We start from the raw sequence: 57,671 nt of genomic DNA on the forward strand, positions 1-57,671 counted from the left end.
GCCAAAGCTGTGTTCATCTGAACAGCAATTATTTTGTCTTCGCCTGGCAGAAAAGCGCCGTAGCAAACTTCATTTGTGTTTAAATAGCGCTGGAGCAATACGAACCATGCCGTATACAATACCGTGGATAGTTCCACACACGCTAGTTCGGATGCCTTGCGAAATGCGGGCATGGCCTGCTTTTTGAACAACCGTTTTAAGGAAGATACCACGGTTAGGTCTATCGGTTTCGGGTCTGGAGCGAGAAATGTTTTATGATCCTCACTGTATAATTTGTTTTGCCAATATTCCTTGGTGTCGTTCTGATTGATAAGGACCAAAGCCATTTCTTCCACTTCCTTCTCTATTTGTTATTTTAGTGGGCGCAAAAAAAGCAACCCTGCCAAAAAGAGTTGCTTAGCTACTGAACAAGCAATGTCTTGGCAGCTGGCTGGCTGATGAACGACGACGTTCATGTTAGCCCCTGTAGCTTTGCGTCTTCGGCTTCCGCCGAATTTGCCCTTGTATTCAATTGTTTATACTTGTCTTATTTTAGCATATATTACCTCTTGACCTTTTCCATTTTACCATTTCATATGTAATTTTCAATACAATTCATAATTGACAACGCTTTCAATTTTAAAGATTTTGCAAATTATGTCGAATATGATGGAATTTCGTCATACAAAGCAGCAGAGGTAGCACTCATTTTGCACTCAATCAATAGTATTAAAGCACCAATAAGACGTACGAAAACCAACTGCTGGAACAGAACCTATATGCAGGCGCACAATGTGTGGCAATTTACTAAGCGAATAGATACCTTAAAGTTATGAGATTTTCACTTTTTCCTCTATAAAAAAAGCACCCCCGATGGAGTGCTTCTGCTTATTATATCTTTTCACTGTACCAAATATAGGCGTAACGATGATGATCATTTGCAATAAAATCAACAGAGTGAATATCTTTGTCCATTCCAGTACTATGCAACCACTCGTTTACTTTATTGCTTAACGCTTGCATTTTACTATCGTCAAAAACTACTACGCTGTTCTTTACTTTCAAATTGTTCACCTCCCATATACCTTCAGTTTCCAACATAAGTTGGGCGTTGTAAACATAATATTTTGTTTGAATTGAGTTTGATATGAACTTAATTGATTGAGAATATTGAGCTTTTTTCGTGTGTCGGCTGCCGTCATGTTTTATTATTTAGTACCGGTACATTTGATTTACTTCGAGACCATATGACAACTGGTATAAGCAGAAGGGCAAGTCCTCCCCCAGCAAGCGATAACGTCGCATAGCTTGAATGAGCTACAACCATGCCTGACATCACTCCACCCGTGGCCCCAGCAAGCGCAATCAAAACATCAATCGTTCCTTGAGTTTTTGCACGTGTTGTTGGATCAGTTGCATCTACAATGATTGCTGTCCCACTGATTAAGCCAAAATTCCAACCGATTCCGAGCAGCGATAGAGCAATAACCAATACCACCATAGAATCCGGGGGAGCAACTGCGGCTACTATACCTGCAAGTAATAGAACACCCCCCGATGCAACTGACATGGCTGTTCGACCGATTTTATCAACCAGAACTCCTGTAATAAGTGAAGGGAAAAACATGGAGCCTACATGAATACCAATTACTAATCCTACCTCTCCCAAGCTATGACCGTGATGCTTCATGTGGATTGGAGTCATTGTCATTATTGCAACCATAACGATTTGAGTTAAGATCATTACTGTTGCTCCTACAATCAAGCCGCTGGTGGTGCTTTTTTGAACCCCTGTACCCTCATCAACTTTCTGATCCAAAGATTGTTGCGCTTCAAATACAGCCTTTGCAACGACGTATGGATCGGGCCGCAGAAAAATAAAGAAGACCATTCCTGCGAGAGTATAAGCAGCAGCAGCTAGGAGAAACGGACCTCCAAGCGCTGGAACACCAATAGAAGTTGCAAAATTCCCTGTAAAATCCACCATATTAGGGCCTGCAACAGCGCCTATTGTAGTCGAAACCATAGCGATACTAATTGCTTTAGCCCGCTGATTAGACTTAGCTAAGTCTGTTCCCGCGTAACGGGCTTGCAAGTTAGTTGCCGTTCCTGCACCGTAGATAAGTAACGATATGAACAGAAGTACTACACTATTATTTACTGCAGCCAATATTACTCCTAGTGCACCTAGGCCACCTGTGAAGAAGCCTGCAGCCAACCCTAACCTTCGCCCGTAATGTTCTGAAAGTCGACCTACCAAAAAGGCAGCCACTGCTGAGCCAAGGGTAAACAAAGCAGCAGGAACACCTGCAAAACTTTCGGTTCCTAACATTTCTTGAGCGAGAAGAGCACCGACCGTTACGCCAGCGGCAAGACCAGCGCCCCCGAAAATTTGAGATAGTACTACTATGAATAAGGAGCGCTTATACAGCTTCCTTTGCATATCTGTGGAATCCATATATGGCCGAATATGACTGTCAATTAATTGGGATTCATGCGTCATCGCTTAGAACCACCTTTCTAGGTGTAATATGTTCTCCTTGAATCACATATTTGAATGTCCCACATAGCGTTTCCATTCGTGTACGCCTTCTTCCAAACGTGATGCTTTGATTCCCTTACTTTTTAAGATTTCAACTGCTTGAGCGGACATTAGACAATAGGGGCCTCTGCAATAAGCTACTATTTCCTTATCCACTGGTAATGACGCTAGGTGCTTCTCCAGCTCTTCCATTGGTAAAGAGATAGCGCCTGAAATATGGCCCGTAGCATATTCATCTTCTGGTCGGACATCCAATAATAGAACTTCTCCTCTGTCCATTCGCTCGAGCAGTTCTTCTAAAGCTATAGGCTCCATAGTAACGTGGTTTAGCAAGATTTCTGATTTAAGCTTCTGGACCTCCACAAGTTGCTTTTCACTAAGACGATGTAATGACACCAAGAAATCGGCAACAGAAATTTCAGCAATTCCGTATATCACAAAGTTACCTTGTTTTTGGGATCGAACCAATCTTGATTCATGCAACGTTTGTAAATGTTGGGATACATTAGCGACACTCATGCCTGTTATTTTTGCGAGCTGTTCTACAGATTTGGGTCCTTGAGAAAGCATGTCAAGTAACTCCAAGCGTTTAGGACTAGATAAACACTTTCCAATACGGGCAAATTCCAGATACAACTGATCCTTCCATATTCGTTCAATATCCAATATGCTACACCTCAACTATTCAATTGTTTTATTGAATAGTTATAATGTAAGGGTTCCTTCTTGTATTGTCAAGAATTAACTTCGTTGAAATTAATCTGCCCTTTAGTGTAGTAACGGCGCTAGTACCCGTGATATATCTCGGATCAGACCCTGTAGTTCCATCTGCAGCCAACAATCAGCCCATTTAGCACAAATAGCTCCCTATAGTTCCCACAACTTTGCCTATCAATGCCTGAGGGAAGGCTATTCCTCCTAATCACTGGGCCAAGCTGGCTGCACACTCAAGAAAGAGGCAATCAGCTCTAAAAGCAAAAGGAGCTAAGCACATACAGTTGCTTAGCTCCTTTAACATTCAACTAGTCATTCTCCTTCGATCATAAGCAAAAATAATCATAACTACGCCAATCATCGCACAAATCATATACATAAATGAATAAGAAGTAGCATCAGCGATCGGCCCCATGAGAACTCCACCCAGCGACATGCCCAGATCAGCCATCGCAATGAATAGACCTAGGAGCACGTTGCGGCTCATCTGCGGCAGAACAAAACTTAAATAGGTAGTTAACGCCGGGTAAAGAAGCGCTTGAGATATTCCCATAAGCACGGCGCCCGCATAGAAAAAGAAGATCCCTCCTTCAACGGAATAGCTTACGCACTGTGCTGCTGCCGCCAAGATGAGCATGATGCTCATGATAAAGAAAGAGTGCCATCTCCCATCTGACGGGACTTTTTTTCTTAAAGCAAAACGGGCCAAGACCACGACCCCGGCCTGGAGCATAAGATAGATGCCGGCGCTGCCATGTTTCAACTGCGCGGCATACAGCGGTAGGAAGTTCGTAATCGCGCCGAATACAGTTGAAGCTGCCAGCATTAAGACGCTGCATTTGAACAAATACGGATTTTTTAACAACTGACTAAAGGATTGGACTACGCCAAATCTCCGCTCCGTCTGATTTTCAGCAGGCTGCTTCCTCTCTTTTTCCATGCGAATGCTGTAGCCAAATACGCCGGTGCCGACTGCAATGGCAACCAACAGGATGGTGAAATAGCTAATCCCTCCCGCTTGCCAAATGCCGATCGCCAGCAGCGGTCCAAGAATGCCGGGCATGTACGTAAATAAGGAATACAGTGAAATGCCCTGAGAACGATCTTTCTCTGGCAAAGCATCGATAATCCCAATTTGCAAAGCCATTGAAAAAAAAGCCGTCGAACATCCCTGGAGTATGCGAGCAATCAAAAAACCTTCCAAACCGCTGAAGGTATACAGGAGCAGCGCGAGCCCGTTAATCACAAGAATGATACGCAATACTTTGATCGGACCTTGCTGTTTGATGATCTCTCCTGCCCATGGGCGGAATAGCATCGCCGTACACATGTACGCCCCCATGATCAGGCCTATGGCTGTATTGCTGGCTCCCAGCGACTCCCCCCGCAAAGGAATGATGACGTTCAGTATGGCATTGGCGCTGAAAAAGAGAAGAGCAAGCACATATAAACGTACAAAAGGCCAGGACAACGCTCCGGTCAAAATGTCTTCCTCCTACATTAAAACGTGATTTGTCTCTGCAATAAGGTTCTTGCATACGCAGACTGTACATGCTGCAATTGTTCAATGGGAACGATTTCTTCGATTTTCCCATTTCTAAAGATCATCACTCTGTCACAAAGATAGGCGGCAGCCTGCATATCATGCGTGATAAAAATATAGCTCATCCGGTAGATGTCCTTTAAATCTTGGAGCAGCTCGAGCACTTGCGTTTGGACGGATACGTCTAGAGAGCTAATCGCTTCATCCAGTACGATGCACTGGGGTTCCGTTGATATCGCTCTGGCAATACAGACGCGCTGAACCTCCCCACCCGATAACTCATGCGGATATTTCATCCGATAGGACGAGGGCAAGCCAACTTGACGCAAGAGATGGTCCAGTTTGCTGTGATTCTCCGTGATCCCCTTGTTTCGCAGGCTCAGCGGCTCCATAATCGCTTGTTCAACGGTAAAGAACGGATTAATCGACGAGGTATAATCTTGAAAAACCACGCTGATATTGCCTGAGCGGACCGTTCGATCCGCAACGTTCTTCCCCTCCAATAAGATGGATCCGCGATCAGGCTTCTCAATTCCGGCAATCAACCGCCCTAACGTCGATTTGCCGCTTCCGCTTTCGCCAATAATCCCAAGACATTCGCCATAGCCGCATGAAAAAGTAATGTTTTCCAAAATGTGTTGCTTTCTTGTGGAAAAGAATCCATCTTTTCGATACAATTTCTCAACGCTGTCAACGACTAGCAAGCAGTACCCTCTCCTCCATGATTTTTTTAAAATGGGAGCTGAGTGCTAATCGGCTAGCCACCAGATATTGGGTATAAGGGTGCTGCGATTCTGTAAAAATAGCAGGAATCTGGCCGTTCTCAACAATAGCCCCGTCCCTCATGACCAGAACCTCATCCGCAATCTTCTTGACAATTCCGAGATCGTGAGAGACTAGAATCATGGAACAGCCAGTTCTCTCCCGCAGACGAATCAATTGCTCTACAACCTCGAATTGCGAGATGGTATCGAGCGCTGTCGTCGGTTCATCGGCAATGATGATCTCGGGCTCGATGACAAGCGCTAAAGCGATCATCATCCGCTGGAGCATCCCGCCCGATAACTCATGGGGATATTTGTTCATCATCTCCAATGGATTCTTGAGCATGACACTCTTCATCGCATGGATCATTTTTTCTTCGATGTCTTTCTTATTCCAGTTGAAATGCTGAGCCAGCATCTCTCTCGCATGGACACCAACCACACAGGAAGGGTCAAAGGCGCGCATCCCGTTTTGAACAATCATGTAGAGGTGCTTGCCTCTTTTCTTTCTCATCTCCTTCGGCGAGAGCGACATCAGACTTTCGCCCTTAAAACGGACATCGCCGGATTGCAGCATCCAAGGCCGATTCAATCTCATGAGTGCTCGGCAAGTCAGCGATTTCCCGCTTCCGCTTTCACCAACAATAGCCAGACAGCTTCCTTGCTTCAAGGAAAAGGAACTGTCCGATACAAGGACTTCGCTTGTATTCGCATCCCATATTTTCAGATGCTGGGCTTCCAAGATAGGCATGATTTAGATCGTCACCTCTTTGGCCTGCATCTTGTGGGCAGAGGCATGTAATTTGGGATCCAGCGCAATTTGAAGCGCATCAGACAAGAAATTAAAGGCCGAAACGATAATCATGATGGCGAGGCCTGGCGCCAGCATGAGCTGCGGTTTGGAGAACATGACGTTTCTCGCTTCGTTCAGCATCATGCCCCATTCAGCGTGAGGGGCCTGGATACCTAAACCCAGAAACGAGAAGCCTGACATTTGCAAAATCATTGAGCACATCGCACTGCTTGAAATAACAGCAATATCGGAAAGTGCGGCCGGCATCAGATGTCGAAATATAATTTTCATATCGCTAATGCCTGTCACTTGGGCAAACTTCACATAATTCTGTTCCGAATACTGCATAACGGAGGCACGGATCACTCTGGCAAACCATGCCCATTTCATGCAAACAAACGCAATCAGGATATTCGCAAGCCCCGTTCCCAAGATGCCAACAATCGCAAGCGTCATAACATAGCCGGGAAATGAAAGCATCATATCGCAAATCCTCATGATCAACGCATCTGCTTTGCCTTTAAAATAACCGGCAAGGAAGCCCAAGAAGGCTCCGATCCCTACGGATATGAACAAAGCAACGGCAACCCACAGCACGCTGGGGCGAATGCCGTACAGCAATCTCGATAGGATGCATCTCCCCAAGTGGTCGTTCCCTAGCAGATAGCTCCAAGAGAGGCCCACATACCGAAGACTCATATTGACTTCTTCCGGATCATGCGGGGCAACTAACGGCGCGCAGAGACCGGCAAGAGCCGTGCTGGCAATAATGGCCAATGAAACCATGGCAAGCTTATCTTTGGCTAAACGCTTCGAAACCTTCATCACATGTCCTTCCTTAATTTGGGGTTCAACGCCGCATTAATCAGATCGGAAATCGTGTTAAATCCTACAAAGGCCACTCCCAAAATGAGAACGTAGGCTTGAAGAATCGGAAAATCCCGGCCCATAATGGATTTAACGCTCAAACTTCCCAGCCCCGGCCATGCAAAAACATTTTCGATAACGACCGTACCTCCGAGTATCGCAGGTATAGCCATACAAAATATCGAAACAGCCACTTGCAAAGAATTTCTTACAATATGCTTGATAATTTTCCTCTCGGACAGGCCGCAAGCTCTTCCGTAGAGAACGTAGTCTTCGTTTAAGTTGCTTAACATGGCGCTTCTGACATTTCGGAAGTAAATCCCCGCATAGCTGATCGAGATCACCGAAACCGGCAGGATATAGCTTTGATAGGCATGCATACCGCTTGTCGGCAACAAGTCCAGTTTCACGGAAAAATACCAGATCAGAAGCGCTCCGAGCCAATATGGCGGCATGGCGGTCAGGAAAAAAGCAATACCTCTGATCGATTTATCGAGCCACTTTCCTTCTTGCAAGGCACAGACGATACCTAACAGGATCGATAACAGAATAATGGCGATCGAAGAAACGAAAGTGAGTTTCAACGTATTCAAAAAAGCTGGGCCGAGTAAAGACCAAACTGGTTTGCCTGTCGTATAGGAATGTCCGAAATCCAACCGCAGGCAAGCCGTGAGCCAGTGAAAATATCGAATCATGAATGATCTGTCAAGGCCCAACTCGCTCTTGGTTTGCGCAATGAGCTCATCCGTGATTTGGGGGATATCCCGTGCATGCAGGACGGCTTCAGCGGGATCCATCGGTGAAAGATTAAGCAGGATGAACGTTACGAACGATATGATCAGAAGCAGCGGGATGGATAGGAACAGCCTTTTCATCATATACCTTCCCATTCGTGAACTCTCCTTTGTTATTCAAACTTCATTCGCTCAAACGGCAGTTCGAATTGCGTTTGTTTGAATGAAATGCCTTTTACATTCTTGGGTGCTACGACGGTCATTTTGCCATTGGTAAGCGGGATGAATACGGCTTCATCATGCACAATTGTCATAATATCGGCGTACAGCGATTTTCTGATTTTCTCATCCGTCGATAAGGTAACTTCGTTAATTTTTTTGTACAGCTCATCCTCTTTGGCAATCCCTTTGGTCGTATACAAATACGCGGACTCCGAGGTAAATCCGGCTATCGTGCTCTGAGGATCATAAGCCAATCCCCATGTTTGGTTAAACAGCAAATCATAGTCGCCTGTCGATCTTCTTTTCGCGATAGACGTGGAATCCTCACCGACTAGTTCCAGCTGGATACCGACATTTTTCAATGAGCTTTGGATAAATTCAGCCTCTGTTTTTTGCGAAGAGGAATTGCTGTCATAATACACCTTCAACGCCAATTTTTTGCCGTTTTTCGTTCTGGCGCTAGCGCCGCTCTCCAACGTCCAGCCTGATTGTTCCAACATCTTTTTGGCTGCTTCGGGATCATAGCCCCGTTGTTTCAATTCGACATCCGCATAGTTGACGTTGGAGGAGAAAAGCGCATTGGCGGCAGTCTCCGTTCCATTCATAATCGTTTTGCTAATCGTTTCCCGATCAATCGCATACCAGATGGCTTCACGAACGGCGGCTTCGCTTACCGGACTGCTGAATCTGCTGCTGTTGGCGACAATCATTTTCGTATTCATCGGTTCGCTTCTTACCAATTGATACTTGCCGGAAGCAGTTAAACGATTCATCGCTTCGACATCGATGCTGTCTGTGCCTCGATCGTCCGTGAATACAACATTGATTTCTCCTTTTTGCAGAGCCAGGAGTGTCGTTTCACCGGACGGAAGCACCTTGGCCGTAATTTTGTGGATAGCAGGCTCGCCGCCCCAATAGTTTTTATTAGCTTCAAAGGTCGCATATTCATTCGTTTTGTGTTCGGTTAGCACATAAGGACCTGTGCCATGGTAACCACTTACCCCACCTTTCGTGCCCCCATTAACAAAATCTTTGGGAGAAATGAACACATAAGGTCTCGTCATAGATAATTCGATCAAAGCTGGAGAGTAAGGCTCCGATAATACCAGCTTAAAGGTATGCTCATCCAGGGCTTCGCTGTTTACAATTTTCGTCGACAGCTTGATCCAGGCATGTTTGGCGGCATTCGCCTGAATGGCGTCTATGTTTTGTTTCACGGCTGTAGCATTGAAAGGCTCGCCATCGTGAAACTTGATATTTTTCCTTAAGTGAAACGTGTATTCTTTTTGGTCCTTGGAAATGTCCCAGGATTCAGCGAGATAAGGCTTGATGCCGTCCTTCGTATTCTCAACTAAGGATTCAAAGATCATCCCTTGAGCGGGCATAGAACCTGTGTATAAATGAGGATTAATATCGTTTATATCTTTAGCTGTTGCATAGATCAGCTCTGTATTCTTTGGGCTGGGCGATTCCTGAACAGCCGGAACCGACGCAGCCTCCTTCCCGCTGCTGCAGCCTGCGAGTGCCAGCACACACACAATGATCATTTGAACAATGAACATATTTCTTGTTTTCACCGTAATTCCTCCCCTATTTTTCTTGCAGGTTCTTTCCTAGTTCACGGCATATCCGCTGTAAATCCTCTTCAAAACTTTGGACGGTAAACGCGAGCGATAGCTTTCGGTTCTGATTAGCTGCCGCTACTTCAATGATTTTGCGTTCATAGTTACGCAGGAACTTGTCAATGGTTGGACATTTCAAATTGAGCGAGGTAAGAATGCCTTGTATAATCTTGGTGCGATAGTAGTCTTCTTTCGGCATTCGCGGGATGTCCAGCTCCCCTTCTCGGTTGACGAACATTTTTCGGAAGGGAACTGCAGAGAAATCGAAGTATTTGCCCTCCTCGTCCGGTTCGGAGAAAGGATCGATAAGCAGCGATGTGTAGCGGATGTACAATAAATATTCCTGAGTTGTCATGTTAAAATCACTAAAATTTTCTATATCATGACGTGATAAACTTTCCAGTCTGACCGGATAATTGTCATCCGTCATAAACTGAAGTAAGTTCAGCCGTTTGATTTGAAGGGCATTCAACAGGCTCATGATCTCTTTCCACCCGGCCAGCATATCTCGAATTAAATGCTGCGTAATGGGGCCTTCCGGATAAATTTTATACACATATTTCTGAACACCCGAATCTCCGAATATCGCGTCCAATGCGAATTCATTCATAAACAGCGCCGGATGAACATATAAAGAGATATTTCTTGTTTCCGCCTCCATCGGCGTAGCCATTACATCCAGCGCAATGCCTGATTGTTCGAAGAGCTGCTTCAGCACCTCGATATTGGCAGATTGAATCCATGTGGAGCCTGCATAAATTTTTTTCTTGACCGCGGTTGTCAATACGTGCTGATGTGACTTCTCCGGTATCCATCGGGTATCGCCAAGATAGGTGGAGAAACTGATAAGTTCAACTTCTGTATGGAATTGATGCATATAATTGCGCACCAGGCTGTTGGAGCCAAGGGTGGGGGAAACGAGAACGATGCATCTTGCGCGCTTCAAAACTTCGTCGCTCATCTGTTTTAAAACATCGATATACGCATCTGTGGTTACAGCCAAAATTAGCGCATCCCATTCACCGGTAATCGAACCGTAGCCTTTGAAAACGTGATCGATGCGGCACTCACCAGCCATCGCGCGATGCTTTTCATTTTGAATACGGACCTGAACCTGATGATTGCTTTGTTCAAGCGCCGCAAAAAATGGTTCGGAACGCGCAGATTCTCTGCCTGCAATGCCCAATTGGCATGAAAGCTGTTTTTTTAAACATACGGCAAGCTGAATCGTCGTGGGCCCAGTGCCCAACAGCAAAACGCGCTTGAAATCGCTCATAGAAACCTCCTTTTCATCTTGCAAGCGGGTTAAGCTTTGCGGTACAACGCAACATCGAACACTTGGTTAGGGCGCAAGATCGTATCAACCAGCTGCCATTTGTGTTCGTCAACCTCTTGCATCGGGTAATTAAACAGTGACTTCAACCCATTCCCGTAACGCATCGCCACCACGACATCTTCAATCGTCAACGCATGCAATTGATCCAAGAGCTCATATTTATTAGATACGGTTGAACTGAAAATGATATGGGTAGCTTCGCGTGTGAAGATCAGCTCTTCTACGAATTTTTGTTCCAACCGAATGTTGAACTGGCTGCCCAGCTGTTTCACAACAAGTGATCCAAGGGAAACGGCCTCATCATCAATATCGATCCCCACGACTTCGGCCCCTGTTCGCCCCGCAATCAGCAGCGGTGTCATCGGGAACGAACCTGAACCGACCATCAACACTTTGGAATCGGAGGTTACCTTGGAACTCCCAAACTCTTGTTCAATGCACGATTCAATATTCATAAAATAGTCGGTGATCTCCGAGTCTCCCTGCTGCAGCCGGAATGCGCGATATTTCTCCATAATGGCTACGGCAATGGCCGACTTCCTTCTTAAGTCTTCTACTAGCCTAGGGAATTCCTCAAGGTTCTCTTCCCAACGTTCCCACGCTACTTGATTAGCGGGATTTGTTATAAAGGCGGAATATGTATTGATCAACTGCTCTAAGGCTGTACGATGTGTAAGGGTATGATCATAATGTGACACCAGTTGATCGAATTGTTTGGAAAATTCAACCAACGTTGCTTGAAACGTTTCTGCTGCCTGCATTCGTTTTCCCCCTAAGCAGTGCTATCGTTAATATCAATAAAAGCTTTCCCTTGTGCGACAATGCCGACAAGACCTTCAATGCAAAGGTTTGCCGCTTCTTCTTCATTATAATTAGCATGAACTTGTATCATGCCGCCTGGCTGCTTGACTTCCGCAGCGATCTTTTCTTTGTGCTTCCAAGCCAAATAAGCGCCTACAGAAGCCGTGCCTGAACCGCATCCCCGTTCCCAAACCATGCTGTCCAGATGAGGAACATAGATGAGCGGTGCCAGTTCATGGGCGCTCACCTTATACAGTAAAATACCGATTAAGTTAGCTCCCAACGTTAAGCCAAGTAATTTAGCTAGAGATTCCGCTTTGTTCCTGATCGACTCATGAAATTCATCCACTTCAATGACAATATGAATAAAATCGGGGTATCTCACGATAATGACGGCCAAATCGTTGCCCTCGTACGGAATGATACGTTCTTCGATATGTTGGGGAATCGGCATCGCAACGCTGCAGTAAAACCCAGTTGACTTTCTTTGCACCAAACAAGTTAGCAGTTCATCTGTACCTGAGACTTCTAAAACGATGTCAGTCGAATCATTTAGCTCCATGTTTCGTTCAGAGGCAATGAACGCCGCCAAGGCCATGCACGCATTTCCGCAAAACTCGCCACCTGCCATTTGCAAATGAGCTGCAGCATTGCTGTTTACCGGCGCTTCAATAAATCCGACTTGCTCTGCGTGCACATGATCATAGGACATGAGTTTGGTAGCTATGTGTTTGTACTCATCCCTCGTGTGGTTCGACTTGACCAAAATTGTCATGTTTTGGGTAGGACTGCACTTAATGAAATCCACGATCTGTTTCCCCACTTCGCTCCTCCTATGCACGGAAGTTGTTCATTGGTCACACTTCTTGTAAAACTTGGATCACGTCATCTTTGGAAAAATTCTCCCCGATGAAGACCGCTACGTTTTGAACCGCGACTTTGGGCTTGATGCTTAGATTCATGAATTCGAGCTCCCGATAGGCGTACTGAAACAAATGATGCTTGGTGGATTCTCCGTCTGTGGTTTGCACAATGCCTTTGGCGCGATACACTTGCTGTGGAAGAGTGCGAATGACTTCCTCGAACTTATCCAGATCAATTGGCCGGTTAAAATAATGCGTATAGGCCATAACGTGATCATGCGTATGGTGATTGTGCGCCTTGCCGCCTGTGTCGGATTGGCGATGATCGCAAGTCTGGCCATGTTCGCTGCTGCATGTCGCCATGTTTCCCAGCCTAAGGGTTTCTTGAGCAGCCATCCCATTCAACGATGCCAGTATTTGCATGTCCATATGGCAGTAAACCGTGACTTCAATGCCTGCAAACGGGTTCCACTCCCGGAGCAGCTGATCCAGCTCGTCCAGCTCCTCTGCCGATACCTTATCCGCTTTATTCAGAATGACAAGGGAGGCGCAGCGAATTTGTTCCTTCATTAAGGCCAACGTTTTGCTGCGCGAATTCCGGCTCAACTCAAACAGATGCGGTGCATCTACGACGGTAACGATGGACTGGAGTTCCACGGGCATGATCAGAGAAGCATCCGTAACCCCTTCAATAATTTCCATCGGGTTCGCGATCCCGGTAGACTCAATGAAAATCGCATCGGGCTGATGTTCCGTGTATAAGCTTTTTATCGCCATACTGAGATCACCGCGAATGGTGCAGCAGATGCAGCCGCTCAGCATTTCTGTCATTGGAACCTCTTCTCCAATGATCATGCCATCCAGGTTGATTTCTCCAATTTCGTTCATGATGACAACAGGTTTCTTGCCGGATTCCGTGTAATAATCCAATGTCTTCTTTAACAAGGTCGTTTTGCCGCTGCCAAGAAATCCGGAGAAAAGATGAATAGGTACTGATTGCAGCATAGGATGAACCTCCCTGACTTTTATAAGAAAGAATGAACGGCTGCGGCTAATAAGAACGTAGTAACCATCGATGTGATCGCTTGTTTGGCAGCCAGGGATCCAGCAAATGACCACCCCATCTCTTTGCGCAGGGTCCATAATGTAACTAGGCACGCCGTCAACGTTGAGGCTGCGTAGACAAGGACAAAGACAATGCCCGGTTGCAGCGTATGCAGAAATACGCCTTCATCTTGATTCAGAATCAGTAATCCGTCTTTGCGTAAAATGGAAAAAATAATTCCCCCCGCCGCCTCGGCAGGCAATTGGAAGAGATGCAGGACAGGTCCGAGTCCGCGAGAAAGCCACTGCAGGGCTCCGATATATTGGAGCAGCGCCGCTGCCAGACAAATCCCAATGAAAATCGGCATCGCTTGCAGCAAGAATTGTTTAATAACGGCACGGACACGCCAGCCGACAGCCCTTGCTGATGGCTTCTGAAGATACGTCTTCGAGGCCGTGTCAGACGGATGCGACGGAACTGGCCCCCGGCTCCATAGACGCGTATGCCATGCGCCAACGATGAATAATAGTAACAAGTAAGGAGCAAACAGCCACGGATGTCCGGCGGAGCCGAAAATGGACAAGGACGCTCCGATCTGATAGCTGCAGGCGGAGCCGTAAGAGATGAGCGTCACGCAGGATTTGCGCGTGCAAGCGCTGCAGGCACGGCTTTGGAACACGGCGACCACATTACAGCCAAACCCGGACAACACCGGAATGAGGTCTCTCCCATTCAAGCCGATATATCGCAGCCAGCCGTCCAGGGAATCGGCGATCCGGTCCTTAAGCCCGCTTTCCTCGGTGACGGCGACACTGATACCGAGCAGCAGTACGACGGGAAAAGCCCACAAAAAAGAGTAGATCCCGAGCGTAACCAGGCCATAATCGCCTGTAAGCAGGGTTTGAACAATCTCTGGCTGATTCTTGACCAGCGCTTTAAATGGTTCCACCAAGGCAAGATCAGCCAGCGATTGCAACCTTGATGACAGCTCATAGGCCAAGAGCACCGGCAAGGCGAAAAGTGCCAACATGCTTAGAAGCGCCAGGGGCCGCCCCCACCGTCTATGCTCGAACCAGGTTGATTGGGGATGAAGCATCTGCACCTCAGGAGCAAACGCGGCCATCGCTTTGGAACGAATCGGCTTGGCGGCTTCAAGAGTTTGCAGCAACGCCTGTTTGTCAGCTTCCTGGAGGTTGCGCGCATCTATCGTATGGACGGGGATCCCCAATGCGTCGTGATAATAATGGGCAAGCTCTGATAAACCTGCGATTGCTTTATCAGCAAATGTCAAGACAAGCATGAGGCGTTTGCGGGCCACATCCATCGCCTCCAGTAAAGCGGGCAGTTCCATGGCGGCGTGCGTGGCCCGAACGACAAGGACGATCATATCCGCATCCGTCATTTCGCGGAAGGCCAGTCGTGTGGTGTAACTGTCATCCCTGCTCTTGATGCCCGGAATGTCAATCAGTTCGGCATCGCTGGTCAACCTGGCTTTACGCACCATGACCGTCGATCCTCGGAAGTTTGCTTCTTCACCTGTGTCATGGCCCGTCATGCTGCGAAACAGAGCCGATTTCCCAGAGGATTCAAGTCCAGCGAGTACAACTGCTTTGCGCCGGGATGCAGCCTCCGCTAACACTCGCAATCCTCCCCGCAGCAGGATAGATCCTCCAGCAGCATTCCTTGCTTCCGATACAGGTCTAATGCGGAAACGTCCAGGCTCAGACTTTTGGCGATCGTTTCAGCTACAACCGCAAACCGTTGCCGGAATTTATAAATGAAGCAAAACAATAGACTGCCGTGGGAAACGCTGGGACCGACAACGAACAGCCCCGGATATTTCGTCGACTCATCGCGATTAGAGAGGATGACTTCGTCCTGCTCGCCTTTTTCAAATAAATCGTCGATGACTTGAAGGCTCCCTCGAAATCCGGTAGCAAGAATCGGCCTGTTCGGCGTATGTATGTATTTGTCGTTCCCGAAGTCGTCTTCACAATAAATGAGATACCCTCCCCGATCCGAACGTTCAACCCAGTGCACATCATAAGGCGCCACTAGCTCAATCAGCCCATCTTCAATATCCCTAAGCCGATCCTTCGTAAAAGGGGAAAGCTCGACGCTGGGGTCGCTGCTGCCATTCGCTGTCCAGCGGTTGTTGCGATCGATAATCGTTACTTTTTTCCCGAGACGGGCCAAATGAATTGCAGCATCCGCACCGCTTTCATAGCCGCCAATCACGATAAACTCGTCACCTTCTAGTTGCGCCCAATCCGCTATCAGACTGCTATGTATGCCGAACTCGGCTCCCGGGAACCCATCCAACCGGGGATATTGAAATTCACCTGCCGCCCAAATCACATGGCGGCTCATCAGCTTTCCTTGAGATGTCTCAATTTCAAAGCCATCTTGGAGCGGCCTTATGTGCTTGACATCGATCCCCTCCTGCACAGGCAGCTCATTATAATCTGCGACTCTCTGCAAATATTCCGCATATTCTTCCCCTGATGGATGCTCTGTTCCTAAGGAATAGGCCGGGGACGTTTGAAGCGCGATCGCATTCAGATCCAACATACCGTAAGCGTTGCTCGGAAAGGATGGCGTAATCATCTGCATTTCCTTGGGCCAGGCAAGAAAGGAAGCGCCGATCTGCCGTCTTTCCAGAATACGAAAATTCGCAACACCCAAGTCTTTCAGCACGATGCCCACACCGATGCCAGCCGGACCGCCGCCCACGATCACACAATCCAATGTTTCCATTGTATTCACCTCCCATTTTATTTATTAGTAATTTTTACGATTATAAATCACGGCAATCTGTACAATAACCGTACACATCAAATTTATAACTGATCGGCTGGAAGCCCTTGCTTTTAAGCGGAAAACGCATGCGTTCCATTTTCATATCCAAGGAAAACGTCCTCTCACAATCCATACAGATCAGATGATACCTGGGATGCTCTTGGTCCGTGCATATACGGAATCTAACCTCATCTCCAAGAATAAAGGATTCTAGAATCCGCAGCTCGATAAACAGCTTAATATTTTGATACACCGTTGCGTAACTGAGACCAGGAAAGCGTTGTTCCAGGCTGTGATACATATCCACGGCCGTTAATGGCTTATTTGAATGCATAACCAGTTCAATCATCGCTTTACGCTGTCCTGTCAAACGCAAGCGATGCTTGGCTAATTTGCTCAACTGTGAAATCAAGTTCGTCTCGTGATTACCGGGATCGGCTGCATGCGTCTTCATACAATAAAGCTCCTTCTGCTTTATGATTGCCGTTTATGCCCAGGGGGCTCCGTTTTATCTGGTTTCGCGGTGAAGAGTCACCCGTTTGAGACGAGGGCAATATTTCTTGAGCTCCAGGCGCTCAGGGTTGTTTCTCTTGTTTTTCGTCGTTGTGTAATTCCGGTCTCCGGTTTCTGTACAGGCTAATGTAATGACAACTCGCAACGTATTCACCTCCCTTAAGATTTAAATAGTAAATTTTACAATTTGTAATACACACTATAACTTCATTCGCTCTTTGCGTCAACTAAATCGTAAGAATTACTACTATTTAAAGACAAAAAAATCGCTTTATAAAGCGATTTTGGGAAAATGCATTTTTGTTTTTCTGCAGCTTATTTAGTCATTTTCTTTCATTCTATATGGTGATTTTGTAATTAAATTGACAAGTACATAGGCTTGATCGATGGTTTGTTTGACAATTGCAGCAGCAGAATGATCGCTGGCTAACCTAAGACCCTGCCCTGCCCAAAGTGACATATACTCGGGGTTATTCGATTTTGCAGCTGCCTGACGAATGTCTCGCGTCATTGCATTCTGAATTGGGTAGGCAGGAATTGTGCCGGGATACTGATGTAAATCATTCATAAATGCTGTTCGAATGCCTCGTGCGGCTTTCCCCGAGTATGCCCGTGTAATTTCTGTGGTGTCCTCATTTGATGAAAGGATCTTCTGTTTGTACGTTGCATGGGCGCCACTCTCGGGGCATGCGAGAAACGCTGTACCCATCTGTACGGCAGATGCTCCTAAAAAGAGGCTTGCTACAAGCCCCCGCCCATCCATAATACCCCCAGATGCGATAACTGGAATCGACACATGATCAACAATCTGTGGCACCAGAGCCATGGTACCAATCTGATTGTCGGAAATGTTGTTCAAAAATGTGCCGCGGTGCCCTCCTGCTTCACTTCCCTGGGCCACAACTGCATCTACGCCAGCGGCCTCCAAATATTTAGCTTCTTCAACGGTTGTTGCAGTGCCAATTACGACTGTTCCACGCTCCTTCATAGCTTGGATTACTTCATGCGGCGGTATACCGAAGGTAAAACTAAATACCGCCACTTTCTCTTCCAGCAATACTTGTACCTGCTCCTCAAACGACTCCGAAAATTTCGGGAGTAATGGATTTGTGGCAATTCCAAGCTCGATGCGATATTTATTGAGGTAGGCTGACATTTGGTCGATTGCTTCTTCCGATTCTATGGGTTGTTCAGGTACAAACAGGTTGACCCCAAATGGCTGATCAGTCAGTTCTTTAATCTTTTGAATCGTGCTACGGAGTTGTTCCGGTGTTAAGTATCCGGCACCCAGGTTGCCTAGACCCCCAGCGTTTGAAACTGCTGCTACTAACTCGGGAGTTGTAGGGCCACCTGCCATTGGTGCTTGGAAGATCGGATATCGTATTTTGAGAATATGAGTTAATTCAGTCTCAAGCATTTAAAAAAACCTCCTGTTTTCTTGTTAAAATTAATTGTAACTCCCAAGATATATCATGTAAAATGAATCAAAATGATAGTTGCCATTAAAAAAAACGATATCTTACACATGGAAGAACTCATCAATTTAGTTTTTACGCTTAAAGTCATAATAAAACCTCCTATCAGAACAATTAATTCTAATTGCTTCTAATAGAAGGTTATATCTGATTAACTGGTCTTTAAGCAACATTGCTGCAAATAGGACGAGAAGTTTGTTATATTCATTAGCATGTGCTTGTTATCCCCATCCAACTTGCTAAGCAAAATGCCTCCCTCCAATAAGGAAAATGCAAATGAAGCAAGCGCATCCGGATCCAGACTTTCCTTAAACTCCCCAGTTTTAATCCCGTCACGAATAATACTTTTCATCATTTCCAAGAAGGTATTCAGCCCTTGCCTTGCCCGATCACAAAGCTCCGAATGAGTATCGTCACTTTCTACAGCCGTATTCTGCATGGGACATCCGCCAATAAATGGTGGATTGTTGACAACATCTTCGTACACACGAAAAAAAGCAATCAACCGACCTGACGCAGACTGCTCTTGCTCGACTGCTTCAGAAAATTTTCTGCTGACCAAACTGGCGGCGTAATTGTAGGCTTCAAGCGCAATCTCGTCTTTACTGGCAAAATGTCGGTAGATGCCCCCCTTCTTAATCCCGGTATCGGCAATAATATCGTTTAGCGATGTACCGGCATATCCTCTCTGATTAAAGATTTCTGCTGATTTCATAATGATGTGTTCTCTTGTCCGATCTCCTTTTTTCATGGGTTCCTCCGTTGACTTTTTTCTAATTTCACATTATATCAAATTTTACGACTGAAGCCTTGTCAATTACTCAAATCATGATATAATAATGATACCGTTCGGTATCTTTTATTTCAAGATTGCAGGAGGACTATTCCATGAGTGTAAAAGTAGGCATTAACGGCTTTGGAAGGATCGGAAGACTCGCTTTTCGTCGAATTCAAGAGGTTGAGGGCATCGAGGTTGTAGCAATTAATGACCTTACCAATGCGAAAATGTTGGCTCATCTGCTCAAATATGATACTACGCAAGGCGTTTTTCATGGTGACATCAAAGTTCATGACGGAATCTTCACTGTTAACGGTAAAGAAATTAAGGTGTTGGCTAACCGTAACCCTGAAGAAATCCCTTGGGGCGAGCTTGGCGTAGACATCGTGCTCGAATGTACAGGGTTCTTCACCACCAAAGAAAAAGCGGAGCTTCACCTAAAGGGCGGAGCCAAGAAAGTCGTCATTTCCGCCCCGGCAACAGGCGACATGAAAACAATCGTATACAACGTAAATCATGAAACTCTGGACGGATCGGAAACCGTCATTTCAGGCGCTTCTTGTACAACGAACTGTCTGGCTCCCATGGCTAAAACTCTACACGACAAGTTTGGTATTCAATCCGGGTTAATGACGACCATTCACGCCTATACAGGCAACCAGAACACACTTGACGCTCCGAATCCAAAAGACGATTTCCGTGCAGCACGAGCCGCCGCAGAGAACATTGTTCCTTATTCCACCGGCGCTGCTAAAGCTATTGGCCTCGTTCTTCCCGAACTGAAAGGTAAGCTTGATGGCGCCTCTCAACGTGTACCTGTACCAACAGGTTCCGTAACTGAGCTTGTTTCCGTATTGAATACTAAGGTAACAGCTGAGGAAATCAACGCCGCTATGAAAGAAGCATCTGATCCAGAAACTTACGGATACACAGAAGACGAGATCGTCTCTTCCGATGTTAAAGGTATGACATTCGGTTCCCTTTTTGATGCCACTCAAACTAAAGTTTTGACGGTTGGGGACCAGCAACTGGTGAAAACCGTAGCCTGGTACGATAATGAAATGTCTTACACAGCTCAATTGGTTCGAACATTGGTATACTTCGCAAAAATCGCCAAGTAATCTGATTATCCAAACCAAAATATGAAATCCTCTGTATAAAATCGAATATTCCCACCCAAAATAAAACAGCCTGGAATATTCCAACAAACAGAGGAGTAGAGAGTTGTGAAAAACAAATGGTTGTTGGCGTTGCTGTTAGCCATGGCGCTCGTCTTTAGCATGATGCCAGCAGGAGTATCCGTTCAAGCGAAGGTGAGCGAGAAGAAGGATTCGGTTTGCCTAAGTCCCCAAATGGTGCAGCTTAAAGTCGATATGCAGAAGGTCTGGATCGACCATACCATATGGACGAGAAGTTACATTGTCAGCGCAATATCGAATCGTCAAGATCAGAAGGACGTATTGGACCGACTTTTGCGGAACCAGCAGGACATTGGCAATGTGATCAAGCCTTATTATGGGGAAGCCGCCGGCAATAAGCTGGCCGATATTTTGAGAGAACATATTCTGATCGCAGGGAAAATTGTAGCAGTTGCCAAAGCGGGCAATCAGTCGGAAGTGAAGAAGTTAGAGAAGGATTGGCATAGAAATGCCGACGATATTGCCAAATTTTTAAGCGAAGCGAATCCCAACTGGCAGTTTAAAGAGCTGCAAGATATGTTGTATACGCACCTTCAGTTGATTACGGAAATAGTCCTTGACTGTCTCAAAGGGGATTGGAAAGCGGATATTGCAGCAACCGACAAAAATGAGATCCATATGATTCATCTTGCGGACATCCTGACAGAAGGCATTGTCAAACAGTTCCCTGCGAAATTTTAGGTGAATGCAATCGACGTTGCAAAACAGACCTCCGAGCTGAGCAACAATGTGATACTCCAGCATTAAATAGAGAACGGAGCCCGCAAACTCGCGTGGCTCCGTTTTTGTTGCAGAATTCGTTAGAAAAAATGTTTTCCAATTTTACCGCAGATGCTTAATTATGCAAATCTTTTGAACCAATTTTAGTTACCTTATTTACCTGCATACTCTAACGCTCTAAGCAGAATGACTGCCGCCTGCGCTCTCGTTGCCGTTTGGTTCGGCGCAAATTTGTTGTCGCCGACGCCCTGAACGATACCGCTCTCTACCGTTGCCGCTACTGCCGCTTTAGCCCATGCCGGGATGTCGGCATGATCCGCAAACGCGGTTGCCGCATTGGTGTTTGCGGCCAGATTCAGCGCATTCGCGATCATCATCACCATCTCGGCGCGGCTGATCTGCGCGTTCGGCCTGAAGCTGCCGTCGCTGTACCCTTTCACGATGCCGGCTTGCACGGCCTGCGCGATGCCTCGGTTCGCCCAGTCGCCGATGCTTTCCTTATCGGTAAACGCCAGGGCTGCTCCGTTGCCTTCCAGCTTCAGCGCGCGGGCCAGCATCACCGCGAATTGGGCACGGGTAATCTCGCCATTTGGATTAAATGTACCGTCGGCATAACCGTCGACGATGACCTTCGCAGCCGCTTGCTTGATGCTTTCTTCCGCCCAGTGGCCTATTACGTCGCTGAACTTTGCACCTTTACCCGCGTTCTCTTCAGGCTTGCTTTCCGGTTTTTCCTCTGCTTTCTTCTCTACGGCGAATACCGCAAACTTTGTGAAGTGATCGACTTCCGCCGTAATCCGTTTGCCGCTCGCAACGCCTCCAATTTCCACCCAAGCTTTCTTCTCCTCATCGAAGTAGAAGATTGAAGCGATTTGATTCGCCCCGACTGTTGCCGGATCGAACGTTAGTGTGATCGTAATCGACTTCGAGAAGTTTTCTGTAAAGTTTTTCAGAATTTCATAGACCGGGCTAAGAAGTACGTCATTGCTCGTTACGAGCTGCGAAGTATTGAGTACCTTCTCCACCGTAATCGTCAATTGCTTCTTCGATGCTCCGGCAGGAACCGTAATAGTAACGGTATTATTCTCGAACTGGGCCGTACCCCCGGTGTCGGCAGGCAGCGTTTGTTTACTGTCGTTTGTAGGTGCGGCCGTTTCTCCTCCGCCTGTCGAGGCGGGAGCGCGTTTTAAGGTAATCGTGTAAACTTTCGTCGTCACTTCGTCTTCTGCCGTTACGGTCACCGTTACCGCGTTGTCGCCAACAACCAGGTTGCTGCCGCCTGCGACGGCGACAGTTGCCTTTGAGTCGTACGTAGTTGCCGTAACCGTCACAGAAGTTTGGACGTTCGGCACATGCACTGTGTAGCTCAGTGTATTGGCTTTGAATCCGCTGACTGTCGAGCCGTCCACTTTCAAATCACTCAGTTCGGCATTGGAAAACAGCTCCGCTGCCGCGCGCTTTACGATAACCGTATAGACTTTCGTTGCTTCTCCGTCTTCCGCCGTTACTGTAACTGTTACAATGTTGTCTCCCACAACCAAGTTGCTGCCGCCTGCGACTGCGACAGTTGCCTTCGAGTCGTACGTAGCTGCCGTAACCGTCACGGAAGTTTGGCCGTTCGGCACATTCACCGTGTAGCTCAACGTATTCGCATTAAATCCGCTGACTGTCGCGCCGTCCACCGTAAGATCGCTCAAGTCCACTTTTGTCATCTGTACATTTTCGAATTCGGCCGCCAAGGAAACCGGTCCAGCCGGCATTGCAAATGTCAATGGATTAGCGGTATAGCTCTCATTGACAAGGCCGCTCGCCGTCCATTGTACAAAACGTTGTCCCCTCGGTACAACGGCAGTCACCGTAACCTGCGAGTCCTCTTTAACTCGTGCGGGACTTGATACTGCATCGCCGTCAACTGCAATCGTTCCGCCGTCTACCGTTAAGGCGGAGACTTTTCGGTCTTCTACGATCAAAGGCAGCTTCACTACCGTGGAATTGATGTCCCTAAATGTGATTTCCAGCGTATACGTGCCAGGAACTAATTGGTCATACCCAGGATAATTCATGAAATCATCGTAACAAATTTCAAGCAGATTCTCCGCCGCCCCATGATCCTTGCTTGGGAACCAGTGACTTCCCGTTGCATCCATAACCAGCGCGCCGTCTTTAAGGAATCTGACCTTTTGCACCGCAGACCTCCAGGATGCCTCAGGTATCCCCATTGCCCCGGAGCCGAAATCCACCTCTACATGAATGTGCGCTTCTACGGCTCTGTTATAATAAGCGCTTGTCGAAGTGACGCTCGGAGATTGACCGGACACGTCTTCCATGAGCTTGAAGGAAACGTCGATCGTATGCACGGATGTCACATTCTCGAAGGTGTACTCACGTGCCGCAGCAGCTTCTGCGTTCACTTCGCCGTCAATGATGACAGAATCGATTTCATAATATGAATTCGGACTAAACGTAAACTTCTGGTTTTGTCCGCGCTCGACAAGCACGTAGCCGCTCGGAGAGATGATCCCGCCCTTGCCGGCCGAAGCAATTACGGTAACAAAAGGATCCTCATCATTGCCGTCATTCAGCACTCGCGGTACCGGAACTTGGTTTGCCCCATCCCAATTCCATACGTTCGTAAAGTCCCATCCCAAGGCTGCAAAAGTCGCTTGCTTCTTCAATTCATCAGCGTTCTTTCCTACGAATACAGGCGAGATTCCCGATGGGAGATTAGCGCTTTGATAGCTTGCCTTTAAGACTAACTTTCCACTATCGAAGTAGTTGACTTGATTAGTATCAATAATCGCTCTGCTGCTGGACCAATAGCCTACAATTGCACCATTAACGGTAGTCCCGGTTACCATACTGGTAATGGCATTGCCGTTAAAGGTTTTGAGCAGACTGCCTGAAGAACCGCCCATATCAGCCAATACAGCACCGTAATATTGACCGCTTGATGTGACCGTTCCTGCCACATAGTTATTGAGAATAATATTCGGCGTTGTAGTTGTCGATTTAAGAGGCGAACCTGAATTGTTATAATTGGTACCGCCAAGCAAACCGCCAGCAGATGTTCCACTTACTTCAGCGGATACGAAATTGTTCTGTACGGTACCCGCATAAAGCAAACCGACAATACCGCCCGTGTAGCCCGTTCCGGTTACCTTTCCATTCACAGAGCTGTTTTCGATTGTGCCAGTGGAAGTTCCCGCAATGGCTCCTGTGTTATTGGTACCGGTGATATCGACACCCATCAATTTCAAATTGACCACTTTGCCTCCAGCGCCGATATAAGCAAAAAGCCCCGTGTTGTTGATGCTGCTTGTCATTTTTAGATTTTGAATCGTATAACCTTTTCCGTTAAATGTGCCAATGAATGGGGTCGGAGCGCTTCCTGCGCCGATTGAGGAAAATGCAGTGCCAGCCATATCGATATCGGCACTCAACTCGTATTTCCCGTCTATCGGATAAGAATCAGAACCGAAGTTGGCCGACAGTGCCATCAACTGTTCTGCTCTGCCGATTTTAATCGACGTTGATCCGCTTCCGGCAAGAGGCGTCACTTTCGCTGTTGCGGTACTCGTTGCAACTCCATTATAGAAGCCTGTCCCTGTCACAACGACGCGCAAAAATGAACCGACATCTTCCGTCTTGATCGTATACTTCGCCGCAGTCGCTTCCGGAATCACGATCCACGTCGTTCCGTTCGTCGAACGTTCCCACTTGTAAGAAACGGTGGCATTAGCCGGCGTAACGGCGGAATTCAAGGTTTGTCCCTCTTTGGCAATTCCCGAAACGGCAACATTCGTGACCGTAAATTCGTTGACATCTTGCGGCACTGCTGGGTAATTCCATGCCGACAGGTTCGGCGTACGCGGCTTGTTGGTGACAAGTGCGTTGATTTCTCCATCCTGCAGTACACCGGAGGTATCGTAGCCCTTACTTGTCACTCTGATTTCCTGTGGTGAAATCGAAACGTTGACAAATCCAGGACCAATTGGTCTTACATCGACATAGGCCATACTGGCGGCGTCCCTGTTGTTGCTTGTGAAATTAGGTCCACGCCTGTCGTTATTGGCGGAATAGTTCGTGATATAAGTCGTACCTTCGCCATAGGTCTGCGGCGAAATGTTTTGACGATTGGCAAAAAGCTTGGTGCGAACATAGACGTGATCGTGTCCCATCAGCACCACATCAATTCCCGCATCGTCAAATGCGTCCGTCCAGGAGGTTACTGGGGTAGCCATCCGATACCCAAACAGCGATTTGTGGAATACCGCAACGCGCCACTTGGTCGGGTTTTGCTTGACGACGGATCTCATCCAGTCTTCCTGCGCCTTGATGTGCGCAGCGGAACTCTGGTCCTGATAATCCATGATCAGGAACAAAGTGTCGCCATATACGTAATAATAGTTGCTTGACTCGAATTGAAGTTTGTTGATACCTGAAACCATTCGCTCCGTGCCGTCTCCTCCGCCGTAGAAAGAAGCGCCGTTTTGGGGCGGATTGTGACGTCCCAGCAGATTCTTCAGCGTCGGGTCAATGGAGTCCCAGCTGTTGTTAGGAGCCCAGCTGTTGCCCGCGCCGTCGTACTCATGGTTTCCTGTCGCCATATACAGCGGCGTACGCGCGAAAATATCCGCATTCGCCTCGAAGAAAGCATCCCATTCCCACGTGTCGAACCCGTAATTCACCTGGTCACCGGAACTTAGAACGAACGAAGCATTCGGGAAATCGACAAATGCTTGCTTCAACGCTTTTTGGGCGTATTGGGTATATAGGTTTAGGGTTGAAGCATAGCCGGATGGCGAATTTTGCTGAGCGTCGGAAATCCAGTTAAAATTGAATGTATCCAAATTGGCTGCAGGCGTTTTAAAGCTTGCCGGCGATGTGACGCTTGTCATATTTTCCCTGCCGTCGCCAACGCTGTACACATATTCCGTACCCGGTTCAAGTACTGCCGTCTCCGCCTTATGGCTCTGGATTGGCGCAATCGAGTATTGCGTCCCCGCTCCGTTATAATTTGCATTGGCAATATTGTTGGAAAGATCGACATCGCTGTTGGATCCCACAGCAATATGGGTAAATTTACCCCCATTACTTTCAAAGTCCGACTTTTTCGCATAATAAAGTTGAGTGATCTTTGTAGTTACAGGCGTAACCCAGTTAAATCGGGCAATGAACTTGTCTTTTTCCGGCTTGCGCGTCTCCTCGTTGAAGGAGTCGAACATGAACGTTACCGATGTAGGCGCCGTGCCGCCGCCCGTCGGCTGAGCGATTTCGTCTCCGGATTTGAGAATCGTGAACTCGTCGATGACACGGAACGGATTCTCGGAACCGGTCGCTTTATAGTAGGTTCGATAAATAATCGAGTTGCTCGTTACTTCTGCTCTGCTGTATACGCCCGGCGAATAGATAGGGCCGCCGCCGTTGCCCGTTTTGTTGATGCGCAAGTCATAGAAATAATCATTCCATGAAGTGTCACGGCTATCCAGGCCATAAGCATAATTGTAAACCGATCCGCCGATGACGTATGTAGGCGCCTTACCGAATTCCGCTTTTTGAATGCTTCCTGTACCGGATGCCGTGGAGATCGTTTTCAATGTCGTTCTGGCGTAAGCATGCTCATGACCGGCAAGAACCAGGTCGATGCCGGCATCGGTAAATTTCTTGCCTTTCACATTATCTACGGCATAGTGGCTCGAACCCGGGTCATACGGCGAAGCGTGAAGATTGACGATCTTCCACTGTTTCGTCGATGCCGCCGTCTCTTCAGCCAGGAATCTCCATTGAATGTCATCATCGGAGGAAGTGGCGGGAAATGAATTTAGCGTAATAAATAAAGCGTCGCCATATTCAAAGGAATATACGGTGCCTTCCGCAGCCGCAGACAATCCGCTTGGCTTGCGCAAGGATGAATAATTGAATCTGGAGTTATACATCGTGGAATATTTGTCATAGATCGTATTGTCATGATTGCCCGGCGTTGCCATGATCGGGATCGAGCTTGTCAAATTTTGCGCGGCATCGAAGAAATACTGCCACCAGTCTGAATAGCTCGCATCTTCTACCACGTCTCCGTTATGGATGAGAAACGCGGAATCCGGATGATTCGCTTTGATGTAATCGTACAAGTCTGCCGTATTTTGATAAGTGCTTACCGATGTCCCTTGCGTATCAGGCGAGACCACGAATGAAAACGGCTTATTGCCAGCCGGATCTGCAGGAGCGGTGAAACTGGCGATCGCCGTATATCCGCTAGTTGAATTTCCAACTTTGTAATAGTACTTGGCCTCCGGAGTCAGATCCTGAACCACTACACTATAGGAACGAACCTCCTTTACGTTGCCCAGCTTATTGTCCGGAACGCTGCCCGTCACATTGGGAGTTTTGACCGCAGCACTTTTTTTTGTGCCGCCAACAAGGTCAGGAGAAGTGCCGTAAATGATTTCTGATTCATTTACCGTCGGCGCTGTGACCCAATTAAAGGCCATGGCTGTTTTGCCAGGCGCAGCGCTCCCGCCAACGCTTAATGCAATTTGCGATGGAATGGCCGCAGGCGGAGCTGCTTGAGCCGGCATAGGCGATGCAATTCCGGTCGCAGCTAACAGCAATACCAACAATGCCGCCATCATCCTCGGCATTTTTCTTCGTATTCTTCTCATTCTAAAACAAATCCCCTTTCGGCAAAATATACCACCATTATGCCTGCGATTTATGAAGTCTGAACGCTTGCTTTATTAATCATTTGTGAAGTTTAAATAATTTCTGCCATTTATGTTTTTATAGGGAAATTGAAATGTTATGGTTATGGTTATGGTATTTTAATCTAACAGAGAAAAACAAAAAACGGTCTGTATTCGCATCTAATTCGCGATACAGACCGTTTTTGTTTTTTTGCGATGATGTTTTAAGGAATTACCATGCAAAAGTCATTAAGATAATAACCAAAAGAATAAAAAGAACCAAAACAGCTGCTGCGTTGTTAACACCATAACCTCCACAACTCGCACCACTCATGTTAGTCAGTCCTCTCAAATGAATTTTCATTACGCTCTAAAATATGCTCGTAACATAGTTCTTGATTGGACATTAGCCCGTTCCTCTAATCGAAAGTTGGGTAAAGAATCTCTATTCAAGAATTTTCCTGGCAATGGCTGCTAGATCAAGAAGATCGATTTTGCCGTCATTGTTGACATCCGCTTTCTTCACTTGCTCCCAATCCGGGCTTGTCGTATCTTTGCCATAATTGGCAGCTACCATAGCCAGATCGCCGATCGTTACTTTTCCGTCGTTATTAATATCGCCTGGAATTCCCGGTATTTCAGCCGTGATTTCCATGCTGTGTGACGATACGGCAGCCTGCGTTTCGTTTCCTTGGCTGTCTCCAAGAAGAGCGCTCGTTACGGCTACCGTCCCTTCCGTTGTCCGTGCAACTTTCTTCGCTTTAAACGTCAGCTCTATGAGCCCAGCGTCCCCAATAACCGCGTTCCCTTCGCCTTGGCTGGCCATAATCAAACGAATCGTTCCTGCAGGACCCTCCACGGCTTTCAGCAAGCTGATTCCTTCTTTTGCGGATTTTGCCGATACAAACTCCATAACGGTCGCGTCATAGGCGATATGAACATCCTGCGCATAAGCGCCTTTCACAACGTTGTTTAGCCCATAATTGAGCGAGAATTGTTCTCCCGCCTGAACGGAGCTTGCTCCGGTTAACGTAGTTACAGGGCCCGTCGGGGCAACCGGTCTAACGGTGACTGTCGCAGCAGCGGTAAAGCCGCCGTCTATTGTAGTGACCGTGACTGTCGCCTGACCTGGCTGCATTCCGGTAACTACCACCCTATCGTTCATGATTTCCAAACGAGCCACGTTCGGATCGCTGCTGCTCCACGCAACGTTCTTGTTGCTTGCATTTTCAGGGGATACGGTTGCAGTCAGCTCCGCTGTTTGCCCTTGGTCGATAGACACTTCTTGCTTGTCGATCTGAATGCCTCTAACCGCTGTCTCCGGGTGAGCGACACGTATTTTGAGTGCTTGCGCCGGATAAGTGATTTTGGCATCCGATGCGGCGTATTTGATATTATCGAAACCAAACGTGCGTCCATTCGCCTTATCCCATATAAATCCAAGTACAATCCGGTCAAAGTTTTTGATAGCCGTAGTGGTTTTCACAAGCTGGTTATCGATATACATTTTTAAATCCGTTCCTGATGTATAATCCCATTTCAGCTCGTGCCAGCCAACCGTCCGAGGTACATTCGTTTTTTCCCAAGCTGAAGAGGAACTGCTTGCTCTTACAGAGTAATTATCCAAATTGCCCACACTGCCACCGTCATAAAATACACCTAACGCTGCCAGAAGAGTTGTGCGTTGGTTACCGACATGCGCAATGACTCTGGTTGCGCCGTTCTTCGAGCCGTCATCATACAGCATCATCGTGACGACCCCATTCTGATTCGGCGCAAATACCTTTTCAACCGCAGGCGGATTGTCATATAAGGCGCTGTTATTTCCGTGATACGCAATTTTGTTGGAGATTTTACCACCCGAGCCATTGGTAGGCGGATTTTGTTCCGTTACAAAATCACCCCAGCCATTTTCAAAGCTTTCCGAATAAATAAGATCCTTATATTCTTGAACCTCAGCAGATACGGAAATGTCATTCACCTTTGTTAAATCGCCTGTAAACTCAAGTTTTCCCGTCAGTTGATCAATCTTTGCATCCGGATGATCCGCCAGATAAGTCATCTTATAGTAAGGCGGGTTATCCGCTGTGCCCCCGTCCTCCATTTGTCCCCTGACATTTAACTGGACGGACTTCTTGGAATCGGATAAAGTGGCGTCATCCGAAGTCACCATATATTGTTTGATCGCAGCAGCAGGACTTACTGTAACTTGGCTTGATGCTTTCACATTCGGATTCACAACGCTCTCGGCTGTAATGACTGCCGTGCCAGCGGAATTGGCTGAGATATTGCCGCTTGCATCAACGGACGCAACGGACGGATTGCTGCTTGACCATTTCGTACCTTTAAACCAAGCATCTTCAGGCAGTACTTTGGCCGACAGAGCAGCCCCCGAATGCTGCAAATAGAGATGCACGTCACTTGGGTCAACCGAGATCGAAGTCGGCATAATTTCCGGTTTCACAGTGTCCGGCTGATCGTTCGAATATACGTGGGCACCGATATCAACCTTGCCGCTAAGCGTATTGTTGAAGAAATCTTTGGATGCCTTCTCCCATACGGCAGGAGTCAAGGAGGAAACATCCATCCCTGCGTCAATCAACGGCGAATCGCTCATTAATTTGTATCCGTCTAACGCCGCTGCGTTAAATGTGTTCATGCCGGTAATGAGATTTTTTGGCTCTTCTCCGGGTCTCGAGAACTTCGGACTGGTAAACAAATTGTTTTCAAAAGAAACTCCGGCAAAGCTTTGACCTTTTATATCGCTGCCAGGATAAAAATCATTGTTTTTGATTGCGCCTCCTGTAAAACTGTTGGACCCCATAGTCATCGTGCCTTTTGCCATGAAGACGTTGTTATAGAGCTTGGCATACTTGCCCGTATCGCTAAAAATTCTTGTGCTGATCTGAGAATCAGTAAATATGGTATTATTGTGAATCAGAGGCGCATCGTTCGCAGTGGTCGGCAAATAATGGAGGATGTACGCGCCGTTTCCGTCATTAACGCTGACGTTGTACCTGACCACGGAGTTGGTCGAACCGCCCATAAACAGGATCAAACCGCCTCTGTTATCATGACTGTAGTTATATTGGTACAATGTTCCTTCGCTAAACATGTCAATGTCGAACGCCTGACCGTCATTATAACCGTATTTTCCGCCATACACTTCGTTATATTGGATAATGGTGTCCTTTACAGCAATAACCCATAAGCCCGCATAGTTCACATTTCCAACGTTTTTATACGAATGTTCGACCACCGTGTTATACTCCAGTCGGCCGTTTGCTCCGACATTGCTTAGAACGATGCCGTCCCCTTGCACTTTTTCAATATAGTTATTTTTGAATTGAACATTGTTCAGGACTTTAGGGAAGTTTGCGCTAATATCCCCTTCTTTGTACAAGCCCGCATTTCTTATGCCTTCAATATCTACATTGATAACTTTGTTATTCTCCACTAGCACATCGCTGATATTACCCAGCAGCAGGATTCCTCCGCTGCCCATTTTATGCCCTTTGGGATTACCGTTGACATCATGGATGTAATTGTTCTTGATAACGATTCCCTTCTGAGCATTATTCAACCATTCCGTCTGGTTCGTAGCTGAGGTTTTTACCACAATCCCCCCGCGCTGTGAAACAACAGTCGCACTATAATTGGTCACTTCAAAATTATTGATCTCGAGGTAGCTTCCGTCCAAAACGTCAATGGTGGCTGACTGTGTCTTGTCCGTTACTCCGCTATAATACGTATAGAGTGAAAAAACTTCTTTCGTTGTCGTGCCATTGCCATTAATAATCGGTCTGACATTCGGATCGTCACTGCCGTATTTGTCAAAAACGATAGGAGCTTGGACGGTTCCAGATAAGTTTCTAAGCTTCAAGCTTCCGTTCCAAACATCGCCTGCTTTGAAAAGAATTTTGTCCCCGGGTCCGAAGACGGCGGCGCCTACTTTTTCCAAAGTCTTCCACGGGTTTGCTTGCGATAATCCGTCATTATTGTCATCCCCCATTAAAGAGCTAACATAGTACGTATTTCCCGAAGTCGCCGCTTGCGCTTTTATCGGAGAGATTGCAGGGAAAATCAGTGTGATGAGTAACGTCAACATAATAGACCAGGCCGTTACCTTATACGTCTGACTCTTTTTCAATTTGTAACTCCTCCTTTAGTTTTTTTGAAACAATTCGTATCATTTTTAAATATAAAGAAACAATAGACGAATTGGCATGTATTATTTCGACCATTGTGTGCACGATTTTTACTTTATGGATGATAGCCACGGCAGTTTTATTGGGGAATAATCTTATCATAGACGGAGTGGTTGATTTCAACCTTTGCCTCCTTCCTATATTGCTCCACTTTCTCATCCAATTGATTTTGCACGTAAATCTGAATGACCGCGCTTTTCACATCCTTGTATTCCTCATAGGCGCCTTCTTGCTTTTTCAGAACTCTAAAAACAGTTGCTGCACCATCTGTCTCGTAAATTTCACTAAAATCCATTTCTTTCAAATCCAGGAACGTTTCATATAACTGGTTAGTAAAAATATCGTCCTTCGATATTTTTTTCGGATCTAACGTTTGCTTTTCAATATTTGCAGGTACTCCTAATTGTTCTGCCGCTGTTTTTGAGTCGATTCCTCCAGCCGTTGCTTTGTCCTTGATCTCCTGAAGTATTTTCATTGTGGCGGAACCGCCTTTTAACGAAATCTTCTCATAATCAAAGCTGCTTCTCATTTTAAAATAATCATCTTTCATTTCTTTATAATAGGCTTGGTAAAAATCATCTGATTGTGTATTTTGCGCATCCTTTGCCAGTTTCTCAATAAGTTTCTGATAGTTGATACTTCGGAAATACGAATAGTATTCAAAAGCGCTGTATTGTATCGGACCATAAACTGGTTGATTATTTTTATATTTCCTTTGCCTTTGCTCATTTTCATCCTGCAGGTTTTTCAGAAAAGCACGATACGTCGTTTCTTGGATGACATCATTTTCTTTCATAAGCCTTTGTTCCGCCTTGATTTTCAACAGCTCGTCCACGGCTAATTGTTTGGCATATTCGGCCGGATTTTCGCCTTGATAAACGGCTGACCAGAAGTTCTTGTTATAGTCGGCATTATATTTTTCTTTAAAATAACTCGTTGTTAACGCTTTCTTATTTTGTAGAACCAACTGAAATTCGTCATAAGTTATCGCTGAGCCATCCATTGTAAATACGATCTTTTCGTCCGAACGGCTTTCAAAAGTAAGCACGGACGCACTTGTGACAACTGCTAGCATGACCAATGCGCAAGACAGAATAATGAAACGAAAGTTTTCAAATTTTTTCTTTATCATGAATGGTTCCCCCCCAATCTGAAGCGTCATGCAAAGCGAAAAACACGAAACAAATTGTATCGTGTTTTCAATATAATAAAAAGCATACCAGAATGGTATGCAATATTTTGACTTGGATGTGCAAGATCTTGACTATTATAGCAGCACATCGTAGTTCCCTTTCGACAAATCGAAAGCTGGGCAGCCGATGATTAATTGTTGCTTCAAGAAGAGGATTTTTCAGTAACACAACTAATGCCCCTCCGACTTCCTGATGGGAAGCGAAAGGGCATAGAAGTATACGTTCTCGTTGCTTGGAGCTTGTTAACCTTTGAGAACCGCATGTATAGCTTGAGGTCTTTATTTTTGTTGCAGCACTCTTAGGATTACAACTGCCGCCTCGGCGCGGGTAGTCTTTTCTTTTGGTTTCACAGTGCCGTCCTGGTAACCATTGAGAAGTCCCTTTTCGGTTGCTGCTGCAAGAGAAGCACGCGCCCAATCCGATATTTCTGTGTTGTCAGTAAACCGCGTGTTCTTGTCTGTCGATGTGATTCGAGCTGCACGAACGATGATCGCTGCCATTTGCTCACGGGTAATAAAATCATCCGGCCCGAACGTACTATCGTTATACCCGGACACAATATCCAGCGCCGCAGCCGTGCCGATTGCCATCTTAGCCCAATGCGTATCGGTATCGGCGAAGCTTTTGCCTTTCTTCTCATTAAGATGGAAGGCTTTAACGACGATCGTCACGAATTCGGCTCGCGTGATGTTTGCATTTGGTTTGAAGGTGCCGTCCGAATAGCCGTTTAGGATCCCCTGCTTGACCAACTCAAGCACGCCTGCTTCAGCCCAATGACCTTTGAGATCCGAGAATCCCTGTTCATTAACCGAAGGCTGCGGCGCAGTTTTCATTTTGTTCGAGGCCAGAACGGCAAATTTCGAAAAATGGGTTACTGCTCCTGAAGCCTTCCCCATTTCCAGATCCAGCTTCGGATCGGTTAGTTTCACCCAAGCGTGGGTTTGTTCATTTAGGTAATACACGGCTACGTCGGAAGATTTCAAATCTGCTTTGGTCTTATCGAAAGGCAGCGTGATGATAACAGGTTTACTGAATTCACCGTCTTTGTCTTTTTTAATCTCATAGACCTCACTGATCAGCTGTAAGTCGGAATCTATCGGGATGCCCGAAGTGCCGCTTACTTTGTCTACCGTAACCTGGATGATACCTGTCATAGCTCCAGCCGGCACGTCGATGGATGCTCCGTTCAAAGTAAGCGTCCCGCCGTTCGTCGCCGAGATGGTGCCGGAATTGGAAGAACCGGCTGCGCCACTACTACCGTTGCCAGTGGACGGAGAAATCGCGGTGTAGCTGACAAACATCGTAAAATGCTTGGTCCAAATGACCAGATCGCTTCCAACCGTTATCGCCGCTTCTCCACCTGCAGCAATTTCAAGGTTGGCCGCCATCTGGCTGTCCTCCGAGATTTTGCCTGTTATCGGCGTAAAGACGCCGCTGCGCAAATAACCAGCCGCTTTGCCTCCTTGACCGGGCAGCAGCAGACGCACCGCCTTATCAAAGGTCAACGTGACATCCGGCGCACCGACTTCGACAACGCCGCTCACGGAAGCATTCGGTATCGATACGCTGCTGTTGCTCTTTATCGTCGGCAGTTGGATCGTACCGTCCCAAGATGAGGTTGCCGTAATTTTCGTTCCTTCCGGAATCGCCATCCCTACATTACCCAGAGAAGTTGACGACAGCACTTGTATCTGGGGCAACGTCGCTTCCTTGTTCGCCCCGGCTGTAATCGTGGTCACCGTCAGCTTGGCGTTAGTTGCATCCTCCGGAACCGATATTTGAACCGGGACATCGGTTATTGGAATCACTCCGTCGGAGCCGACTGTTACGGCTGTGGTTCTGATCACATTTACCGTGTAGGTCTTGACGGTTCCATCCTGCGCCGTAACAAGGACTTTAATGGAATTGCTGCCTTCGCTCAGCGGAAGGTCCACGGACGGTTCATTATTTTTTAAGGAAACTGGACCGAGCACCAGCGTGCCTTCCCCATTGTAAACGTTCGTCATCACGGTAGAATAAACATCATCGTACACACTAACCGTCACCGTCGTATTGACCACGCTGCTCGGAACTTTTACCGTGTATGCCGTAGTATCCTTCGTAAAGGATGGACTTATTTCACCGCCTGACAGTATAAGGGACTTTAAATCGGCGTTGCTGGATGGCGGGGCCGCCCGTGTTACCGTTAACGTATAATTCATGATCGATTCGTCTTGAGCCGTTACGCTGACATAGATCGGATTATCCCCGACTTGGAGTTTGAAGCTTTGCTCGCCTACACCTACCACCGTCGTTCCGTTTAGAGATACCTTGGCTTTGCTGTCCGCCGCTGTCGCTCTAACGGATACTGATTCGGTATCAAACGGAACGTTAACCTTGTAGCTTCGAATTGGGAATGCATTAGAATATCCATCGTAAGGCGTTAGGTTAACAAAGGCTGGAGAAAGTGAGACCGTTCCATTGCTGCCGGTTACCTCAATTCCCGACAAATGGGAAACATCAAGAAGGGACCCGTCGCCCATGATGGGCTGCATAAGTGCGTAATCCGATTTACTCTGGATGTAATAGGTTGCTGAAAGCTCGAGAAGCTCTTGCTTGAACGAATTCCAAGTGCTGTCATCCATGGTGTTTACAAACTTGCCTGCAAAGGCCGATGTGCTTCTGGCATGAGCGAGCGCATAAGCCTGCGAAGCATACTTCACGTAGTTGGCCAAGTCCGCTTTGGAAGCGAAGGCGGTTTTGATATCGGTATAATCTCCTTTGCTAACGGCAATGGAGCGCACAAGAAAACTTCGGCTTCCCATCGCCATCGAACCTGCATAAGACTCAGTATTCATCATCAAACTCTTGTAATTGTCCGCCGTACGTCTGCCATGATCCGTTCCATAAACGGAATCGTACTCGCTGCGGTTCGCTTCCGGATTAGCAAGCAGGTTCGGCAAAAATTCTTCCTTAACATCAAGTAAGATGTCGTCATCCTGCCCTGTGCTGTTTCCTTCAATTAGAACGTTGAAACGCATAGAGCCTCGGCTGGCATTCCCCTGGTTCACTCGATATACGACGTCCTTAATTTTAAAATACCCGGGATTCTTACTCTTTGCGAAGCTGTCGATGGAGGCTAAGTAAGTATTCCAGCTGGATTCAAATTGGTAGCGTTGTTCTGGTGTCAACAAGCTGTATTTGGATCCCGCAATAAATTTCCTTGTCTGGGTCTGGGGATCAACAGGAACTGCACTATTCAATTGATTGACACGGGTTACGGCTGCCATCTTATCCAACAGCGTTTTCGTGAAACCGTCCACGTTGTTTGTCGTTAATTCTTTAGTAAGAAGATTGGCGTTGCCGCTTAACGAAACTAGCGTTCCGCGATACTCGTCAAGGAAGATATTGACGATATCTGTCATATCCGCGTCCGTCATACTTTTCTCGGCTGCAGTACCGTTGTCCCTTTCCAAGAAGAGACTTGGCAGCATGCGCAGCAAATCCCAGTAGAACGGAGCGGTCGCCGAACTGTCATAATCGTTCAGATCGAACTTCACCTGTCCGCTCGCGTTCTCGAACGTACCAATATTTTGCAAGTAGGCATCGCCCTGAACGATCGTTTTCAAATCCATCTGTTTCCAAGCGTCCGGCACCGGCAAAAGACTTGTATTCAGGTCACCAAAGAAGACTGCCGGATTCCCCCGGAAAAAGTCGAAGCTGGTGTTCGCCTGTGTAGCGTATTTGGCGGCCTTCATGACAGGGTCGGAGAAAAAGGCATTGCTTGCTTTAATGGCCGCAATCAACTCATTCTTTCTAGCCAAGTCTGCTTTCGAGTCCATCTTACGGATGGTGATACCGACCGGATTGGCGTCCTGAATGATCTGGCCGTTAACAGTAGAACTGGACATTACCGCATTGCTAAGGGTGATCGAATAAGATATATCCTGTGTAACCGGAACGGATGAAGTCCCGGAAACGCTAAACGTAATTTGATCCTTCGAGTCATTCACAGTAGCTGACAAGGTAAGCCCTTGCGGCAGCGCTGGAACTAGCGAATAAGAAGAAGAAACCAGTGAATCCTTAAGTGATACGCCGTTAACATTCGGTACCGACAGACGAAATGAAGCATGTTTAGGATCGATGGCGGTTCCTGTCGTCATCTGCACATCGCTTGAGATAAGAGAAGCATTGATTTTGGGTAGTGCCGCTGCGATCGTAAAGTTTACAGGGTCGGAATCCGTCTGTTCTCCCGAAGTGACACCCGCTGCTTTGATCTGAACCGTGAAGGATTGATTGGACGTTATTGGATTGTTCGCTGTGCCTGTGATCCAAACTTCAAGTCTGTGGTTCACTCTATCGGGAACAACCGAATAGGCAAGTCCTTGCGGCAAATTGGACACGATTACATAGCTTTCATCAAAATCATTTTTCAATTCTGTTAAAAAAGGGAGTTGCAAAGCTACTTTATTTTTCAATGCATCTACGGTTGTATTCGTGGACATCGCTACGCTGGAATAAAGCGGGTCCGCCTTGGCATAAATTTTCAGCGGGTGGCGGCTGCTTAGAGAGTTGTGCACATTTGCAGGATTGGTTTGATATTGGGTTAAAATCGAGGTGCCACCCCCAATATCAAAATCATTGAGGCTATTCCCGGTGAAATATCCATTTCCGTAGTTGTTTTCATTCGTATTCGGAGTACCATCCGCGCTGCTTGCCGAAAGAGCAGTTCCTGTTGGATCAACTGGATTAACCGCCTTGCGAACAAAATAGTTATAAACTTTCATAGCCGGAGCGGAGGTCGGCGTGGAATCTCCGTACACAACAAGATCTTTAGAAGAGTTATTATTGCCTATGAGCTCGATTTTCCCGGTATCTTTATCCATTTTGAAAATACCAGTCTCCGCCGTCGCCACGACGTCCGGTGTCGGCAATTCAGCTCCGTACAGCGGCGAAGTCAAATCTTGGATTCCACTCGGATTCTTGTCGAAATCCTCTTGAACTAAGAAATAGCCATGAGGCTGAATCGTTCCGTAGATATTGGTAGTGACGGAAGATTGCCAAGTGCCGGAAACTTTGGGTGTATACTGAATTTTCCACCCTGTTAGGTCAACGGACTGTCCAGTAGGATTGTACAATTCAACGAAATCATATTTGTACAAATTTTTGTTTTTAACCGCAGTGCCGGAGCTGAAACTCGGACGGTTGCCTGCAGGATTAAACTTGCTGATTACAATATGATCGGCTGTCTTGGTGAAAGCTTGTCCGTCAGTCGAAGCCGTTGCTTGCGGAGACCCAAACACGCTCAGGATCGAACTGCAAGCAAATGACACAAGTACGACTGATGTGATTCGTTTCATTTTTGAACGCTTTAACACGAAAATCATTCCCCCTTTTGCGAAATGTACATAATGTTTCATTTGATCATATCCATATTCTGTTATCGTACGATTAACCTTTTGTAAATAAAACGTAATATTATGCTCTTTCGACTTCAATCGATAGATCAGGCACAGGCGTTTCACGCGAATTATAGAATATAAAAAACCCGCTCCAGAACAATGGAATGCGGGTTTACTTTTCAGTATTTAACTAATCACAATATGCAAATCACCAAGAATAACTATAAGGCTTTTAATTGGTTTACTGAGACTAAACGCATCGTTACTCGGCGTCCAGCTTAAACCAGCTGCTAGCATAATCGCCGTCGATCTGCGGCAGATTCAGCCCGAAATGCATGAGTCTGTCTCCGCGGTAGGAGGTACCGAGCTGGCTGACGCGATAATCGAAGCCCGCATTCAGACCGCGAAGCTGCAGCCTCCGCAGCGGAGCGTTAGGCTCCGCCAGCACCCGAAAATAAAACACGACCGCTTTCTTCTTATCTTCCGAAACGAACATCCAAGCCGTTTCATTTCCGGTAAACGGACTTTTTAACCGATACAAATCGCCGCTCTGAACAAGCCCGCGAAGCTCTTTATAATCGCTCACTTGCTGCTTGATGACCGCTTTCTCTTCCTCAGATAGCTTTGTCAGGTCCAGCTCGTATCCGAAGTTGCCGGACATTGCCACGTCGCCCCTGGTTTTGAGCGGCGTGATGCGACCCACCTGATGATTCGGTACAGCAGAAACGTGCGAGCCCATCGCGCTGACCGGGTAGACGATGCTGGTTCCGTATTGGATCTTGAGCCTTTCGACTGCGTCCGTATCGTCGCTTGTCCACGTCTGCGGCATATAGTAGAGCATTCCCGGATCGAACCGTCCTCCGCCGCCGGAGCAGCTCTCGAACAGGATGTGCGGAAATGATCCGTTCAGCTTCTCTAGCAGCTCATAAAGTCCCAACATATACCGGTGCGCTACTTCGGATTGGCGTTCCGCCGGCAGCGTAGCGGAACCAATCTCCGTCATATTACGGTTCATATCCCATTTGACATAGGTGACGGGGACGGTTCGGAAGATGTCGCTGAGCGCGTCAAAAATATACGCCCTGACATCTTGTCTGGAATAGTCAAGAACGAGTTGGCACCGTCCTTCCGTTCTGCGCCGGTCCGGCACGTGCAGGCACCAGTCCGGGTGAAGGCGATACAGTTCGCTCTCTGGCGATATCATCTCCGGCTCAAACCACAGCCCGAACTGAAGCCCAAGCTTATTGACACGCGCAGCCAAATCTTCCAGACCGTTCGGCAGCTTGTTGCGGTCGACCGTCCAATCTCCAAGAGAAGTCGTATCGTTATCCCGTTTGCCGAACCAGCCGTCATCGAGCACGAACAATTCAATCCCAAGCTCAGCGGCTTCGCCAGCGATCGCTTCAATTTTGTCAGCGTTGAAATCAAAGTATGTCGCTTCCCAGTTATTCACCAGAACCGGCCGTTCCTTATCGCGATGAACCCCTCGGCACAATCTTGTACGGTACAGCTTATGGTACGTTCTCGACATGCCTCCCAAGCCTTCGGACGAATAGACAAGCACCGCTTCTGGCGTTTGGAACGACTCTCCCGATTCCAACAACCAAGCGAAATCAAACGGATTGATGCCGATCGACACCCGCACCGTAGCGAACTGATCTACTTCGGCTCCGGCAGCGAAACTCCCGCTATATACGAGACTGAAACCGAACACGTCCCCCTGCTCTTCGCTTGCGTCCGGCCGGAGCAAAGCGATAAACGGGTTGGCCTGATGGCTGCTGGAGCCGCGACGGCTTTCAATCTTTGTAGTGACTCCCTTCGTGAGAGGACTTCTTTGTATGTGCCTTTCCCTCACCCAAGCACCTGTTAAAACTAAACAGTCGTACTCCGCATCGGCAAAATCGACACTTGCGCTCAAGGCGCTGCGCAGATTCAGCGCTTGCTGCCCTTCATTGACAAAACGTACGGATCGTGTAATGGCACTGAACGCTTCAAAAACTGTGTAGCTGATAATCACCACCAAGCCGGAATACGAATCGGTTAGCTCCAGCTCCAGTGTCATCGCTTCCTGTTCCGACTCGGCATAGACAGCCGGCAGCCCTTCCAATGCGGGCTTGCCCCTTACGATTCGGTGCGTTCTATATAACAGCTCCGTAATCCGGCTCCCATCCTGCAGCTGTACCTGATAAGCCGGATTGCGGAAATCGCTAGTTCCATACTGCGGATATTCCTGCGGCAACGTATCTAGCGAGATGCGCCTGTCGTCCGGAACCGGATTAGGGCTGAACGAGCATCGCTCTTGCAGCATCAGAAAATCGTCTAAGTTCCCATCCTGGTCCAGTTTCTTTCCCCAGTAGGCATGAGACGGATATCCGTTCACCAGTTGAATGATGTAGCTCATATCTTTGGATTGCAGATGAAACAGCTGCTTATTTTCGTTGTAATAGATATTCATCGTGCTTCTCCCTCAGTAATCCCGCAAATAACAAATTCAAATTCCAAATCCTGCTCTGACGGTATCAAATATTCATCGTGCACAGGTGCGCCCCAGCTGTCGTCTCCGCCTACGCCCATTTGTCTGCCCGCCACGGTTACGACCGTATAATGCACCTCCGGCAGCTCCCAATGATGATTAGCCTGCTCCAGCTCAAAGGCGGAATAAGGAGATATATTACACTCTACTGGAGCAAGCGGATCTGCTTTGATCATAAGCCCTAGTCCATTCGCGTCGGTTATTTTCACGCTGCGAACGCCAGTGCGGTTGCCCGATTCCTGCGGAACGAGATAACGCGAAGGCAATCGATCGACCGGGCTGCTGAAAACAGCTAAGCGCGCCCCGCAAGCGCGGTCGATATAGTTTTCTTCAGGTCCCATCGCGTACCATTCAGATTGGTTATATTCAGACGCCATCTTGAAAGATAAAGCAACGATAGGCAGATTCGGAAGCCCCTCGGCTCCTTTGTAGCAGGTGTGCACACGGACGGTTCCATCCGCATACACCGTGTAGGCCGTTCTAACACGTATTTCGGAATGGATGCTGAACGTGTACTCAAACGAAACGGTTGCCGTTTCCGGTGTTTGCTGTAGTTCGACTTTTGCGCATTTTCTCGCTAAACTCGCAGCGTACCAAGCGCCTGCCGTAAAGCTGAGTGACGTCCCTTTATCATTATCGGTGGTGGCTCTCCAAAATAACGGCGTCGGTGGCACGGCGATCATTTCGCGACCGCTGTATCTGATAGATACAAGCGATCCAACCTGCTTGGAAAATAGAACGGAAAAGTCCTTGCCCGTGACGCCGATATTTACATCGCCCTCGACCACTTTAAGAGCTCCGGATGGCAGAATGCGGTCGGATGGAGTTTGAATGGCCATAATCTTTTGGCCAAAAGCGACCTCAAATCCGGCCTCGGCCCACAGGTGCGCCTCTTTAAGCTTCAACGAAGCTTGCAGACAATACTCACCGGGTCCCTCTTCCATATGGGGCAGCTCAATCCCAACGCTAATTTGGTTTTGCGCTTCTACGTCGACATTCGTTTGCCATATCCCTATCTGCTTGCCATCACGATAGAGGCTATACACCAGTACCAGATGGTCCGTTCCTGTGAACAAACTTTCATTGACGATTTTAATATGCGTTCGGGTCGGCTCCAGCTTATAGTTCTGATATAGGAATTTAACTTCCTGCATTTTCGGCGTGATTTGCCGATCCGCATATACAAGGCCATTGCCGCAGAAGCTATAATCGGACGGGCGATCCTCGAAATCGCCGCCGTAAGCTAAATATTCTCGGCCGAAACGGTCTTTTTTCACCAACGCTTGGTCGATATAGTCCCAAATAAAGCCGCCTTGATACATCGGATACTTGATTTCCAGTTCCGTATATTTATGCAAGCCGCCGACAGAGTTGCCCATGGCATGCATGTATTCACAACTGATGTACGGTTTTTCCGGCTGACTTTGCAGATAGGCTTCAATATCCGCCGGCTTCGCATACATTCTGCTCTCCATGTCGCTGGTCGCATCATAGTTGCGGTTATGGAATACGCCCTCGTAATGGACAAGCCGGCTCGGGTCGGTTTCGCGGAAATAATTCGATACGTTCATTATGACCTGTCCCGCATAAGACTCGTTGCCGCACGACCAGATCAAGATGGAAGGATGGTTCTTATCCCGTTCCACCATCGAGCGCGCACGGTCGAGCACGATGTCCTGCCACTGCGGATCGTTGCCCGGGATGTTCCAAGAAGGCTCGACGGCGCCCATTTTTTGCCAAGATCCGTGCGTTTCCAAATTCATCTCATCGATGACATAGACGCCATACTCGTCGCACAGCTCGTACCATAACGTTTGGTTCGGATAGTGCGAGGTGCGGACGGCGTTGATGTTGCTTCGCTTCAGCGTCTGGATATCCCACAGCATGTCCTGTTTCGTGATCGCCCGGCCGCTGCGGCAGTTGAACTCGTGTCGGTTGACGCCCTTAAACATGATCCGTTTGCCGTTAAGGCACATCAGTTTGTCCTTCATTTCAAAACGGCGGAAGCCAACCTTTTGCACAATGGCTTCGACCAGTTCCCCGTGCTCATCCATAATCGATATGCATAGCGAATACAAATATGGGCTCTCGGCGCTCCACAGATGCACGCGGCCTGCCTCAGCAATCACTTCCAGCTTGCCGCTTTGGAGCTCGTTCTTTGCCGTAAGGCACGTCTTGCCCGCGGCGTCTTTCAATTCCAACCGCGCATGAACGGGAGCAGACGGATTTGCGCGCAGCGCCAGATCCACCTTTAATGTGCCGTTTTCATAGCGGTCATCCAGTTCGGCATTGACGCGCAAATCCCAAACATGGTGCTTCGGAACCGTAAATAAATACACATCGCGGAAAATGCCGGAGAAGCGCCAAAAATCTTGATCCTCCAGCCAGCTCCCGGTGCTGCGCTGATAAACCTCGACAGCCAGCTTGTTCGACCCTTCGCGGATATACGGTGTCAAATCGAATTCGGAAGGGGTGAAGCTGTCCTCGCTGTAGCCGACAAATTCGCCGTTCAGCCAAACGTAAAAAGCCGATTCGACGCCTTGAAAAGAAATATAAACGGGCTTGCCCTGCATATGGGCAGGCAGATCAAAATGCTTCACATAGCTGCCCACCGGATTATGCTCCTGGGAAATGTGCGGAGGACGAAGATCGGCCAACCCGTCCCACGGATACATCGTGTTCACGTACTGCGCCTGGCCCCAGCCTTGAAGCTGAATATGGCCCGGAACCTGAATATGCTCCCAAGCGGCGCAATTGTAATCCGCTTCGTAAAACGCGGCAATCCGGCTTGCCGGATTAACCGCATAGCTGAACTGCCAGCTGCCGTTCAAGCTGTGGCGCATGTCCATCGGCAATCCGGCCGCAGCTGACGCCATCGAGCTGTAGTAGCGGTGGTCTGAGTGAGCATCCAGCCTGTTAACTCTAAATATGCTGACATCTTGAAGCCAATCCAGGCTTGGTTTCGTATGACCCATTCCATTCGTCTCCTAAACAATCATATTTTGCATTTTACTCTATTTGACAGATCCGACCATGCCCGCAACAAATTGTTTTTGCATGAGGAAGAAAACCAGCGCAGTCGGCAGCGTGGAAATAACGATAGCCGTCATGATCACACCGAAATCGGGCGAATAACTGGAACCCAAGTTCGAGACTAAGAGCGGAATCGTTCTTTTATCCGGGGTCTGCAGCACAATCAGCGGCCACAAGTAGTTGTTCCAGCTGGACATGAATGTAATAATCGACCCAGCGGCGAAAGTTGTCTTCATTGTCGGCACGTAGATGCGGAAAAACAGGCTGAGTTCGCTCAAACCATCCATGCGTCCAGCCTCCAGCAGCTCCTTCGGGAACATTTTCGTGCTTTGGCGGAAAAAGAAAATGAGGAACGCCGTCGTAAAGGTAGGGAGTACGACCGCCACGATCGTATTCACGCCAATCACGGGAACTGTTCGCGACAGCTTGGAAAACATTTGATAAAGCGGCACCATCATAGCCGCGAATGGAATCATCATCGACAGCAGCAAAATGTTGAACACAATATCTTTTGCCTTACTGCGGTAAATTTCAAAGCCGTAACCGGCCAGTGAGGCAATCAGCAGCGCCAGCACTGTCGTCGATAGCGAGATTTTCAGTGAATTGCCGAAAGCTTGAAACAGGTTGATCGAGCTCACCAGTTTGTTGAAGTTTTCCACAAAATGGCTACCCGGCAGCATTCTCCCCTGGGTGACATCCACGGAAAGATTCGTCGAGGAGATGATCATCCAAATAAACGGGAATATCGAGACGATCGCCGCAGCGGTCAAAAACACATAGATGAAGATCCTTTTCCACATTATTTATTCTCACCTGCCAGTTTAATTTGAAGGACGGACAGCACGATGATCATGACCACAATCGAATAGGAGACGGTGGCTGCATAACCAAAGTCAGGAGAGTATTTGAACGACAGATTATAGATGTATTGCGAAATCGAAAGGGTTGCATTGCCTGGTCCGCCTTTTGTAATATTAACAATTTCATCGAACAGCTGCAGCGTTCCGATTGTCGAGGTAATCGAGGTAAACAAAATGATCGGCTTGAGTAATGGCGCCGTAATGCTGAAAAACTGTCGGACCGGGGAAGCGCCGTCGAGGCGAGCGGCTTCATAGATCGAGCTGTCGATGTTTTGCAGCGCCGACAAATAGAAAATCATATTATAACCGGTCCAGCGCCAAGTAATCGCAATAATAATGGTTACCTTCGCCCAGAACGGATCGGAAATCCATTGAATCGGCTGCGCGAGAATATGCAGCTTCAGCAGCGCCAGATTGATCAGACCGTCATTGCCGAACAAATATTTAAACACGACTGAATAAGCGACAAGCGAGGTGATACATGGTAAAAAAATAGCCGTGCGGAAAAATCCCTTGAACCGCAGATTGCTGTCGTTAAGCAGCACGGAGATGATCATCGCCAGCAAAATCATGATAGGCACTTGAATGATCAAAAAGACAAAGGTATTCTTGACCGCAGTGAAGAACGTCTTATCGCTAAACAGCCGTTTGTAGTTGTCGACGCCATTGAAGTGCAGGTTTGCTCCGGCTCCGGTCTTAAAGGAGAGCAGCAAAGCTTGAATCATCGGATAAAAGTAAAAGATACAGATCAAGATTACGGCAAGCGCAATAAACAGCCATCCCGTCAACTTTGCTCGGTTTTTCATTGTATAGTTCAAGGCTACCAAACCTTTCCTTCAGAAAAATGGAAAAGCTGACCTCCGCCATGCGCAATTCGGCAAAACGAAGGTCAGCGTTGATCGGAAATGCAACGGGATTACTTGATTTGCGACTCCGCTTGAGATTGCGCGTCACTCAACACTTTGTCCAAATCCGTACCTTTCAAATAGCTCTGCGCTCCGACTTTGAGAATATCTTCGATCTCATAGGTATGCATGCCATAGTTGACCTTTGGAATTTGCGTCGTCCAGGTTGCAAAATCAGAGCTGATCTTCTGGCCGCCGAAGAAATCGTCCGCTTTCGTATAAGCTTCGCCCGCAGCTGCAGGCTTATAGGTGCCGATAACTCCGATATTGGTCAGCATTTTTTGATACAAATCTACATTAGAGCCAAGCGTTTTTCCGAGGAAATCCGCGGCAGTCTCTTTACCAGGAGTATTGAGCACATACCAGGAGCTTCCGCCGAGGTTTGAAGCGTTGACCGAGCTGGCTGTGTTTTTCAGTTTAGGGAACGGAACGACAGCCCATTTGCCGGATTGATCAGCTTGCGCCTTGACGGAAGGCGTGATCCAGTTGCCTGTCGGCACAGTTGCGACAGCGCCGCTGTTAAAGCCCGCAAGGAAAGAGTTCCAGTCAGAAGTAATCTTCACGATATTAGCGGACATTAAAGTTTTGTAAGTTTGGAAAGCATCCTTCAGCGCTGCATTGTCTTTCAAATCCGGCGTAGAGCCGTCGCTTTTCAGATACCAGGAGCCTGCTGACTGAATCATCATACGGATTAAACCAAGATCGTTCGGATCCTGCGTCAGCATATCTTTGCCTGTTTTTGCTTTGACCGCTTTACCGATTTCAATAAATTTGTCCCAATCGATATTCTTCATATCGTCGACTTTATAGCCGGCTTGCTGTAGGTAGTCGGTACGGACATACAATCCAGTTACGCCGGAATCGAACGGAAGACCGTACTGTTTACCGTTTAAACTGGTCGATCCGATTTTGTAATCGGCAAAATCAGACGCTTTGATGGAAGACGACAGGTCTTGGAAAGAATCGGGATACGCTTTCAAGAAGCTTTGAGCGCGATAGTCTTCGATCAATACGACATTAGGCAAACCCGAGGTCGTGCCGGAATTAAGTCCGGTGTTCAGCTTTTGGATGATGTCATCCTGAGCATATTCCACGATGTTGATTTTCGCGTCAGGATGATCCTTTACGTACGCTTCTTGCGCCAGCTTCATCGCGGCGATATTGAAATTTTTGTCCCATGCCCAGACTGTAATTTCCTTGGTGCCGGACGACGCTTGATCCGAAGGTTTGGCGGTATTCGTTGTGTTGCCTGAGTTGCTCGAGCATGCCGATAGCAGCAAAACACTCGACAGCAGGACGGCTGAAAGTTTCTTTTTCATGTTGTTCCCCCTGTTTGATAGAGTTATGAAAATGCTTACAAAGCAATCATAACATCCCTCGAAAACGGTCTGTTAGGAATTACTTTTCATCAATTAGTGTTATTCTTTGAAGTTGCAACCGTTTTTATGCTCATATTTTTATAGAATTTGTACTATTTTTAGAATTTGTACTTTCTTTAGAATTGCAAGTGTTTATACCGGCTGATCGGTCATCCACGGAATCTTAATGGTAATTTTTGTGCCCTGGCCTAAACCGCTCTCCATCGACACGCCGTATTCCTTGCCGTACAGCAGCAATAAGCGGTCGTGAACATTGCGAATGCCGATGCCTGTGAACGGCTGCTTCGCATGGCTCGGATTCGTGGTCGTCTCTTCATTAGGTACCTGCTCCATTCCGTCGCCATTATCGACGACCTCGCAGACGAGTGTTTCCCGGTCCCTGGTGATGATCACGTAAATATAACCTGCCTGTTTTTTATGAAAAGCATGGAAAAAGGCATTTTCGAGAAAAGGCTGGAGCATCAGCTTGGGCACCTGCGCCATCAGGCAATCCGGCGAGACGAAGTAATCGACTTTAATGCCGCGGCCATAGCGCACCTGGTTAATAAACACGTAATGTTTCAGGCTCTGCAGCTCCTGCTCGACCGTAATCGTTTCTTTGACATTGCTGATCGTATTTTGCAGCAGCGAGATGAGCGCATGAATCGTCTCTGTAGCCTGCTCATTGCTGCCCCGCTGGACTAATATGTTCACGGAAGCGAGCGTATTATACAGAAAATGAGGATTGATTTGCTGCTGCAGCGCGGCCAGCTCCGCCCTTCGCTGCTCCTTCTGGGTTTCAACCAGCCTGCTGATATAGTCGTTAAGCTCGTCTAGCATAAAATTATAGGAATTGCTTAGCTCCCTCGTTTCGTAGGTGCCGGAGACCGTCATATAGTTGTTAAAATTGTTTTTGGTTACGTTCGACATTTTCTTGACGAGCGTTCGCAGCGATTGGGTCAGCCTGCGCGTAATAAAGTAAACGACCAGCACTGCTGCCGCCACAATACCTGTACAAATAAGCACAATCGCCTGCGTGTTGAGCATATGGCCGAGCATCACATTTTTATCGATCACATTCACAATGTAAAAATCAAACAACGGTAAATAATCGGCAAGCACGATAACGTCTTTGCCGCTCATTTTCAGCTCCAGATTGGCCCCTCCCGTTTGCTGCAGCGTCTTGGCGCTGGTTAGCAGCTGGTCTGACCCCGTCCCGACAAGCTCCGTCTGATTGCTGGAGACGATGACCCCGGATTGATTAAGGATCATCACATCATTGCCGGTGCTCGTAAACCTGTTGTAAATGCCGCTAAATTCGCTTTCCCTGATCATCATGTACAGCGTGCCGTAAATTTGCTCGCTTCCCGGTATGTACAGCGCTTTCGAAGCGACCAGACTAGACTCGCCGGAACCCGCAGCCCTATCTTTCATAAAGCTGTATAGCAGCTTTGCAGGCTGACTGAACGTACTTTGTGTAATCGGATTTTGCTGCAGCTCTTGCGGAGAGCCGGACCAATAAGCACGGTCGCTAATATAGCTTTTGCCGTTTTCGCCGAGCAGCAAGATCCCGATGCTTTTGGTGCCGATTCGCGATTGAATCCGGTTCATCTGATCCTCCATGCTGTATACAGTCCTGTAATCCGTCAAAGAATCCACGTCCGGCGCGGTCAAATAATTTTTGATTGCAGCGCTTTGCGCCGTATTAATCGCTATGTTTACGTTGGAGTAGTGGAACGATTCCAAACCGCTTTTGATCTGGTCGATAATCTTCGAATTTGTGATACTGAACGTTTGTACAAACAGCTTTTTAGACATTTGCAAAGTCACCCATGAGGTTAAAATCGTGATGGAGATAATACTGATCACCATGACGATGAAAATTTTGCTAAATAAGCTTTGTTCTGCGATTTTCCGTAGACGGGTTCTCATTGGCAGCCGATTGTCTCCTCAATTAATTTTTACGATATAGACTAGGCGAAATCCCCTTCAGCTTGCGAAACACTTTAGTAAAATAGCTGTGGTCGGAGTAGCCGACCAGGCTGCCTATTTCTGCGATCGAAAGCGCCGAGTTATCCCGCAGCAGCTCGCACGCCTTATCGATGCGAATGCGGTTCAAGTATTCGTTAAAGCCTTCTTTATTATGAACGGTAAAATAATTGGACAAATACGAGGCGTTGAAATGAAACAGCTTCGCCACTTCCGTTAATGTCAGCGGTTCCGAAAGATGCTCGTCGATATACTGTAAAATTTTTTGAAAGGCCGGCGAGCCGGCTTTTTTGCCGGTAACACATTCCATTGCCTCGTTCAAAAATTGATCGACCAGCACAATCACGTCTGTAATATGATCCGCCTCATGAATCGAACGAAAATACTCATACTTGCCTTCATCCAAGGAAGCCGCCTCATAATGAAAATGCAGCAGGGAAACGATAATATTGAAAAGACTGTGGCCTAAAGACGATTTCAACGCGAACATGTCCATGTCCATCCGCCCGGGCATCGACTGCACATAGCTGCGCAGCCTCTCAAACGCCTGAGGATACTCTTGGCGATTCAGCCCGGCATTAAAGGCTTCCATATCAAAACTGACGCTTTCCCCTTGCTCCTTCAGCTCATCCAAAATCAAGTACTGCCGGTTCGACAAAAAGAAGCGGTGGTTGACGATTTGCATAATTTCATTGGAATAAATCTCGTGCATGGCTTCAATGTCTGTAAACAATCGGCTAAGCGCGAAAAACAAGCCCCTGCCCGAGCTGGCCCCGGTTTCCGCAAGCTGTCTGACCAACCGAGCGGCAGCCGCTCTGGCATCCGGATCCAGGTTCAGCAAGAAGCGGATTTGCCCGTCTTGATGTGACAGCAGCCGCACAGTCAGTGGGCTTTGCATATGCTGCAGGGTGGCTCCGATAACGGCCTCGGCCCATTCTTCGCTGCGTTGCAACGTTGCCGAACCCTGCTGCGCATCCGCGATTAATAGCGCAAAGTCAGTGTAAGGAAGAGCGCTTTTCAGCTCCTGACGGTCGTACGGAATGGAATAGCCGGATATCAGCTTATCCAGAATATAGTCCAGGGAATGCTTACTGTCGCCGGTCAGCTCCATACCCCGCAGCTCGGGGATGCGCTGAGCCGTTTTATGCAACACAGCCAACAGAGAAGCGGCATCGAGCTTCGGCTTCAGCATATAATCGGCAACGCCGCTCTGAAAGGTCGAGCGAACATATTCAAACTCGCCGAAGCTGCTCAACACGACAATTTCAATGTCCGGATACATCGCTTTCACGACTTTCGCCAGCTCTGTGCCGTCCATCACCGGCATCACAATGTCGGTCAAAATAATATGCGGCCGGTGCAAATGAACCAGCTCCAGCGCCTCCTTGCCGTTAGCGGCTTCGCCAACGATTTGAAACCCTTCGCTTTCCCAGTTCAACAGATGAATAATTCCTTGACGCACCAGCATTTCATCATCAACCACAAGGATTCTGCCCTTAGCCTCCATGTTCCGCTCCTTCAATTCAAATATAATTAGTCTCGCAGGTGACATCCGTTTCTATACATGCAAAAAAACGAGAGAGGATGCTTCTGTGCGAAGCGTCCCTCTCTCGATTCTATTATGGAAATGGCATCCATCGTGCCAATCCTTGGCAACCTATTCTAGCAAATAACATACGAAATTACAAAGAAATGCGAGATTGTGGCGGACACATGAAACGATTAGCCCTTCACCGCGCCTTCCGTAATTCCTTGGATGATCCAGCGCTGGAAGATCGCGAAAATAATAACGATCGGTATCGAAGACAAGATCAGCGACGCGAGAATGAGCGACCATTCACGGCTATATTTGCCGAAGAACATGTTGATTGTCAGCACCAGTGTATATTTGTGGAAATCCGTCAGCAGCAGAACAGGCAGCAGGAAGTCGTTCCACAGCCACAACAGGTTCAAGATGACGATCGTAAAGGTAATCGGCAGCAGCAGCGGTAATATGATGCTGAAAAACGTTTTGAATTCACCGCAGCCGTCCATTTTTGCGGACTCGTCGAGCTCGCGCGGAATCCCCTTTACGAAGCCGTGATACAGGAACACCGCCATGCTGACGCCAAGACCGGCACACACGATGCCGAGCCCGAACGGCGTACCTTGCAAGCCGAGGTTTTTAGCCATTTTCGTTAAAGTTACCATAATCGTTTGGAACGGAATAAGCATCGACGAAACGAACAGCATGAAGATGACGTTGCTTAATACGCCCCTCGTACGCGAAAGCTTGTAACCGGCCAGCGAGCTGCACAGCACGATGCCGCAAATCCCGGTTACGGTTACAACAACCGTGTTCCAGCCGCTCTCTAACATGTTCGCTTTCTGGAACGCTTGCACGTAGTTCTCAAAATGGAATTTCGTCGGCAGGCCGAGTACGGAAGCGTACATTTCTCCCTGCGTCTTGAAGGAGTTCAAGATCGCCATATAAATCGGGAATAGGAAGAAGATGGCCACAACGATCAGCACCACAAGGGTCGATACGGAATACAGCCGTCTGTTCACGCTTCCACCTCCCTTTTCTTCATGACGGTAACTTGAATCAATGTAATGACAAGTATGATGAGGAACAGGATAATGGCTTTCGCGCTGGCATAGCCGTAGCGGAAGTTTTGCTGATAAGCCTCTTCCAAAATGTTCATAGAAATCACCTGTGTGGCCCGTGCAGGACCGCCTCCGGTCAAAGCGTAGATCAAGTCGTACACTTTAAACGAGTTGTTCAGGGTAAGGAAAATACAGATTGTCAGCGCGTGCGCGATCAGCGGCAGCGTAATGTAGCGAAGCATATGAAAAGGTTTGGCGCCGTCGATGATGGCGGCTTCTTTCAAATGCTGCGGAATGCCTTGAATCGCGGACATATAAATAATCATCAGCGTTCCGATCCCACCCCAGACGGAAACCATAAGGATCGTCCAGAAGGAAATGCTAGGATCGCCAAGCCAGGAAATATCCAGAAACTTCAGAGCCGCAAACCGGGACAACGCCGGCATGACTTTCGTAAAGACAAACACCCACATAAAAGTACTGATAATGATACTGAGCATGCTAGGCATGAAAAAGATTGTCCGGAGCAAGCCTTTGCCACGGCTGCGCGATTCAATCATAAGCGCCAGCAAGAGCGCGACGGCATTTTGGAAAATAACGGCAAAGACCACGTACTTCGCAGTAAACAAAATCGAAGTCTGGAAGTTTTTATCGTCGCGGATCGCTTCGACAAAGTTCTGCAGGCCGACAAAGCTGTAGTTTTTATTCAGTCCGTCCCAATTCGTGAAGCTGTAGTACGAGCCCTGCAGCATAGGAATGACGAGAAATGTGACGTACAGGATAAAAGCGGGAAGCACGAACAGGATCAAAGATGTATGAGTCTTAAGAAGGCGTCTCAGCACGGGGCTCACTCCTTAGGAAAATCCGTGCCGTGCCCTGATCTTGTACATCCAAGCAAGGCACGGCAGCTGTTATCCATTCTTTATTTTTTGTTAGCTACAGCGTTAGCATTTTTCCACGTTTTATCCAGATCCTTAATCACATCGTCAGCCGTCATTTTTTTGCTAAAGTAGGCTTGAAGCGCTTTTCCCGACTCATCTTTAACAGCGGCTGGGATTTGCGGATCTTGATACGATTGTCCTTTATTGACATAAGCGGACGCATCTTCAACCCAAGGATACGGTTTGAACGTGTGCGCTTTGGACACCGGATTGAATTTCAAGCCTTGGTACAGCACATTGGAAGCTTGATCATCCAGGATAAAGTTCAAAAGGTCGGTGGAAACTTCTTTGTTTTTACCGCTCGAAGCCATCGCCAGGGATGTCGATACGGACACGTTGATCAGCGTGGAAGCCGGATTATCGCTCAGCGGAAGCGGAGCGACCCCGAAATCGAAGCTGCTGTTCGCTTTCAGCAAGCTGTCAGCGTCCCAAGGACCTTGTACCCACATGGCCGCTTTGCCGGCTGCGAAATCCGCTGCGCCGTCGTCGTTGCCAACTTCGAATACGCGACCGGTTCCGTTGCTGTTCACGAGGTCGATGATGCCGAACATATCTTTCAACTCGGCGAAGCTGCCTTGATCTTTGTTCATGCGGTCAACAAACCCTTTTTGAGTGGAGTTGCCTAGACCGCCGACAGCCAGAGGCAGGAACAATTGCGGAATCCAGCTCTCTTTGTAGCTCAGCATGAATGGCGTAATTTTGTTGTCGTTCAGCTTCTGCACGACAGCTTTCATTTCCGTTAATGTCGTAGGCGGCTTTAGGCCCAGATCATTAAATATTTTTTTGTTGTAGAGGAAGCCCCACGCCAAGCTTTCCAGCGGAACCGCAACGACTTTGTTGTCGATCGTCACGAGCTTGCGGATGCCGTCAATCAGCTTGCCGGAAAACGGCTGGTTCGTCATATCTTCCAGGTAGCCGGCTTTGTAGTAATCCGGCACGTCGTTCACCGCGTGAAGTGCGAATATGTCCGGCACGTCGCCTGTAGCCAAGCGCGTTTTCAAGATTTGTGTTGCATTTTCAGAACCCGGATACTCGGTATTGATCGTAACTATGATGTTCTTCTCTTTCTTTTCCTTTTCGGCGAACTGCGCGAAGTATTTATCGAATTGGTCGCGGAAACGGTCTAGACCGCCCAGGAATACTTTCAATTCGACTTTTTTCGCAGGCGCGTTCGAACCGTTTTGATTCGAAGTGCTGCCGGAGTTATTGTCTTTTGTGCCTCCGCCGGAAGAGCAAGCGACGGTAGATCCCACCATTAACATGGCCAAAATCATGGTAAGTGTTTTTTTCATTGTGTTTAGCCTCCCCTTTTCTTGATAGCGCTTACTATCCCTGATTATATAGAAGAAAGCGGCCTCATTCATTCAACAGAAGTAGCGTTATGAATTGGACTTTTGTGATATCGCTTTCACAATTATGATAATTAGCTGCCTTGTCGAAACTGGATGGGCGTCACACCTGTTATTTTTTTGAAAATCCGATAAAAATACGTTATATCCGAATAACCGACAGCTTTCGCAGCGTTCTTGATCGAGACCGACGGGTCCTGCAGCAGTTCGCACGCTTTCTCGATCCGTTTGGCGACGAGGTAATCCATCACCGTCAGGCCCACTTCCTGCTTGAACGTACGGGATAGATGCTCCCGGCTGATGAAGAACTGGCTGGCGATCGTGCCAAGACCGATAGGCTCCGCGTAGGAATGATCGATATACTGCCGGATTTCGTCAATTTTGACTCCGACTTTATTTTTCCGCTGATAGATTAGCGTCTCCAGACTGTCGGAGAACGCATCGGACAAGACGGTAATCCAGGCGTTGAGCGGCGTATTGTCCGATACGAAAAAGGTTGCGGCCCGCGACTGGGCATTTGGCGTCAACTCGCTGCCAAGCAGATCGGCTTGTTCCTCCAGCAATTGCATGAATTGCTTGTAAAGCGAGTTGCTGACACCCGGTTTCAAGGGCTCGTGCTCCTTCAGCGCCGCCTCCAGGTGCTTGAAGGAGCTCTTGATCGCCTCCGGGTTCATTTCTTGAATGTACCTGACGATCACACTTCTCGTCTCCGTAACGACCTTGAGCAGTTGCTTGTCCAGCGGTTGGGCCGCATGGATGCCCTGTGCCGCCCGCAGCTCGCGGACTGCCTTCTCCAAAGCGCGATTCAGCTCTTCCGGCTTGATCGGCTTGAGCAAGTATTCGTCGACCTTGGACAGAATCGCTTGCTTCATATAGGAGAATTCATCGAACCCGCTGACCACGATTTTGCGGATATACGGGTACTCCTCCGTCAACTTTTGCAGCAAGCGCGTTCCGTCCATGCCTCTCATTTTCATATCCGTAATGACGATTTCCGGGTGCATCCGCTCCACCATCTCCAGCCCGCTCAGCCCGTCCTCGGCTTCCATCACCTGATCGATGCCAAACCGCTCCCAGTCCGCCAAATGCCGGATACTGTTCCGAATCCAAAACTCGTCGTCAATAATGATAACCTTCATTACAGTAGCTCCTCTCCCCTGAGTATTGCCGGGATAATCACTTTGACCGTTGTCCCGTCCCCTTTGAAGCTTGTGACAAACAATCCGAACTCTTCCCCAAAAATAAGCCGGATTCGTGAATTCACGTTGTTAATCCCCATACTTTCGCCCAGCAGCTGCTCATCATTCGTTTGTTCAAGCTGCCGTTGAATATTTTCGAGACGCTCGGGTTCGATCCCAACACCGTTGTCCTCGATGCTGATCTCAATTTCATCCACCACGCGCTCGATTTTGATCAGGACACGACCTCTCTTCATCATCCCTTCCAGCCCGTGCACGAAGCAATTCTCCACAATCGGCTGGAGCGTGAATTTGGTTATGCAATAGCCTTCGCAGCCCTCTTCCACATCGAGCTCAAATTCGAGCATGTCCTGAAAACGGAGCTTCTGGATATGCAGATAGTTGCTGACATGCTCCATTTCATCGAATATTGTCACCAGTTCGGACTGCATTTTGATCGTATACCGGAACAAGTCGCTGATCGCTCGAAGGTAGTCGTAAATTTCCGGCACTTTCCGGTCAATGGCTACGCCGCCGATCGCTTGCAGCGAATTGTATAGAAAATGCGGATTGATTTGCGCTTGCATCGCCTTGATTTGCGCCGTGCGCGTCTCGATTTTGCTTTTGTACTCGATCTGGATCAGTTCCTTAATCCGCTGCAGCATCGAGTTGAACCGCCGTTCCAACGTCCCGATCTCATCGCTTCGAATACTATCGAGCCCGACGTTGAAATTTTGATGCTCGACCGCTTTCATCGACTTGGTCAACCGGATAATCGGCTTCGTCGTGAAGTAAGCGATCAGCACAGAGAGCAGAATGGCCGCCAGGATCGAAGCAACCGCCGTGTAAAAGCTGAAGCTCAGTGTAGTCACAGCGCTCTCGGTCACGTAGCTCATCGGGACGAACTTGACGATCCAGAGCTGACCCGAGACGGCAGGCTGGAAAAACAAAATGCCTTGTTTGAGCTGAACGTGCCCGGGTTCTGCAGAGCCCCCGATCGCCTTTTTCAACGTCTCCGGGTCCATCGAGACTTTGGCGCCATACGGATTGTACATCGTGCTGCCCTGACCATCCACGATCAGCACCTCGCTGTTCGCTTCCGAGTGAATCATGTCCATGACGTTGTTCATCATTTTCCATCGGACTTCCAGCAAAACACCGCCCAACACTTGCAAATTCTCAAAACGGTTCATGCTGCGGGCTAAAATAAACGTGTTCGGCGGCACATTCACAACCTTATTGACGCTCTGATTGGTTTTGGCGATCTCCCCCCAGTTGCCGATGGACGTGTCCAGATTGTCCGTGAAACGTACCGCGTCTTTGTCAACCACATACAGGCGCTGTTTTTCATTCAAATACAAAGAAATCCGCACGATGTTGTTATTGTTAGCCACATACAGCGACCTTAATTTCTCTCCAATATCAAAGTTCCCCATATTAGGACCCTTTATGTCGCCTGCGTCTTCGTGGCCGGATGTTGGAAAAATATTGTTGTCCAGCAGGAGCGAATACGCAACTGAATGAAGTTGGCTGAACTTCTCGTCGAAATACTGGGCGGCCCAGTTCATTCTCGATTCATTGGAACGGATAATTTCCGAGCTTAAAGAGTGCTTGGTCGTCTGCGCTGCAAAAAATGTCACGGTGGCCAAAGGTAAAATAGCGACAATCACCATTAATATCATCAGTTTGTACCGCATGCTCATCTGAAACGGAGCCATAAACCACCGCTTCATTGTGTTCATCGTCATAGGCAGGTCCCCCTTCTACAAAAAAGAGAGCGCCCCGGCGACAGCGCCTGTCCGGGCTAATAAATCCCGGTCAGATCGCTTGTTCAGGGAAACGCTCTGTTCTAAAAGCTACTTGTCCGTCAAAACGGGCCGCAGCCGGATGGCAAATGCAAATTCCTTTTCTTCCAAACGATAAGCCGGCAGCAGATCCGGGCCGCAGGAATTGGAGCCGGAACCGCTCATTTTGTAATCCAAATGGAGGATCGTCTCTTTGCGCTTCGTCAATTCGTGCGGGTGGCCGGCTTCTTCCAGTTGCTCCGGCGTATAGTGCGCCGCATTAAAGGAAAATTCGCGGTCGCCGTCGATTTTCAGACCCATGCCGAGCGCATTCGTGACCAACAGCCACTCCGTACCGTAGCGGGAGCCGTTCTCTTGCGGCAT

39 protein-coding genes and 1 riboswitch (2 of these 40 cut by a window edge) are annotated in these 57,671 nt (G+C 47.8%); of the genes, 2 read left to right on the top strand and 37 right to left on the bottom strand.

Features of this window, described 5'->3' with window-relative positions; all coding sequences use genetic code 11:
- The 20 genes from GC097_RS11445 to GC097_RS11545 all read right to left on the bottom strand — a co-directional run.
- Positions 1-326, bottom strand: partial view of a non-ribosomal peptide synthetase gene (locus tag GC097_RS11445; RefSeq protein ID WP_171683440.1) — the 5' end (the start) only. The gene continues 6,481 nt to the left of window position 1, outside the view; 326 of the gene's 6,807 nt are visible here — the first part of the coding sequence; its start codon is at positions 324-326; the stop codon falls past the left edge of the window.
- Between the two features lie 92 nt (positions 327-418).
- A riboswitch (cyclic di-GMP riboswitch) is annotated at positions 419-510 on the bottom strand.
- Between the two features lie 360 nt (positions 511-870).
- Complete coding sequence (locus tag GC097_RS11450; protein ID WP_171683441.1) at positions 871-1,044, bottom strand: hypothetical protein; 174 nt, start codon at positions 1,042-1,044, stop codon at positions 871-873.
- A 133-nt stretch (positions 1,045-1,177) separates the two neighbouring features.
- Positions 1,178-2,437: an MFS transporter gene (locus GC097_RS11455; RefSeq protein ID WP_376768384.1), complete on the bottom strand. Its 1,260-nt coding sequence runs from the start codon at positions 2,435-2,437 to the stop codon at positions 1,178-1,180.
- 87 nt (positions 2,438-2,524) lie between these two features.
- Positions 2,525-3,181, bottom strand: coding sequence for an ArsR/SmtB family transcription factor (locus GC097_RS11460; RefSeq protein WP_171683759.1), 657 nt, complete (start codon positions 3,179-3,181; stop codon positions 2,525-2,527).
- 358 nt (positions 3,182-3,539) lie between these two features.
- Positions 3,540-4,718 carry a staphylopine family metallophore export MFS transporter CntE gene (gene cntE / locus GC097_RS11465; protein ID WP_171683443.1) on the bottom strand — a complete coding sequence of 393 codons (1,179 nt, stop codon included), beginning with the start codon at positions 4,716-4,718 and terminating at the stop codon, positions 3,540-3,542.
- A gap of 17 nt (positions 4,719-4,735) precedes the next feature.
- Positions 4,736-5,482: an ABC transporter ATP-binding protein gene (locus GC097_RS11470; protein ID WP_171683444.1), complete on the bottom strand. Its 747-nt coding sequence runs from the start codon at positions 5,480-5,482 to the stop codon at positions 4,736-4,738.
- The gene (gene cntD / locus GC097_RS11475; protein ID WP_171683445.1) at positions 5,469-6,293 is read right to left on the bottom strand and encodes a staphylopine uptake ABC transporter ATP-binding protein CntD; all 825 of its coding nucleotides are present in this window, start codon (positions 6,291-6,293) and stop codon (positions 5,469-5,471) included. The genes GC097_RS11470 and cntD overlap by 14 nt, the downstream gene beginning before the upstream one ends.
- Positions 6,294-6,296: 3 nt before the next feature.
- Positions 6,297-7,160, bottom strand: coding sequence for a staphylopine uptake ABC transporter permease subunit CntC (gene cntC / locus GC097_RS11480; protein WP_171683446.1), 864 nt, complete (start codon positions 7,158-7,160; stop codon positions 6,297-6,299).
- Positions 7,160-8,092 (bottom strand): nickel/cobalt ABC transporter permease, encoded by a 933-nt coding sequence (opp1B, locus tag GC097_RS11485; RefSeq protein WP_171683447.1) that lies wholly within the window; start codon positions 8,090-8,092, stop codon positions 7,160-7,162. Before opp1B ends, cntC begins: the two co-directional genes overlap by 1 nt.
- Before the next feature lie 17 nt (positions 8,093-8,109).
- A complete protein-coding gene (cntA, locus tag GC097_RS11490) occupies positions 8,110-9,720 on the bottom strand; it encodes a staphylopine-dependent metal ABC transporter substrate-binding lipoprotein (RefSeq protein WP_246294181.1) in 1,611 nt (536 codons plus the stop codon).
- Between the two features lie 28 nt (positions 9,721-9,748).
- Positions 9,749-11,056, bottom strand: coding sequence for an opine metallophore biosynthesis dehydrogenase (locus tag GC097_RS11495; protein ID WP_171683448.1), 1,308 nt, complete (start codon positions 11,054-11,056; stop codon positions 9,749-9,751).
- A 29-nt stretch (positions 11,057-11,085) separates the two neighbouring features.
- Positions 11,086-11,877 carry a class I SAM-dependent methyltransferase gene (locus GC097_RS11500; RefSeq protein WP_171683449.1) on the bottom strand — a complete coding sequence of 264 codons (792 nt, stop codon included), beginning with the start codon at positions 11,875-11,877 and terminating at the stop codon, positions 11,086-11,088.
- Between the two features lie 11 nt (positions 11,878-11,888).
- Positions 11,889-12,740 carry a histidine racemase CntK family protein gene (locus tag GC097_RS11505; RefSeq protein WP_512699047.1) on the bottom strand — a complete coding sequence of 284 codons (852 nt, stop codon included), beginning with the start codon at positions 12,738-12,740 and terminating at the stop codon, positions 11,889-11,891.
- 34 nt (positions 12,741-12,774) lie between these two features.
- Entirely contained in the window at positions 12,775-13,785 is a 1,011-nt protein-coding gene (locus tag GC097_RS11510; protein WP_171683450.1) for a CobW family GTP-binding protein, read from the bottom strand.
- A 20-nt stretch (positions 13,786-13,805) separates the two neighbouring features.
- A complete protein-coding gene (locus GC097_RS34200) occupies positions 13,806-15,464 on the bottom strand; it encodes a nucleoside recognition domain-containing protein (RefSeq protein WP_312875650.1) in 1,659 nt (552 codons plus the stop codon).
- The gene (locus GC097_RS11525; RefSeq protein ID WP_171683451.1) at positions 15,458-16,582 is read right to left on the bottom strand and encodes an NAD(P)/FAD-dependent oxidoreductase; all 1,125 of its coding nucleotides are present in this window, start codon (positions 16,580-16,582) and stop codon (positions 15,458-15,460) included. The genes GC097_RS34200 and GC097_RS11525 overlap by 7 nt, the downstream gene beginning before the upstream one ends.
- 40 nt (positions 16,583-16,622) lie before the next feature.
- A complete protein-coding gene (locus GC097_RS11530) occupies positions 16,623-17,078 on the bottom strand; it encodes a Fur family transcriptional regulator (RefSeq protein WP_171683452.1) in 456 nt (151 codons plus the stop codon).
- 54 nt (positions 17,079-17,132) lie between these two features.
- Positions 17,133-17,282 carry a 50S ribosomal protein L33 gene (gene rpmG / locus GC097_RS11535; RefSeq protein ID WP_171683453.1) on the bottom strand — a complete coding sequence of 50 codons (150 nt, stop codon included), beginning with the start codon at positions 17,280-17,282 and terminating at the stop codon, positions 17,133-17,135.
- 174 nt (positions 17,283-17,456) lie between these two features.
- A complete protein-coding gene (locus tag GC097_RS11540; protein ID WP_171683454.1) occupies positions 17,457-18,554 on the bottom strand; it encodes an NAD(P)H-dependent flavin oxidoreductase in 1,098 nt (365 codons plus the stop codon).
- Positions 18,555-18,763: 209 nt separating this feature from the next.
- Positions 18,764-19,363, bottom strand: a complete 600-nt coding sequence (locus GC097_RS11545; RefSeq protein WP_171683455.1) for a TetR/AcrR family transcriptional regulator — start codon at positions 19,361-19,363, stop codon at positions 18,764-18,766.
- A 137-nt stretch (positions 19,364-19,500) separates the two neighbouring features.
- Between GC097_RS11545 and gap the strand changes: the two genes are divergently transcribed.
- Together gap and GC097_RS11555 are read left to right on the top strand one after the other, a co-directional pair.
- A complete protein-coding gene (gap, locus tag GC097_RS11550) occupies positions 19,501-20,511 on the top strand; it encodes a type I glyceraldehyde-3-phosphate dehydrogenase (RefSeq protein ID WP_171683456.1) in 1,011 nt (336 codons plus the stop codon).
- A gap of 105 nt (positions 20,512-20,616) precedes the next feature.
- A complete protein-coding gene (locus tag GC097_RS11555) occupies positions 20,617-21,270 on the top strand; it encodes a glycosyltransferase (RefSeq protein WP_171683457.1) in 654 nt (217 codons plus the stop codon).
- A gap of 191 nt (positions 21,271-21,461) precedes the next feature.
- On the opposite strand, the gene GC097_RS11560 is transcribed toward GC097_RS11555, so the two are convergent.
- The 17 genes from GC097_RS11560 to GC097_RS11640 form a co-directional block, all read right to left on the bottom strand.
- On the bottom strand, positions 21,462-27,935 hold the full coding sequence (locus GC097_RS11560; protein WP_171683458.1) for an S-layer homology domain-containing protein: 6,474 nt from the start codon (positions 27,933-27,935) through the stop codon (positions 21,462-21,464).
- Between the two features lie 499 nt (positions 27,936-28,434).
- Entirely contained in the window at positions 28,435-32,139 is a 3,705-nt protein-coding gene (locus GC097_RS11565) for an Ig-like domain-containing protein (RefSeq protein ID WP_171683459.1), read from the bottom strand.
- Between the two features lie 137 nt (positions 32,140-32,276).
- A complete protein-coding gene (locus GC097_RS11570; RefSeq protein ID WP_171683460.1) occupies positions 32,277-33,329 on the bottom strand; it encodes a hypothetical protein in 1,053 nt (350 codons plus the stop codon).
- A 339-nt stretch (positions 33,330-33,668) separates the two neighbouring features.
- Complete coding sequence (locus tag GC097_RS11575; protein ID WP_171683461.1) at positions 33,669-38,747, bottom strand: DUF2252 family protein; 5,079 nt, start codon at positions 38,745-38,747, stop codon at positions 33,669-33,671.
- Positions 38,748-39,033: 286 nt separating this feature from the next.
- Positions 39,034-41,226 (bottom strand): alpha-galactosidase, encoded by a 2,193-nt coding sequence (locus tag GC097_RS11580; RefSeq protein WP_171683462.1) that lies wholly within the window; start codon positions 41,224-41,226, stop codon positions 39,034-39,036.
- Positions 41,223-44,279, bottom strand: a complete 3,057-nt coding sequence (lacZ, locus tag GC097_RS11585) for a beta-galactosidase, LacZ type (RefSeq protein ID WP_171683463.1) — start codon at positions 44,277-44,279, stop codon at positions 41,223-41,225. The genes GC097_RS11580 and lacZ overlap by 4 nt, the downstream gene beginning before the upstream one ends.
- A 39-nt stretch (positions 44,280-44,318) precedes the next feature.
- Positions 44,319-45,137 carry a carbohydrate ABC transporter permease gene (locus GC097_RS11590; protein WP_171683464.1) on the bottom strand — a complete coding sequence of 273 codons (819 nt, stop codon included), beginning with the start codon at positions 45,135-45,137 and terminating at the stop codon, positions 44,319-44,321.
- Positions 45,137-46,003, bottom strand: coding sequence for a carbohydrate ABC transporter permease (locus tag GC097_RS11595; protein ID WP_171683465.1), 867 nt, complete (start codon positions 46,001-46,003; stop codon positions 45,137-45,139). Before GC097_RS11595 ends, GC097_RS11590 begins: the two co-directional genes overlap by 1 nt.
- 110 nt (positions 46,004-46,113) lie before the next feature.
- The gene (locus GC097_RS11600; protein ID WP_171683466.1) at positions 46,114-47,421 is read right to left on the bottom strand and encodes an ABC transporter substrate-binding protein; all 1,308 of its coding nucleotides are present in this window, start codon (positions 47,419-47,421) and stop codon (positions 46,114-46,116) included.
- A gap of 192 nt (positions 47,422-47,613) precedes the next feature.
- The gene (locus GC097_RS11605) at positions 47,614-49,392 is read right to left on the bottom strand and encodes a sensor histidine kinase (protein WP_171683467.1); all 1,779 of its coding nucleotides are present in this window, start codon (positions 49,390-49,392) and stop codon (positions 47,614-47,616) included.
- A 22-nt stretch (positions 49,393-49,414) separates the two neighbouring features.
- On the bottom strand, positions 49,415-50,932 hold the full coding sequence (locus GC097_RS11610) for a response regulator transcription factor (RefSeq protein ID WP_171683468.1): 1,518 nt from the start codon (positions 50,930-50,932) through the stop codon (positions 49,415-49,417).
- 239 nt (positions 50,933-51,171) lie between these two features.
- Positions 51,172-51,996 (bottom strand): carbohydrate ABC transporter permease, encoded by an 825-nt coding sequence (locus GC097_RS11615; RefSeq protein ID WP_312875651.1) that lies wholly within the window; start codon positions 51,994-51,996, stop codon positions 51,172-51,174.
- Entirely contained in the window at positions 51,993-52,877 is an 885-nt protein-coding gene (locus tag GC097_RS11620) for a carbohydrate ABC transporter permease (protein WP_376768381.1), read from the bottom strand. Before GC097_RS11620 ends, GC097_RS11615 begins: the two co-directional genes overlap by 4 nt.
- Before the next feature lie 80 nt (positions 52,878-52,957).
- Complete coding sequence (locus tag GC097_RS11625; protein WP_171683469.1) at positions 52,958-54,268, bottom strand: ABC transporter substrate-binding protein; 1,311 nt, start codon at positions 54,266-54,268, stop codon at positions 52,958-52,960.
- A gap of 131 nt (positions 54,269-54,399) precedes the next feature.
- Entirely contained in the window at positions 54,400-55,464 is a 1,065-nt protein-coding gene (locus tag GC097_RS11630; protein WP_171683470.1) for a response regulator transcription factor, read from the bottom strand.
- Positions 55,464-57,251 carry a cache domain-containing sensor histidine kinase gene (locus GC097_RS11635; protein ID WP_171683471.1) on the bottom strand — a complete coding sequence of 596 codons (1,788 nt, stop codon included), beginning with the start codon at positions 57,249-57,251 and terminating at the stop codon, positions 55,464-55,466. Before GC097_RS11635 ends, GC097_RS11630 begins: the two co-directional genes overlap by 1 nt.
- Positions 57,252-57,359: 108 nt before the next feature.
- Positions 57,360-57,671 carry the end of a glycoside hydrolase family 2 TIM barrel-domain containing protein gene (locus GC097_RS11640; RefSeq protein ID WP_312875652.1) on the bottom strand. The gene runs 2,721 nt beyond the window's last position, so only the last 312 of its 3,033 coding nucleotides appear in the window; its start codon lies off the right edge, out of view — the gene reads right to left on this strand; it ends in the stop codon at positions 57,360-57,362.

It is taken from the genome of Paenibacillus planticolens, assembly GCF_013141725.1.
Taxonomy (GTDB): domain Bacteria; phylum Bacillota; class Bacilli; order Paenibacillales; family NBRC-103111; genus Paenibacillus_E; species Paenibacillus_E planticolens.

What these genes read in the sequence shown, in the direction of transcription:
- GC097_RS11455 (WP_376768384.1), bottom strand. Translation starts at nt 2,437, where the DNA reads ATGGATTCCACAGATATGCAAAGGAAGCTGTATAAGCGCTCCTTATTC.
- cntD (WP_171683445.1), bottom strand. Translation starts at nt 6,293, where the DNA reads ATGCCTATCTTGGAAGCCCAGCATCTGAAAATATGGGATGCGAATACA.
- cntC (WP_171683446.1), bottom strand. Translation starts at nt 7,160, where the DNA reads ATGAAGGTTTCGAAGCGTTTAGCCAAAGATAAGCTTGCCATGGTTTCA.
- opp1B (WP_171683447.1), bottom strand. Translation starts at nt 8,092, where the DNA reads ATGGGAAGGTATATGATGAAAAGGCTGTTCCTATCCATCCCGCTGCTT.
- cntA (WP_246294181.1), bottom strand. Translation starts at nt 9,720, where the DNA reads ATGTTCATTGTTCAAATGATCATTGTGTGTGTGCTGGCACTCGCAGGC.
- GC097_RS11495 (WP_171683448.1), bottom strand. Translation starts at nt 11,056, where the DNA reads ATGAGCGATTTCAAGCGCGTTTTGCTGTTGGGCACTGGGCCCACGACG.
- GC097_RS11500 (WP_171683449.1), bottom strand. Translation starts at nt 11,877, where the DNA reads ATGCAGGCAGCAGAAACGTTTCAAGCAACGTTGGTTGAATTTTCCAAA.
- GC097_RS11510 (WP_171683450.1), bottom strand. Translation starts at nt 13,785, where the DNA reads ATGCTGCAATCAGTACCTATTCATCTTTTCTCCGGATTTCTTGGCAGC.
- GC097_RS11525 (WP_171683451.1), bottom strand. Translation starts at nt 16,582, where the DNA reads ATGGAAACATTGGATTGTGTGATCGTGGGCGGCGGTCCGGCTGGCATC.
- GC097_RS11530 (WP_171683452.1), bottom strand. Translation starts at nt 17,078, where the DNA reads ATGAAGACGCATGCAGCCGATCCCGGTAATCACGAGACGAACTTGATT.
- GC097_RS11540 (WP_171683454.1), bottom strand. Translation starts at nt 18,554, where the DNA reads ATGCTTGAGACTGAATTAACTCATATTCTCAAAATACGATATCCGATC.
- GC097_RS11545 (WP_171683455.1), bottom strand. Translation starts at nt 19,363, where the DNA reads ATGAAAAAAGGAGATCGGACAAGAGAACACATCATTATGAAATCAGCA.
- gap (WP_171683456.1), top strand. Translation starts at nt 19,501, where the DNA reads ATGAGTGTAAAAGTAGGCATTAACGGCTTTGGAAGGATCGGAAGACTC.
- GC097_RS11560 (WP_171683458.1), bottom strand. Translation starts at nt 27,935, where the DNA reads ATGGCGGCATTGTTGGTATTGCTGTTAGCTGCGACCGGAATTGCATCG.
- GC097_RS11570 (WP_171683460.1), bottom strand. Translation starts at nt 33,329, where the DNA reads ATGATAAAGAAAAAATTTGAAAACTTTCGTTTCATTATTCTGTCTTGC.
- GC097_RS11580 (WP_171683462.1), bottom strand. Translation starts at nt 41,226, where the DNA reads ATGAATATCTATTACAACGAAAATAAGCAGCTGTTTCATCTGCAATCC.
- lacZ (WP_171683463.1), bottom strand. Translation starts at nt 44,279, where the DNA reads ATGGGTCATACGAAACCAAGCCTGGATTGGCTTCAAGATGTCAGCATA.
- GC097_RS11590 (WP_171683464.1), bottom strand. Translation starts at nt 45,137, where the DNA reads ATGTGGAAAAGGATCTTCATCTATGTGTTTTTGACCGCTGCGGCGATC.
- GC097_RS11595 (WP_171683465.1), bottom strand. Translation starts at nt 46,003, where the DNA reads ATGAAAAACCGAGCAAAGTTGACGGGATGGCTGTTTATTGCGCTTGCC.
- GC097_RS11600 (WP_171683466.1), bottom strand. Translation starts at nt 47,421, where the DNA reads ATGAAAAAGAAACTTTCAGCCGTCCTGCTGTCGAGTGTTTTGCTGCTA.
- GC097_RS11605 (WP_171683467.1), bottom strand. Translation starts at nt 49,392, where the DNA reads ATGAGAACCCGTCTACGGAAAATCGCAGAACAAAGCTTATTTAGCAAA.
- GC097_RS11625 (WP_171683469.1), bottom strand. Translation starts at nt 54,268, where the DNA reads ATGAAAAAAACACTTACCATGATTTTGGCCATGTTAATGGTGGGATCT.
- GC097_RS11630 (WP_171683470.1), bottom strand. Translation starts at nt 55,464, where the DNA reads ATGAAGGTTATCATTATTGACGACGAGTTTTGGATTCGGAACAGTATC.
- GC097_RS11635 (WP_171683471.1), bottom strand. Translation starts at nt 57,251, where the DNA reads ATGACGATGAACACAATGAAGCGGTGGTTTATGGCTCCGTTTCAGATG.